Raw genomic sequence first — 57671 nt, 5'->3', positions numbered from 1 at the left:
CGTACAATATTAGCGTATTGCGGGATGCCCGCCGGTATGCGGCGGCGTTTCTGGAGGAAGCGAGCGCGGAATGGCTGGAGGGCGAAGCGGGCATGGACCGCATTCGCGAAGCAAGCCGCGAAGCGGCCGCGCTGTACCGCGAGATGAGCGTACCGCTCGACGAACTGCAGCGCATGTTCCCGTTCCCCGAAGGCGGCCGGCCGAACGATCCGGCGCAGGCGGAGCGCGCTGCACATTTGCTCCAATCGGTCGAATCGCTCGAACGGCAAGCGGTCGCTTTGCTCCGGCATATGTACGCCGAGCTCGACGGATCGTCTTAATCTCTCTCTAACAACATAACTCTCACCACTGCCGGGACGCTCTTAATGGGGCGTCCTTGTATTTTTCCCCGGGTTAGTTCATATTGAATTCATAATTGTATCGTATAGTCTTCCCATAGAGGAAGTTCAAAAAGTCCCCTTTTGATCACGAAGCATGTCTGAGAGCGGATTCGACATCGAATCTTGCGTTCACCCTCGAAGTCCGGTGCTCATGTAGGTTTTGCCTACACTCCGCTCCTCCTTCTTCGGGTTCTCGCAACCTTCTCGGTGCTGAAAAGTTTGCTTTTTGAACTTGTATCATAAAGAAAGATTCAGATGAGGAGTGGGAACCATATGAGCAAAGAAAAAACGCCGGGCGGTTGGCGCCCTTTTATCGATTTGATCAGACAAACGAATCCGTCCAAGCTCATGCTCGGCATCGCGATTTGCATGAGCGTGGCGGCAACGGTGGTCAGTTTGACGATCCCGCTGTTTACGAAAAATTTCGTCGACAGTTTCTCGCTCGCTTCCATCAGCGGGAGCCAAATCGCCATATTGGCCGTCGTCTTTGTCGCGCAAGCGATCACCGGAGGCGTGTCGGTATATTTGTTAAACCATGTCGGCCAGAAAGTCGTTGCCGGGCTCAGGGACCGGTTGTGGAGCAAGCTGCTCGTTCTGCCGGTTCCCTATTACGACGAGCATCAGACGGGTGAAACGATCAGCCGGATGACGAACGATACGGGCGTCGTCAAAGGGCTGATTACCGAGCATGTAACGGGTTTTTTCACCGGGATCATATCCGTGATCGGGTCGATTGCGATTTTGCTCGTGCTTGATTGGCGAATGACGCTGTTAATGCTCGTTGCCGTTCCGCTTGTCGCCGCCGTTCTCGTGCCGCTCGGGCGGCAAATGTTCAAGATTTCCAAAGGGCTGCAGGACGAGACGGCCCGATTCACGGTGATTTTGAATCAGGTGCTGTCGGAGATCCGCTTGGTCAAGTCCTCCAACGCCGAGCCGCTAGAGTATGAGAACGGGAAGAAGGGCATCGTGAATTTGTTCCAATTCGGGCTGAAGGAGGGAAAAGTGCAGGCGTTGATCTCGCCGTTAATGTCTTTCGTACTTATGGTGGTGCTTGTTGTCATTATCGGGTACGGCGGAGTGCGGGTTTCATCAGGCGCCTTGACGGCCGGCGACTTGGTTGCTTTCATCCTGTACCTTTTTCAAATCGTCATGCCGCTTGGCCAAATTACCGCTTTTTTCACTCAGCTTCAGAAGGCGAAAGGGGCTACCGAACGCATTATCGCGACGCTGGACGCGGATGAGGAAGACTTTGCCGCCGGACGGGAACTGCAAGACGCCAGCCGGCCGATATCGGTGGAACATGTTTCCTTCGCGTATCCGACAGGGGAAGAAGTGTTGAAGGATGTCAGCTTCTCGGTGCAGCCCGGCGAGGTTACCGCCATTGTCGGGCCGAGCGGCGGCGGGAAAACGACGCTGTTCTCGCTGCTCGAACGATATTACCGGCCGCAAAGCGGGGAGATCAAGCTCGGAGACGAACCGATCGATCGTTATACCCTCCGGTCTTGGCGCAGCCGTATCGGTTACGTTTCGCAAGAAAGCCCGCTGATTGCCGGAACGATCCGCGACAATATTTGTTACGGATTGGGCCGGGACGTTAGCGATGTGGAATTGAGACGCGCCGCTCAAATGGCGTACGCCGATCAATTCATCCAAGAATTCCCCGATGGATACGACACGGAAGTCGGGGAACGGGGCATGAAGCTGTCGGGCGGCCAACGGCAAAGAATCGGTATTGCGCGGGCGTTGTTGCGGGATCCGGAAATCCTTATGCTGGACGAGGCTACTTCCAGCCTGGACAGCAAATCGGAAATCGTCGTGCAGCAAGCGTTGCAAAATTTGATGAAAGGCCGCACGACGCTCGTTATCGCCCATCGCTTGTCGACCGTGGTGGAGGCGGATCAAATCTTATTTGTGGAAAAAGGACGCATTACCGGCAGCGGAACGCATGACGAATTGCTGCAATCCCATGCCATGTACCGCGAATTTGCCGTGCAGCAGCTTCGCATTAAAGAAATGGGGGTAACGTAAGCGAAAGGAAGGTGGGCAAGGCGATGATCAAAATATTGATTGTAGACGACGATCCGCATATCCGGGAACTGGTCGGCTTGTTTTTGCGCAACGAAGGATTTGACGTCTACGAAGCTTCCGACGGGTTGGAGGCGCTCGAACTATTGGAGTCGGTGAAAGCCGATATGATCATACTCGATGTCATGATGCCGAATATGGACGGTTGGAAGCTTTGCGCGGAATTGAGAAAATCGTATGATCTCCCCGTGCTCATGTTGACGGCGAAAGGCCAGACGACGGATAAGGTGAAAGGGTTCGAGCTCGGCACGGACGACTATCTCGTCAAGCCGTTCGAACCGGTCGAACTGGTCGTTCGAGTCAAGGCGTTGCTGAAACGGTACCGGATCGCGGTATCCCAGACGGTGCAGATCGGCGAGCTGACGCTGAACCGCAAGACGTTTGAAGTATCGGTCGGCGATCAAAGCATGACATTGCCCTTGAAAGAATTCGAACTGCTGTTTATGCTTGCCAGCTATTCGGGCAAGACGCTGTCGCGGGAGCAATTGATCGAACAAATATGGGGGTACGATTACGAAGGCGACGAGCGGACGGTCGACGTTCATATTAAACGGCTTCGCGAGCGCTTTCCCGAAGAAGAGCATTCCTTCCGCATCGCTACCGTGCGCGGCCTGGGATACCGGCTGGAGACGCAGGCATGAAGCGTTTTGTTAAGCGCCTTTTCGGTATTTTGGTGTTTCTTGCCGGTACGGGCGCCTGTTCGGCGCTCGCCTATTACTTGACCGCTTTGCTCTATTTCGGCATCGATAAAGAACCGCATGATCTGATCAAATATTTGATCAATTTTTTCCTGAGCTTTCTGCTCATATTCGGCTGTTTCTATATCATTGGAAAATTGGCGCGCGCCAAGCATGTCGATCAGTTCAAATTGCTCATTGATGCGATCAAAAAGATCGCCAAAGGCGATTTTAACGTCGATCTGAAGGAGGTCTCCAAAGACAAGGGACCTTGGACGGTGCTGGCCGACAGCATCAGCGATATGGCCGTTGAATTGAACCAAATGGAACAGATGAGGCAAGAATTCATTTCGAACGTATCCCATGAAATTCAGTCTCCGCTCACCTCGATCAGCGGCTTTACGAAAGTGCTGCGGCAGGAGCATCTCACACATGAGGAACGCATGCATTACCTTGGCATTATCGAGACGGAAAGCGTGAGGCTGTCCCGGCTCAGCGAAAATTTGCTCAAGCTGACCTCGCTGGAATCCGAACATCCTCCGTTCGACCCGAAGCCTTACCGCCTGGACAGGCAGTTGCGCGATATCGTATTGGCGTGCGAGCCGCAATGGTTGGAGAAGGGGATTGAGATGGAGATCGATTTGCAGGAAGCGAGCATCGTCGCCGACCGCGACTTAATGAGCCAAGTATGGATCAATTTGATTCACAACAGCATTAAATTTACGCCTAGCGGCGGTACGATCGCCATTGAAATGCTCCGCCAGGAAGATAAAACGCTTGTCCGCATTTCGGATACCGGGATCGGGATCGCGGAAGAGGACCAGTTGCATATGTTCGAGCGGTTCTACAAAGCCGATAAATCGCGCAATCGTTCGGAAGGGGGAAGCGGTCTAGGGCTGTCGATCGTCAAAAAGATCGTGGAAATGCATCGGGGCGATCTTTCCGTCCAAAGCGAGCTTGGCGCAGGCACGACCATTACCGTCTCCATATAAACAAGGGACAGGAAAACAGAAACAGGAAACTTTTTGCCGTTTTGGAAACAGAACGCTATATCATTCCCGTTACAAAATTGTCATAATGAGTTGGAAAGGGGATGGTATAGTGCGCAAATCCGTCATTTTGGCGACTAGTATCGCATGTATCGTATCTGCCGCTTTGATGATCGAATCTACCGGCAAAGCTTCCGCTCCTTCCTATGCTCCGGCCGAGGCGCAAACCGCGTCCGCGGCGGCACAGACTGTTGCGGCGGCTATGCCCGTCCCTGCCGTCGCGTCCGTTCAAACGGCGCAGGCGCAATGGGAGAAGACGGCGGATCGTATTATAGATATGGGCAAAACTTATTATGGCACACCGTATGTATTCGGAGCCGAGCGTTTTCAGGACAGCACGTTCGACTGCTCTTCTTTCGTACAATTTCTATACGATAAAGAAGGCATTTCCTTAGGATGGAATTCGCGAGAGCAAGCGGTGCAAGGAGAGACGATTCCGTTCGACCAAATGCGCAAAGGCGACTTGATGTATTTCTCCGATGAAGATTACCCGAACGAACAGGGGATCAATAAAGTGAGACATGTCGGAATCTATATGGGCGACGGCAAAATATTGCATACGTATGAGGAAGGAATCGGCGTCATCGTTAGCGATATTCACGGCGACAAGCTCGAAGGCGAATATTGGTACGAACATTTTCTATGGGCGAAACGGGTTATTCCCGAATGAATATAAAGAGTAGTTTGGTATAAAAATAGGGAACGGAAGTGTCATCCGATGATAGATGGCATTGCCGTTCCTTTTTCATTGGTCCGCGTTCCTTCCTCCTCTCGCGAGTTTGCTATAATAGATGGAAGGATAGACAGAGCCGTTTAGGAGGAACATATGTAATGGAGTTGATACGCCAATGGCCAGTTTGCCTATTGAATCGATATTGCCGGCGCTGAAGGAAAGTCTTCGCGCCCGCTCGAACGCAGTTGTTATTGCGTCTCCCGGCGCCGGGAAGACGACGCGAATTCCGCTCGCTCTTCTGGACGAACCGTGGCTGCAAGGCCGCCGGATCGTGATGCTGGAGCCCCGCCGTCTCGCCGCCCGTTCCGCCGCCCGTTATATGGCGCGTTCGTTAGGCGAGGATGTCGGGGAGACGGTAGGGTACCGCGTCCGAATGGACAGCCGCGTCGGGAAGTCGACACGCATCGAAGTGATCACCGAAGGCGTTCTTACCCGGCTGTTGCAGGCGGATCAAGCATTGGAAGAGGTGGGGATCGTCATCTTCGACGAATTCCATGAGCGCAGCCTGCATGCGGACTTGGGGCTGGCGCTATGCCTGCAATCGCAAGCCGTGCTGCGGGACGACTTGCGAATTCTGGTCATGTCGGCGACGTTGGAAGCGGAGCCCGTCTCCGCCTTATTGGGCGATGCGCCGGTATTGGTTAGCGAAGGCCGGAGCTTCCCGGTAGAGACGCGCTATTTGCCGCGGCGAGGCGAGGAGCGGATGGAGGATCGCGTTGCGCGAACGGTGCTGGACGCTCTCGCCGAACAGGAGGGCGATATACTGGCGTTCCTGCCGGGGGCGGGGGAAATTTGCAGAGTGGAATCGTGGCTTGCGGAGCGCATCCGCGATCCGCGCATCCGCATTTCGCCGCTCCACGGCAGCTTGCCGCAGGAAGCGCAAGACGCGGCGATCGCGCCTTGTCCGCCGGGCGAACGGAAAGTGGTGCTGGCGACGTCGATTGCCGAGACAAGCTTGACGGTCGAGGGGGTTCGCGTCGTGATCGACAGCGGACTCATGCGCGTGCCGCGCTTCTCTCCGCGCACCGGCATGACGCGGCTTGAGACCGTCAACGTGTCGCGGGCGTCGGCCGATCAGCGGCGCGGCCGCGCAGGCCGTTTGGGGCCGGGGGTATGCTACCGGCTATGGACCGAGCAAGAAGAGCGCCGGTTGGAGGCGCGCAGCACGCCGGAACTGCTCGCAGCCGATCTTGCGCCGCTGACGCTGGAGCTGGCCGCGTGGGGCGTATCCGATCCGGCGGAGCTTAGCTGGCTCGACCCGGTGCCGGAGGCGGCTTATGCGCAAGCGCGCGATTTGCTGCGGCAGTTGGGAGCGCTCGGACCGGAAGGAAACGTCACGCCGCACGGCAGACGCATGGCGGAATTGGGCTTGCATCCCCGCCTGGCGCATATGCTGCTGCGGGCGGAGACTTTGCGGCTCGGCGGGCTGGCTTGCGAATTGGCGGCTTTACTGAGCGAGCGGGATATGTTCCGCGGCGCCGGCGCGGCGCCGGACGCGGATATCCGGCTGCGGATCGAGGCTTTGCGCAGCCAATCGGCGGGGAAGGCGGATACATATAGCTCCGGCGCCGGCGCAGGGAGGGCTTACTCGATCGATTGGGCCGCTTCGCGGCGCATCCTGTCCGAGGCGAACCATTGGAAGCGAATGCTGGGAATCGCGCCGGATGCCGGGGGAAGCGCAGACGCTTGCGGTTTGCTGCTTGCCTTCGCCTACCCTGATCGCATCGCCAAGCGCAGGGAGAATGGCCGCTATTTGCTCAGCAACGGGCGCGGCGCGGCCTTCGCCGAGCTTCAGCCGCTCGCAAGCGCGCCGTACCTGGTAGCGGCGGAGCTCGACGATCAAGGGGCGGAAAGCCGCATTTATCTGGCGGCGCCCGTGGCGGAGGGCGAGCTGGAACGGCATTTCGGCGGCCATATAATGGAAAGTTCCATCATCGCATGGGACCGGGAAGCGCAGGCGGTACGCGCCCGAACGCGCAAACTTCTCGGCGCGCTGGTAATCAGGGAGGCCCCGCAGCCGGAACCGGATCCGGAAGGAACGTCGGCCGCCCTCATGCAAGGCATACGCGAGGAAGGATTGGCGATCCTTCCATGGACGCGGGCGGCGCGGCAGATGCAAGCGCGTCTGCGATTCATGCACAAGCACGAACCCGGCTGGCCGGATGCTTCCGACGAAGCGCTGGCCGCCACGCTGGAAGAGTGGTTAGCCCCGTACGCGGGCGGAATGAGGAGCCGCGGCGATCTCCAGCGATTGAATCTCGTCTCGGCGCTGGAGGCGGCGCTCTCATGGGACAAGCGCCGGGAACTGGACGATTGCGCTCCTACGCACATTACCGTTCCAAGCGGCTCGCGCATCCCGATCGATTACAGCGACCCGGACGGCCCGGTATTGGCCGTCCGTTTGCAAGAAATGTTCGGGCTGACGGAAACGCCGCGGCTCGCGCGGGGCAAAGTGCCGCTCATACTGCATCTGCTCTCGCCGGCGCAGCGGCCGGTGCAGGTGACGCGCGATCTGGCCGGATTTTGGAGCAAAACTTACTTTGATGTGCGCAAAGATTTGAAGGGGCGATATCCGAAGCATTATTGGCCGGACGACCCGCTAAGCGCGCCGCCGACGAACCGCGTTCGCCCGCGGTAATTTGACGGCAGCGATCGCGGTAACCGTAAGAAACTACGGTAACCGTAAGAAACTACGGTAACGGTGAAAACCTACCACATAGGATGGTGCCGAATTTCTAAATCGCTGTCGAAGTTCAAATTTGTAACGGATCTCAGAGAGCTTAATGTGGAAAATGACAGGCTATTCGGATTCTAACGGATGTGAGCGCACTTATTCCTTGTTTTTCTTGCGAGAAACAAGCAAAGGACCGCAATTAAGGTTTCTCAGTTCCGTTACATTTCAAAACGTCTCATTTTTGCGAAAATAGAGTCTCCTGCTTCACTAGCGTTGCACCGAATGTTTTACTGCGTTTCAAGCAGATGATTGCGATAGGGATGAACAAGGTTAACGGATTTTGGAGGCCTTATTTGATCCAATAACGCAATTTTGGCGGAGTTAGCGGATTTTGAGGGCTCTATTTTTGTCGAAACTTCACAAAACCAAGGATTCTCACCCGATCGCGACATGTTAACGGTTCGAAAATCCGTTAATCCCAATATTCGACTGGAATTCAAAAAATAAGACCTCGGAAATCCGTTATATTTCCATGGTACCGCGATCCCAGCCAGAAGATTTAATGCAACGTTTGCGCGGATTGTAGTAGATCGTTCGTCCGTGCTCCTGCTTCCGTTAACCGCGAAATTGGCGAGATGACCGCCGGAACGGTTTCTTCCAGCGGTTTTTTTTGTTGACTATAAACCGGGAAAAATGAAGAAGCTATAGGAAAGGAAGGCAAGTTTGAGAAATGCTGCACGGGAGTTGAACGATATGGTATTAGCCGTTTCGATCGTCGTTATATCGCTTTTTGTCATTTGGGGGTTGATCGCTCCCGCACATTTGGCTGCGTCGGCGGACCGGGCCTTATCTTTTTTGACGGTAAATTTCGGGTGGTTTTATTTGATTACGGCATTGATCGTGCTCGTGTTCTGCTTCTATTTGGCGTTCAGCAAATACGGGAAAATTCTCCTTGGCACGGATGACGACGAACCGGAGTACTCCAACTTGTCGTGGTTCTCCATGCTGTTTAGCGCGGGAATGGGGATCGGACTCGTATTTTGGGGCGTGTCGGAGCCGGTCAGCCACTATATGAATCCGCCGAGCGGAGAGGGCTTCACGGTGGAAGCGGCGCGGCAGGCGATGAGGTATTCCTTTTTTCATTGGGGCCTTCATCCTTGGGGCATTTACTCGCTCGTTTCGCTGGGACTTGCATATTTCACGTTCCGTAAAGGGTATAAAGGATTGATCAGTTGGACTTTCTATCCTTTGATCGGCGATCGGGTGAACGGCGCATTAGGCAAAGGGATTGACATTCTGGCTATTATCGCGACCGCATTCGGGGTGGCCACTTCGCTCGGCTTGGGCGTCATGCAAATCAACGGAGGGTTATCCTTCCTGTTCGGCCTGCCGAACAATATTACGGTACAATTAATCGTCATCGCCGTGTTGACGGCGCTGTTCATCACTTCCTCGGTAACCGGACTCGATAAAGGCATCCGGATTTTAAGCAATACCAATTTGGCGATCGCCGTTTGCCTGATGCTCTTCATTCTGTTTCTGGGACCGACCTCGTTTATTTTCGACACCTTTACCAGTACGCTCGGCCTGTATTTGCAAAATATTATTCAAATGAGCTTGCGCCTCACTCCTTTTACGCAAAGCTCGTGGACGGCCAGTTGGACGCTGTTCTACTGGGCATGGTGGATCGCTTGGTCCCCTTTCGTCGGATCGTTCATCGCCCGCGTGTCCCGGGGACGCACGATCAAGGAGTTTATATTGGGGACGCTGCTCGTCCCGAGCGGCTTCGGCTTTGTATGGTTTGCCGTCTTCGGTTCGACGGCGCTTCGCTTTGAAATGTTCGACCGCTATCCGATTGCGGAAACGGTCAAGCAAGATATGACGGCCGCTCTATTCGCCACCCTCGAATATTTGCCTCTCGGCACGATCTTGGCCGTGTTGGCGTTGGTGCTGATTATCGTTTTTTTCGTCACTTCCGCCGATTCGGCCACTTTCGTCCTTGGCATGATGTCGTCGGACGGCAATCCGGACCCTTCGATTAAGATTCGGGTTTCTTGGGGGATTATTCAAGCCTTGATTGCGGTTGTGCTGCTGCTGAGCGGCGGGCTCGAGGCGTTGCAGACCGCTTCCATCGTAACGGCGCTGCCCTTTGCCGTCATACTGCTGCTCATGACCTTCTCGATTGTCAAAGCGTTGCGGGAGGAGGAGCGGGAACACCGGCGAGCGGAACGGGCCAAGCGCAAGAAGCTCAATCTGCTGCTGGAGAAATTGCAGAACGAAGGCGGCTAGCTGCCGTCTTCGCGATCGTTTGGAGATACGCGCCCCTTATCGCATACTGACGGACATAGATCCCTTATTTCCTGATAAAGCCCCCTTTTGGGCATATTGGAGGACAGAGAATCCGTTATATGTGACAAATCGCCTGATTCAGGCCTGTTTCAGGGAAATAGAGGAACATGTGTCCGGCAATCGCAGCAAATGGCAAAATAAAGGAACGTAAGTCCGCCAATCTCCGAAAATACGCCCATTTGGCCAAAATAGCGAATCGTGTGTCCGTCCACCACTACAAATCAGGTCATTTACCCAACGAAACCGGCGACCGCCCTAGCGTCCACGATAATCAATCGCCGAATGTACCCTCAATTCATCCAACCAACCAAGAAATCTATTAGTTTCCCCCTTGTCCTACAAATAGTAAAAGGTTTATGATTAATCTTACAATATATTCCACGCTAATTTTGCGCGGGGCTGATTCTTTCTTCGCCGATGTTCATGAGAGCGGGCATGATCGCGGAAGGAGCTGCGGCAGTTTCTATCGTCAATTGAACTCTGCCCCAAGGAGAACTTTTTCCAATATAGCAACAAATCGCTTTATTCTTCGTCAAATTATTTGTATCATGTACTAATATCAGGTGCTAAACTTAAGGTGGAATGGTTCCTCGACCTTAGTCCAGTGAAAAAAACCTCTTCAAGTCGGTTTTGAAATAAAGTAAAACGTCCTACAATACTAATATAAAGACGAACAAGATCTGACCATAGATTCGGTATATATATAATTGGTTGATTGGAAAGAAAGGAGAGCGGCATATGAATATGTCGTTGCGGGGACAGAAAAAGAAAATACTCGTATTGTCCGGTCCGCTCGGTCATGGGCATATACAGACGGCAAAGTCGATTTTGGAAGCATCGCAATATTTGCGCGGAGAAGTGGAAGTGCATGTGATGGACTATATGGAACTGACTTCGCCGCATCTCTATCAGGTGGGAGCATTTTGTTACATGCAGTGCATCAAGACTTTCCCCGGCGTTTACGGTTACTTCTATCACAAAACGAGAAGGCAAAACGTCATCTCCAAAGCGATCAAGGCAGTGAGCGGCATGAGCCTGCGGGCTTTGGAGGATGCGGTATGGGAAGTCAATCCTTCGATCATCGTCAGCACGTTTCCGCCGGCCGCGGCCGCGGTATCGAAGCTGAAAGCGAGCGGCAGCATCGATTGTCCGACCGTTACGGTCATTACTGACCATACGGATCATAGTTATTGGCTGAACCCGTATACGGACCGCTATCTGGTCAGTTCCGCCAAGGTCGCGCAAGCGCTGATGGCGCAAGGCGTCGGGAAGAGCCGGATCGAAGTGACGGGAATTCCGGTTAGACCGATCTTTTACAAGAAATACGATAAAATCGAACTGCGGAAAAAACACGGGCTGGACGTATCCAAGCTGACGGTATTGGTGATGGGCGGCGGCTGGGGCATGATTCATCCTTCCTTCGTACGCTTCCTGCAGCAGGAACAATGGAAAGATCGGGTCCAATTCGTCATCGTGTGCGGGCAAAACGAGAAATTGAGAGAAAAGCTGGAACGGATTGCCGAACAGTCGGAAGTGACGACGATCGTTCACGGATATGTGGAGCAAATTCACGAATGGATGGCATGCGCGGATTTAATGATTACGAAGCCCGGCGGCATTTCCACGACGGAGGCGACGATTCAACAGCTGCCTTTGCTGCTCTATAAAGCGCTCCCCGGTCAAGAAGAAGATAATGTTCACTACTTGGTCGAATCCGGGGTGGCCATCTATGCGCCGTCGGAAGATGAATTGAAAGAGAAGTTTACTTACTTGCTGAGCCATCCGGAGGTGCTCTCCGGGATGAAGAAAAGGGCGGAGGCGACGGAATTTCAACATTCCCCGTACAGCGCTTTGTCTGCCATATTGAATGTTTCCAATCAGACGGCGTCGATGGAGACAACGCGGAAAAGCTGGAAATCATGGTATCGAAGCAAAGCGAGAGAGAGCGTATAAATCAATGAACCGTAATCGTACTCCGATTGAGAGTTACGATTACGGTTCTTTTTCATCCCGATTATACGGATTCATTGCGAGCCATAATGTGGGCGGCGATCGTCTTGCCGTGCATTCGGCCCGATTCGATAAATATTTCGTTCGCATTGCGGCCCGATGTAATGACACCGGCGACGTACAAGCCCGGTACGTTCGTTTCCATCGTGTCCGGATTGAACAGCGGCTTCTCGCGGTCGTCGGCCAATTCGACTCCGGTTTCGATCAGCATTTTCCGGTCGGGGCGGAAACCGGTCAGCGCGAGGACGAAATCGTTGGCGATTGCCGTTTCTTGCCCGTCTGCGGATGCGGCCCAAACCGTATCTTCCTCGATCCGCGTCACGGTCGATTCGAACAGCATGCGGATAAGCCCTTTCTGAATCATGCTCTCGAAGATCGGCCGCACCCACGGTTTGATGCTTGGCGACAATTCCGCGCCGCGGTAAACGACGGTCACTTCGGCTCCGACGCGCAGCAGTTCCAGTGCCGCGTCCACCGCCGAATTATTGCCCCCGATAATCGTTACCTTCGAGCCGGCGTACGGATGCGCCTCGCGGAAATAATGCGTCGTTTTGCTTAGATCTTCGCCGGGAATCCCGAGCATATTCGGATGATCGAAATAACCGGTAGCGATCACGACATATCGGGCTTTATAGCGAGATTCTTTTCCGCTGCGGTGTTTCGTTTCCAGGTCAAATCCTTCTTCCGACTTGCGGAGCGACACGACTTCCTCGTAGGTGCGAATACGAAGATTGTAATGCTCCGCCGCTCTGCGGTAATAGACGAGTGCTTCATGGCGATACGGCTTCTCGTTCGGGGTCGCGAACGGCAGCTCGCCGATTTCGAGCAGCTCCGGCGTACTGAAGAATTGCAAATGCGTCGGATAGGAATAAATCGAATGAACGATACAGTTTTTTTCAATAATGAGCGGAGACAGGCCGATACGCTGCAGTTCGATGGCTGCCGACAAGCCGCACGGTCCCGCGCCGATGATAATTGCTTGTTCCATGGAAATCCCCCCAATGTCAACCGATTATGATTTTGCCTTCCGGATGGCGGTACAATTCCTTCTCTTTCTTCGGGCCTAGCGCATAGGCCAACGTAAGCGGCCCGAGCCGTCCGACGAACATGGCGACGCATAGCACGATTTTGGCGAATGCCGACAGTTCGGGCGTAAGCCCCATCGACAAGCCGACCGTTCCAACGGCCGAGGCCGTCTCGAACAGAATCATCAGGAAATAACGGTCCTCCGTCATCGATAATAGCATCGCGACCGCCACCACCATGAAAAGCGCGAATAAAATAATGGTCAACGCTTTGATAATTAAATCTTTCGCGATGCGGTTCCGGAACAGAACGACATCATCCCTTCCGCGCAGCATGGAGACGACGCCGGCTACCAGCAGCGCAAACGTCGTAATTTTAATGCCGCCTCCGGTCGAACCGGGCGCAGCGCCGATAAACATAAGGATGATCATAAAAAATTGCGTGCCTTGATGCAGATCCCCGATATTGACCGTACTCGTTCCGGAGGAGCGGGTCGAAACCGACTGGAAGAAAGACGCCAATATTTTACCGGGCAAATCCATCGTCCCGATCGTCTTGGCGTTCGCATATTCGAATGCGAAGAAAACGAGCGTTCCGACGCAGATTAATATTCCCGTCATCGATAATACGACTTTGGATTGCAAAGACAATTTCTTCCTTCTGGGCCATTCGTAAAGATCAGCCAATACGATAAACCCGAGTCCGCCCGAAACGACTAATGTCATTGCGATAATATGGAAATAAGGGTCTGCGGCATATTTTTGAAAGCTTGTGAACTCGCCGAACAGATCGAACCCCCCGTTGTTGAACAAGGAAACGGCGTGAAAGATGCCGTAATAAACCGCTTTGCCGGGCGGCATATCGAACGCCCACCGAATCGAGAACAATACCGCGGCAATCGACTCAATCGTTAGCGCGAATATAATGACTCTGCGGATGAGGCGGACGATCCCCTCCATGCTGGTCGCTCGCATCGATTCCTGCAAAATGAGCCGTTCCCGCAGCGATATCCTCTTCTTCAACACCAACGCGAACAAGGTGGCCATTGTCATGAAGCCGAGCCCGCCGATTTGCACCAGGATCATAATGACGATTTGTCCGAATATGGAAAATGTGCTCCAAGTATCTACAACGACGAGCCCTGTCACGCAAGTGGCCGACGTAGAAGTGAATAGAGCGTCTATAAAGCTGAGCGGCTGGTCCCCCCTTGTCGAGATCGGCAGCATAAGCAGGAAGGCTCCGATCGTAATAATAGCGGCAAAGCCGAGGACTAAAATTTGGGGCGGGGATAACCGCAGCTCTTTACGATTCGTTCTCAATGGAAAATACACCTCTTCGCGTCAAGAAAAAAAGCACTGGAAAACCCAATGCGCATTTGGTTCGAGCATGTATCAAATTATAAGCTTTATTGGCAAAGGACACAAATCCTCATTTCTCCTCTTTTCTCAAAGAATATACCAAATTTGCGGATTATGATCAACTTCGCGGCGACTGCGCCTTTTTTCTCCGTTAGGGTAGTTTTTCCAGCTTAATAGAGTATTGCGATCCGAACGGAAATGGATTATAATGTGATCAACGATAACGGTCATTGTCAACGACATAAGTCACTTGAATAATGATTTTTTATTCGCCGTAATAGTGAATTATTTCACAACCAATAGGAATCGTTTCTTCCGGTACGTCGGACCGTTCTCACAGGCTTGGTATGCGGGTCGTTGGATGTCGGATATCGGAAGTCGAAAGGGAAACAATTATTTTCACTTTATAAAGTGAAAAAAATCACAAACTAAGGAGTGTTTCAGATGAAAGTAGCGGTTATCGGTTGTACGCATGCAGGGACGGCGGCGATTGTCAATACGGCCAAACTTTATCCGGAGGCGGAAATTACCGTATACGAGCGGAACGACAACATTTCGTTTTTATCCTGCGGGATCGCCTTGTACGTGGGCGGAGTGGTGAAGGACGCGCAAGGCTTATTCTATTCCTCGCCCGATCAACTGGCCGAGCTTGGCGTCAAGACCAAGATGCGCCACGAGGTCGTTTCCGTCGATACGGCGAGCAAGACGCTTCGCGCGCGGAATTTGCAGACCGGCGAAGAGTTCGGCGATACGTTCGACAAGCTGATCGTGACGACCGGATCGTGGCCTATCGTTCCGAATATGGAAGGCATCGATTTGGGCGGCATTATGCTATGCAAAAATTACAATCATTCCAACGCCATCGTCGAGAAAGCGCAAGACGCGCGGCGCATTATCGTAATCGGGGCCGGGTATATCGGAATCGAGCTGGTGGAGGCGTTCCAAACGAACGGCAAGGAAGTGACGCTCATCGATACATGCGACCGCGTGTTAGCCAAATATTTGGATGCGGAGTTTACCGACCGGGTGGAGGCAACGCTCGCGGAACGTTCGATTCGGCTCGCATTGGGCGAGACGGTTACGAAATTCGAGGGCACACGCGGCAAAGTAACCAAAGTAGTTACCGATAAAGGCGAATATGCGGCAGATTTGGTTATTCTATGCATCGGATTTCGCCCGAATACCGAATTGTTGCGCGGTCAAGTGGAATTGCTGGACAACGGCGCGATCGTCGTCGACGAATATATGCGCACCAGCAACCCCGACGTCTTCGCGGCCGGAGACAACTGCGCGGTTATGTACAATCCGACCGGGAATCATATGTACATTCCGCTTGCAACCAACGCGGTGCGGATGGGTACGCTTGCGGCTCATAATTTAATGAGGCCTGTCCTGCGCTATATGGGAACTCAGGGTACGTCGGGCATTAAAATTTACGAGCAAAACATCGCTTCGACAGGTTTGACCGAGCATGCGGCTATTGGCATTGGCATGAATGTGAAATCTGTCACAATAATGGATCACGATCGTCCGGAGTTTATGCCTACCTTCGAGCCTGTGACGCTGAAAGTCGTGTTCGAAGAGGAAACCCGGCGCATTGTGGGAGCGCAATTGATGTCGAAGGCGGATTTGACGCAATCGGTCAATACCCTTTCGGTTTGCATTCAAAACCGGATGACGATCGACGAGCTCGCTTTTGTCGATTTCTTCTTCCAACCGCATTTCAACAAGCCGTGGAACATTCTGAATACGGCGGGACTGCAAGCCATTTAAATAAGCCGCTGCCATAAGAAAACAAACGCCGCTTCCGCAGATTGGAATGCCGATCTAGCCGCAGCGGCGTTATTGTCATGCATTGTTACGATGACGACGAATATTCCAACCGCTGATTCAGCCATTGGATAATGTCGCCCGTCACCTCGTCGCGAATCGTTTCGTTCAGCAGTTCGTGCCGTGCGCCGGGATACAGCTTCGATTGAACTTCCGTCAATTGCAAATCCCGATACATCGCAAGCAACTGCATAATGCCTTTGCCGTGATGACCGACCGGATCGTCTTCGCCGGAAATGACGAAAATCGGCAAATCCCTGGGAATCCGGCTCATTAGGTCCGGGCGATGAATTTCTTGCAAGAGCCTGAAAAAATCGTAATAAAAGCCGATCGTGCATACCATGCCGCATTCGGGGTCGGCGATATAACGGTCGACCTCCGCCTCGTCTCTGCTCAGCCAATCGAGCGGGGTTCGGCTCGGCTTGAATTTGCGGTTGAAGCTGCCGAAAGCCATTGAATCGATCCATCGGCTGCGATGCCGGTCGCCGCGGACCCGCGTCAGCAAGCCTGCGGCCCAAATGCCGAAGGAAAGCTCGATGCCCCGTTTCCCGTCGCTGCCGGATAGAATGATGCCGTCGATGCTGTCCGGATATGTATACATATATTTCTGTCCCAGAAAAGAGCCCATGCTATGAGTGAACAAGAAGAGAGGCAAACCCGGGTGCTCCCGGCGAATATGCTCGTTAAGCTGGGCCATATTTTTGACCATCCATTCGAATCCGTCCTTGCCGACATAACCCAATTCGTCCGGATGGCCTGCCGTTTTGCCGTGTCCGCGATGGTCGTTGGCGTACACGATATATCCTTCTTGCGTCAAAGCCTGGGCAAAGCGCTTATAGCGGCAGGCTTTTTCCGTCATGCCATGCGCAATTTGCACGATGCCCTTCGGCGGCGTTCCGTTGTCGGGAAGCCAACGATACACGTGAATGTTAACCTGCTGCGGGTCTGTCATGATGAATTGTCCTTCTTGCATCGCATTCCCCTCCTTGCGCCATACCTGTTTTCTCCATTATATGACGAAGGCGAATCGATGGAAAGATGCGCGAAGCGACGCGGCTTCTATTGGGACAATACGTTTTTGATCTCGTCCAGCTTTTCTTTAGCATGCCGGTAGCCTGCCGTAATACATTGCTGCACTTTGCGGAAATCGAACGAGCTGACCGGGCCGACCATCGGAAACAATGTTAGATCGGCATACGAATGTTCTTGCTGCATTTGATATTGCAAATTCAAGTTGATCGCATAATTAAAGATCGATAAGGCGGAAGTTAGCGGGTTTTTCTGCTTGACGAACGGGGTAACCGGATCGACGGAGATGACCCGCTCGGCTCCCATTGCGCGCACGACTTGAACGGGACAGTTCATCGTAACGCCTCCGTCGACCAGTACGTAGTCTTTCCATCGCATCGGTTGAAAAAGAACGGGAATGGAAATGCTTGCGCGCACCGCTTCGGCGATGCTGATCTCCGATTCCGTCGTATATCCGTCAATCGGTTGTTTCGCGAAAATAATCGGCCGGCCGCTGCTCAGATCGGTTGCGATAATGCCGCAAGGAATTTTCATCTCGGACAAAAAAGAACTTTCCGTCAGTTCCGCCACCAAATCGAATAATCTTTTACCCTTCAGCCATCCGTCGAGATAAGGCCGGTACAGCACAAGCTTCAGAAAAATCGATCTCCAATCAATGTCCAAATAACGCCTGTTCAACCGCGGGACAACCGCGAGCAGCTTATCGGTCGCCATTCCGTACGCATATAAGGCGGCTACAACGGAGCCGGAACTCGTCCCCGCGACATGAGTTATCTTGATGTCCGCTTCTTCCAAAGCTTGAATGACTCCGAGCGCGGTTGTTCCGGGTACGCCTCCGCCTGCCAAAGCCAATCCGGTTCGCATGGAATCACCTCCGAGGATGGGTTCGTTTGCCGCAATCGGGCGTAATCGCCCGGATGATGTTATTTTTATAAACGGATTATGTTTTTATCCTCGTTGCGTTATGGTAATTCATGAGCGGTAACGGCAACTATAGCGGGATAGAAGACAGCATTTTGCCAAGCGGACCTTCTTCGTTTACGATCGGCTCAATGGAATACACCGAAATCGGAAAATACGGAAAACCGTATACATAAGGCAACAATTCATACAATTGAAAATAAATGACCAGCGATTTATCGGCGATATAGAAATCTTGATCGGGTCGAATGGAGGCGAAAGGTTCCAGCGTCGGCAATTTGCGTGCTTGAATCTGCACGGCCACGATGTCGGAGAGAATCTTGACGTAATCGGCTCCCGGTTTAAATAAATCCTGCAAGCGATAGAGCCGACCTGTATTCGTGTCGAAGGTCAGGGACCGATTAATCGTGTTTCCGTGAGCTCCTCCGGAATAGGCATAGTTATACAGGGATAAGCTTAGAACGCCTCGCTCATTCGTCTTGATTTCATACGTGCCGGTTATTTCGGTCAACGGATTTTGCGGATATCCTTGCTGCCGATTCAATTCATGCACCGTTCTCGCGATTTCCGCATTTATCTTTTGTTGCGCGGCCGGATTGCGCAAGCCGGAGACGGCCGGATACAGAACGTCCAGTTTCGGCCGTTTCAACCGGTATGTGACGATCGTCGCCGGCAATGTTTGATTTTCGTTCATCGGATCACCGCCCACTGTTTTGTTGCTTTAGCCTATTCAAACGAATGTCGGTTGTTGCCTTGTACCGAAGTGGGGAATTTTTAGCGATTGACAGTTTTTTGCGTTGTATACTATGATAAAGAAAGTGTAAATGGATATCGTTGTTGTACATCAAACTCCATTCCCGTTTACGGGAAGGAGTGGCGGAACTTTACAAAGCCGAATTAACGTATTGCTTTGGTTTCATTCGCCCCTTGTCTTCGGACAAGGGGTTTTTCATATGTTAGGGGGTCTTTAGAGATGAAAATGTTGAAGTACTCATTGCTTGTTTTCTTGGTCGCCTGCAGTTACGGAACGCTCTCGACGATAATGAAGGTAGGATTCGCCGACGGATTTACCGTGAACGAATTGCTTGGAGGCCAATTTTTCTTCGGCTTATTGATGCTGTTGATTCTCGTTCTGCTGTTTTCCCGGCGCAAAGTGAAGGCGCGCCAAGCGTTGCTGTTAATGGCGACAGGGTTAAGCCTCAGCACGACATCGGTATTTTACGGCGTGGCGGTGGAAGAGCTTCCGGCATCGATCGCGGTCGTGTTGCTGTTTCAATTTACTTGGATCGGCATCATCCTGGAGGCGATCGCCGATCGCAAGTTCCCGGGGATGACGAAACTGCTGTCCGTTGCCGTGCTGCTGGCGGGTACCGTATTCGCCAGCGGAATTCTCGAACCGGGCGGCGGAACGTTAACCGCCAAGGGTACCGTATTCGGCTTGCTGGCCGCCGTTTCCTTCGCCTTTTATATTTTTGCAAGCGGCAGAGTCGGCACGGATGTGCCTGTTTTGTCCAAAAGCCTGTTCATGGTGTCAGGAGCGATCGTCATGATTATAATCGTATTCTCGCCATCGTTCCTAACGAACGGCGCGATCGCGAACGGCTTATGGAAATACGCCATTCCGCTCGCACTGCTGGGCATTATTATCCCGGTCATCTTCTTCGCGATCGGTGTGCCCAAAGTCGGCTCAGGCCTAGGCACGATTCTCGGCGCGGCAGAGCTTCCGGCGGCAGCCGTTGCCGCTTCGCTCGTATTGAGAGAGGAAGTTACCGCCCTGCGCTGGATCGGAATCGCGATCATTATCGTGGGCATCGCACTGCCGCAATATTATGCTTTACGCAAGCCGAAGCGGCCGAAACCGTCCGCTCCGCAGATGACTCAGGCGGGATGATGAGCCAAAAAATAACGGATTTCGAAGGTTTTTTCGATCCGTTATTTTTTCGCCCTTTGTGGAAATCCCCTTCACTCAGAGCGATTTGCCTTTTGTCAAAATCCCTATCGCTCAGAACGATTTACCTTCTGTCAAAATCCCTATCGCTCAGAACGATTTACCTTCTGTCAAAATCCCTCTCGCTCAGAACGATTTACCTTCTGTCAAAATCCCCCTCGCTCAGAACGGAAGGCTGCCTTTTGTTATGAAGATGATAAAGAAACAATCGTCATCTAGGTCGACGTGCCCGGGACAAGCGGAGGGGAGGATTTGACCGCTCAGACATGTTTGCGAACCGGCTCTCTGAACGAAGGGGATATCGACAAAAGGAAAAAAATCAATCATACGAAAGGGCCAGGTCGTTGAATCTCCCATGGTAACGATAGGAACAAGAGTTACGGCCCAGCACCATCATTCAACCGTTCCACTCCCAACTTCGCGGACACAGGAGACGCTAATTGTGACAAACAGCCCGATTTGGGACAGTTTGCTGACATGCAATCCTTTATTTGCAGCAAAAGCGTAAAAATAAGCCCTCCGGCGAAGGAATAACGGAGCCAATGTCCGCCTAAACAGCGAATATGCAATTTTGACGCCAAATAAGGGCCGTACGTTCCGCATAGCAATGTCTCGATGAAACGCTAGCGCCTCAAAATGCGTTAACACCGCAAGAGGCATCGTTTTTTAGCGAAACCGGCCATTAATCTACCTGCTGCATATACCCGTAAAGAGCAAGTGCAACCAAACCCAGCTTACAGCTTGACGATCGTCCGGCCCCGGACCTTTCCTTGCAAGATATCGTTCAGTATAGCCGGCAATTCGTCCAACGACGTTTCCCGGCCGATATCGGACAGCAGATGATCCGGCTTCAACTCGCCGGCCATGCGCTCCCATAGGTTCAACCGCTTCTCCATCGGACAATAGACGGAGTCGATGCCGAGCAAATTCACGCCGCGCAGAATAAACGGAAAGACGGTTGCGTTCCATTCGGTTCCGCCCGTTAGCCCGCTAACGGCGACCGACCCGCCGTACTTAACCGTACTGAGTATATAAGCAAGGCCTCGTCCCCCGACCGGATCGACCGCCCCGGCCCATCGCTGCGCGTCCAACGCGCGGATCTTCTCGGGGACAAGATCGCTGCGGTCTATAATTTCTTGCGCGCCCAGCTTGCGCAAATATTGATGTTCGGACGCCTTGCCCGTGCTGGCGGCGACCTCGTAACCCGATTTGGCGAGCATCGCCACCGCCATGCTCCCGACGCCTCCCGTCGCGCCGGTAACTAATACCGGACCTCCGTCGGGCGTCAGGCCGTTCTCCTCCAGCCGCTGAATGGACAGCGCCGCGGTAAAGCCGGCCGTTCCGTACGCCATCGCTTCTTTCATGCTTAGCCCTTGCGGAAGGGGCACGATCCAATCCGCGGGAACCCGCGCCACTTCGCTGAAACCTCCGTCATGCGACACGCCAAGGCCGTACCCGGTTGCGAGCACTTCGTCCCCGGCAGCATAGCGCGGATCGCTCGAATGCAACACGGTTCCGGCCAGATCGATGCCGGGTACGAGCGGATATTGCTTGGCGACATTGCCTCGCGGGCTGGCGGCGAGCCCGTCTTTGTAGTTGACGCTCGAATAGGCAACCCGTATCGTTACTTCGCCTTGCGGCAAATCATTCACCGACCGCTCCGCGACTGCCGCATGTAAGCCGTCCTCCGCTTGATGCACGACGAACGCGCGAAATTGATTCATCATTTATCATCCTTTCCAAGTGGGATAGGGCGGGATCAACCGCCGACCGATTCGTTTGCAACTTAATGCTATTATAGACCGAATCTTGCCGTTTCCCAAATGATTTCATTCACAGTGAAAAGCTAACGGAACCAGCGGCCCTTATTTCATGGAAATGGGCGGCTTGCAAAATGTAACGGAACTCATGGACCTTATTTTGAGCCACGGACCTCTTTTTCGCCCGATTTTAGTGGAATAAGCGCACTGGCTTCCGTTAGAAATGAAAATGCGTTAAAAAACATAAAATAACGTCCGCAGCATCCGTTACAATTCGGAAGGCCGCATGTGGCCGACCGACCGTCGACATGCAGCCAAACACCGCGCGCCGGGAGCTGCGCGCGGTGCGAAGGTCCCCCGAAAGGCAAGAACGCCGCAACACTCCTAAAGCATACGAATTGCTCTTGACACATCCTATATATTGATATATAGTCGTCATACACAACAATATATTGTGGGGATAGGTGCCTTGAAGCGCGATTTCAAGGCTTAAAAGGGAAGTTCGGTGCAATGCCGACGCGGTCCCGCCACTGTAACAGAGGAGTCATTGCCGAGAAGCCACTGGATTCGTCCGGGAAGGCAGCAATGACGATGAGACTGGAGCCAGGAGACCTGCCTGTTCTGACAGCACTGTTTTGTACCTACGGGAGATAGGGAGGTGTTAACGACGTCAGTTGCGCAAACTGGGGTGTTTTTGCCTATGTTCATTTCCATTGGTAAAAACGCCCTTTTTTATTTGGGATTGGAAAACAAGGAGACGGAGGAACGATGAACATGACGGAATCGGTAAAAAACGTAAGAAACAGCAATCTCGGCTATCCGCGAATCGGGGCGAACAGGGAATGGAAAAAGGCGCTGGAGCGGTTTTGGTCGAATCAAATCGACGAAGATCAACTGACGCAAGAATTAAAGACGATCCGGCTCGCGCATTTGGCCAAACAGAAAGAGAAGGGGATCGAACTGATTCCGGTCGGAGACTTTACACTTTACGACCACATGCTCGATACGGCCGCGATGTTCGGACTCGTTCCCGAACGGTTTGAATACGAAGGGGGAGAAGTGTCGTTAGCGACTTATTTCGCCATGGCTAGAGGCAGCAAACAGGCGCCAGCTTGCGAAATGACCAAATGGTTCAATACGAACTACCATTACATTGTGCCTGAAATCGGCGAAGCCGATCCGGTCTTGACGGTGAACCGCCCGCTTCAGGCTTATCTGGAGGCGAAGCGTGAGCTGCAAATCGAAGGGAAGCCGGTCTTGATCGGTCCCTATACGTTTGTGAAGCTTTCCAAAGGGTATGCGGCATCCGACTTCGAAAGCGTCCTGAACCGGTTCATCCCCGTATATGCCGTGTTGCTGCAGCAATTGGAGCAGGCGGGAGCGCAATGGGTGCAGATCGACGAGCCTTCTTTAGCGACTTCGATATCCCGCGCGGAGATGAAGCTCGTTGCCGGCCTGTACGAACGGCTTGCGCAAGCAGCGCCAGGCTTGAACGTCATGCTGCAGACGTATTTCGACGCGGTCGACTTGTACAGCGACTTGATCGGTTTGCCGGTTCGCGGCATCGGGCTCGATTTCGTGCATGGCGGGGAGGAGAATCTGAAGTCCTTGCAAGAATTCGGCTTCCCTGCGGATAAAGTGCTCGGTGCCGGAGTAATCAACGGCAGAAATATATGGCGATCGGATCTGCAAGACAAATTGGCGTTGCTGCAGACGATTGCCGCCATCGTTCCTTATGACAGGCTCATCGTCCAACCTTCTTGCAGCTTGCTGCACGTTCCGGTCAGCGTTAGGCAGGAGGAGCGGTTGGATGAGGCGTTGCGGGATGCGTTGGCTTTTGCGGACGAGAAGCTGGACGAATTGTCCGTGTTGAAGCAAGCCGTCAACGAAGGCGCCGAAAGCGTAACGGCCGCGTTGCAGAGCAGCCGGGCTGCGCTCGATCGCTTGGCTCAATCGCCTTGGCGCAAGGAGCGCCAAGACCTCACCGCTCGGCTCGCCGAGCAGCCAAGCAGCCGGCACTTGCCGTTCCACGAGCGCCAAGCGATTCAACGGGACAAATGGCAGCTTCCGCCATTGCCGACGACGACGATCGGAAGTTTCCCGCAGACGAAGGAAATTCGCCGGGCGCGGCAATTGTGGAGAAAGGGAGAATGGTCCGCCGAGCAATACGATCTTTTCATGAAAGAGCAAATTCGGGAGTGGATTCGCCTGCAGGAGGAGATCGGCCTGGACGTTCTCGTGCATGGGGAATTCGAGCGGACGGATATGGTCGAATTTTTCGGGGAGAAGCTTGCGGGATTCGCTTTTACGCAGAACGGATGGGTCCAATCTTACGGTTCCCGCTGCGTCAAGCCGCCTATTATATTCGGGGATGTGCGCTTCGTACGGCCGATGACGGTAGGCGAAACGCTGTTCGCCCAATCCTTGACGAACAAGCCGGTGAAAGGGATGCTGACCGGACCTGTGACGATATTGCAATGGTCTTTCGTCCGCGACGATATATCGAACCGCGAGGTCGCTTATCAGATCGCGCTCGCCTTGGGCAAGGAAATCAAGGCGCTCGAACAGGCGGGCATCGAGATGATCCAGGTGGACGAACCGGCGCTGCGCGAAGGATTGCCGCTTAAGAAAGAGCATTGGGACGAATACTTGACCTGGGCGGTGGAGTCGTTCCGGCTCGCAACCTCTAATGTGAAGGATACGACGCAAATTCATACGCATATGTGCTACTGCGAGTTCCACGACATTATCGACGCGATCAAAGCGCTCGACGCCGATGTCATCTCTATTGAAACGTCCCGCAGCCACGGCGAATTGGTCGCTTCCTTCGAGACGAATGTCTATGACAAAGGAATCGGTCTCGGGGTATACGACATCCATAGTCCGCGGGTTCCGGCGAAGGAAGAGATGGTGAGGATGATCGAGCGGGCGCTTCGGGTTCTTCCTGCCGGCCTGTTCTGGATTAACCCCGATTGCGGATTGAAGACGAGAGGGATCGAGGAAACGGTCGCTTCGTTGAAAGTGATGGTCGAAGCTACGGCCGAGATCAGATCCAGGCTGGAACAATACGCTTAACATTCCATATAAGAGAATGTCGGGGAGGGGCAACCAATGAGACCGGAAATCGTTCATTTTTTGCAACATGTTCATGACGAGAAATCGATGGCGTTTGTGCTGGGCAATATGAAGCGGGACGGATTGATGACCTTATTCGACTATTTAGCTTTAACGGAAGAAGAAACCGAAGCAAGATGGCATCATGCATACGACCGATTGTTGAACGGAAAATAAAGCTGCGAGTAAAGCGAAGGGACCCGCTTAGGCGAGTCCCTTCATTTTATTCTTGTCCCAGAAAAGCGTACAGTTCGCCTAGCGTCTTCACGTCTTGACGGCTGCGGACATCGTCCATCAACGCGAGCCATAACTTGGCCGTCATGAGCGAATCTTGCAGAGAGTGATGACGCCCGGCGTTGTCCAATCCGTAATAATGAAGCCAATCGTCCAACGTCGAGCCTTGGCGTTCGGGATACAGTTTGGAGGCAACGATCATCGTGTCGAGCACCCGATGCTGCGACATGACCCGGGACGTCTTCCATAGGGCGGCGTTAATAAAACGTTTGTCGTGGCCGCTGCCGTGCGCGATGAGCACCCGGTTTCGCACGAAATCGAGAAATTTGCCGAGCGCTTCGATCAGGCCGGGCGCTTGACTTGCCAACTCGTTCGTTATCGATGTCAATTGCTCGACATGCGGAGGAATGACTCGATTCGGATTCACCAAACTGTAAAATAGCTCGTTCTCGGCGCACCTATCGCCGTATAGCGCCACTGCACCGATCGAAATAATCTCGTCGCCTTGCTGCGGCGCAAAGCCCGTCGTCTCCAGATCGAAAACGACGGCCTGCAGTTCCGAAAGAGATACATGATCCATATTGTACCGCGCCTGGTCTTTCATAAGCGACCGGATATATGCAATCTGCTGCGCGCTTTCCAGATCGAAGATCGAGGCGAAGGCCGGGGTTAGCCCGCCTTTGCGGTACAGCTTCCATATTTCCGAGGCCGATCCCCACGTCCTCATGTCGATCCGGCTCCTTTTTCCCGACTTTTATACTCGGCAAGAACGCGCTGCTGCAGCCATTTCGCTTCATGCACGCATGTTCTGATGTGATGCCGCACTTCCTTGGACAGACGGTCGGCAGCGATAATGCCGCTCGATTGCCAGCAGCCTTCCGGCGTGTGCGCCTTTGACGTCATGTTTCTTAAATGCAGGCAAACGGCGAAGATTTCCCGGAGCTTCTCGGCCTCATGCCCGGCGAATACGCCGGCTTGATGCAATAGGCCGATTCGTTCCATCGTCGATGCGGCGGCCATTCCGTGCATCATGCTTAGAAAGCGGATGCCGTTAATAAACGGAATATAAATGGCGTATTTGATTTCGATTCCGCCCGCATTCTCGCCGTAAGGAACTTTGACGAGATTGCCGAACAGGCCGAGAACCGGCTGGTGCCGCATCGAATTGCGAAGCATGGCGGCGATAACCGGCTTATGATCTTTCAGCGTGTCGTGAAAACGCCGCATTGCCTTGCCGGCCAATTCCGTATGTCCCGCTATCGGGCGCATATCCGCGCAAATCAACAAGTAGCGCACATGTTCCCAAGCGGGATTCGCGAACCAAACCTGCCATTTATGAAGCAACTCCGATATCGGTAAGCTCCATTCCCGATTGCCGCAGACGACATGGCCGGGGCATGGCGGGTAACCGATCGATTGCAATGCAAACTGGATTTCCGTTCCTAACCTCCGGAAGTAGTCGGCGGCTTCCTCCTCCCGGCCCGGCTGCGGATCGTCGTACAGGATGCCGTTATCTTGATCGCTCGCATAGCATTGTTCCCCGCGTCCGCCGCTTCCGAACAGAACAAACGTATAAGGGCATGGAGCAATTCGTCCTTGAAGCTCCAACTCTGTCTCGGCGAGCCGAACCGCCCGGCTGATGAGACGATCTTGAATTTCGTTCCATTGCGCATGCAATGCATAACCTTCCGGTCCGTTGCGATTGACGCTTACCGTAAGCATGGCCGTTAGCGATTTTCTTAACTGGCTAAGCTGCTCAAGATCGGGAGCCGCATCGATAATTGGGTTAAGAAGTTGTAGCGGCGGCAATGGCATGACACCCCTCCTGCTACATGTTTTGCTGAGCATGTTTCATCTGTTCCGGGTATCCGTATTCGCCGTGCTCGCTCAAATCGAGGCCGACAATTTCTTGTTCCTCATGAACGCGAAGGCCGGATATGTTCTTGATTGCGAATAAAATAAGGAACGAAACGGCAAACGCAAAACCGCCGGCGGCAATGACGCCGTATATTTGCACCCATAGTTGGTCGAAGCTTCCCGTCGCGATCAAGCCGCCTTTGCCGACGCCGACCTTTTCCGCCAATTCGCTCGTTGCGAAAATACCGTTGGCCAGCGTCCCCCAAATTCCTGCCATCCCGTGGACGGATAAAGCGAAGATCGGATCGTCGATTCTCCATTTCTCGAACATTTTGGCGCTGAAGAAGACGATCGCGCCTGCGATAAGGCCGATCACGATCGCCGCCCAAGGATCGACAAACGCGCAAGACGCGGTGATCGCGACCAATCCGGCCAAAGTACCGTTTAACAGTGTGGGGATATCCGCTTTCCCGTTCCACATCCAACTGACGGCGAGTGCGGCAACGGCGCCGGCGCCGGTTGCAAGCTGGGTGTTCATTGCCACGAATCCGAAGAATCCGTCGCCGACGGAGAGTGTGCTTCCCGCATTAAACCCGAACCAGCCGACCCACAGAATGAGAACGCCCAAAGTCGTATATACTTGGTTATGCCCTTTGATCTCATTGGGCGAACCGTCTTTGTTGAATTTTCCGATACGAGGCCTTAATAAAATCGTGCCTGCGAGCGCGGCCATCGCTCCCGTCAAATGGACGACTGTCGAACCGGCGAAATCTTGTTTGCCGTGTTCCGCAAGCCAGCCCCCGCCCCAGATCCAATGCGCAATAACCGGGTAGACGATAGCTGTGAACAATACGGTAAAGATGAGATACACGGAAAGCTTCGCCCGCTCGGCAAATCCGCCCCATGCGATCGACAGGGAGATGGCCGCGAAGGCCAGTTGGAACGTAAAGAAAACGGTTGGCGGAAGTCCGTCCGCCGCTTGCGAGTTGAAGAAGAAGTCTCCCCAACCGATGAAGAGGTTGCCGCTTTCTCCGAAGATCAAGCCGTAACCGACGGCCCAGTATATCAAGCTGCAAAGCCCAACCGTGAAAATCGTTTTCCCTGCTACATGGCCCGCGTTCTTCATCCGCGTCGAGCCCGATTCAAGAAGAATGAATCCCCCTTGCATAAAAAGGACCAGAATCGCCGATATCATGACCCAAAGGGCATCCAGCCCGATGCTGACCGCTTGCACGCTCGTTTCTTCCGCCGCGGACGCGCGTCCCGAACCAATTGGAAACAACCCGATGAAACCGAGAGCCGTTCCGACGGCGAGTGCATGTTTTGCTAAAAATCGTTTTTTCATTCTCTTCATCTCCCTGTCAGACAATCTAACATAAAATTTATAATTTAGAGAGATTATAAAGGCGATTAAAACGAATTTCACTTAAAATGTTAGATAATTTGACAAAATTATGACGTAACAAGATGGGGTCAAACCTCTATAGTAGATGAAAAGAGAGCGGGAGGGACTGAGAAGTGCGGGGAAAAAAACCGGCCGCATCAACATGCGATGCAGCCGTCATTCCATATGATGCGCATAGATCGAATCGTTCAACTTGTTCGTGAGAGGCTCTAACTGCTTCAATTCCTTTAAATTGCCGAGCATGCCCCGCAATATCGCTTTGCGCGGTTTAAGCTCCATTAGTTCTTGTTCCAGAATATGCAGCGTTTGATACGCTAATTCAAATTGCTCCAGCTCAAGCGGCAAACTTTCCAAATTGTCTTTCATATACTTGACGATGACGAGCGGATGGGGTTTATCCGTTTTTTGCAAATATTGTTGATAAGCGTTCCATACGTTGGTCGAGACAAGCGGAGCCGGCGTCTCCCGCAGCAATCCGACCACGATGTAATCCATTTGCCGCACGATGAACCGGGCTGTCTTGGTTAGATCGAGAGGGATTTGTTCCTTATAGATAAGCCGCAGATAAGGCATCATCAAACCGTTTAAGAGGAGGGCGCAATCGGTTGCGTACGGTTTCAATTCTTCCCCGTATACGGCGCACAACGTTTTCTCCGCCCATTCCAGCGTCTCGAATTTGATTTCGCGCATGTAAGCATGAACCGCTTTGTTGGCGATATGGGATTTGTCTTGATCCTGCATCGCGTAGAAGTCGTGGAAATCGATAAATTGATGAAGCATCGCTTCCAATTGCGCGATAAATTTATCTTTTGCGCTAATGTGGGCGTCCCGTTCGATCAGAAGGATGCGTTCTTTGATTTGTTGAAAATAAAACTTGAAGATGCTGAGAAGCAGCTCATCTTTCGACCGGAAGTGCAAATACATGCTGCCCTTGGATATTCCGGTTATTTCCGCGATTTCCTGCATGGAAGTGAGATGAAAGCCTTTTGTCGAAAACAGTTTCGCGGCCGTCGTCAAAATTTGTTTTTTCTGATCCGTTATTTTATCGCTCAAACGCATTCACCGCCTTTCAACGATTTGTCGATACACTGTCCGAATTGGTTGACAAAGATTATATAACAAACCGCCCTATAAGAAAAGATTTTTTGCCGGATTTACGGGGATTTTAGCCAAGCGCTCCGCTTTGTGAATAACCGTATTGCCGATTCCCCACACTATAACCGATCGCAACAATAAACCGCCAAACGCCCGGAAGCGGTAAAAGGCATAAAATTACCAGCCGTTCTTTACCGTAACAACTTGTATTGCAGTACCATCCGTTTTAGAATATTTTTGTAAGGATATTGCTGCTTTAAGCGCGTTCCTTTGTTTCATTCTAAGGGGGGGTCACTGATTTATGGACACTGACCTATATGGAAAGTGTAAAATTATGATTTTAACGGCGAGTTACGGAGAAGGGCACAATCAAGCCGCGGGCGCGTTGCGGCAACAATTCGTGCGACAAGGCGTCCGCTCGGTGCAGGTGTTGGATTTGCTTGCCGAAGCCCACCCTTTCTTAAATTCAGCCATCAAGTACGTATACTTGAAGAGCAGCATGCTGTCAACGACGGGACTGGATTATTACGGTTGGAGTTATTATGCGACAAGAAATATGACGTCGGAAAATCGTTTGATTAAGCCCGTTTTTTCGCTCGGGGCGAGGAAATTGAAGGAATTGATCTCGACGGAACGTCCCGACGCCATTATTAGCACGTTCCCGCATTTGGACGTATCGGAAATTTGCCGTTATGTCGGCGCGGTCGTGCCGACATTTACCGTTCTAACCGATTTCGCTTTGCATAACCGCTGGATTTTGTCCAAGAACGATAAGTTTTACGTTGCGACGGACGAATTGCGCGACAAGATGATCGAGCAGGGCATACCGGCCGATCAAGTGAAGACGAGCGGGATTCCGATCCGGCATTCTTTTTACGAAACGCAAAATTTAGAAGAAATTAGACGAAAATACGATTTGAATCCGAATATGCGTACGACGCTTGTTCTGGCCGGGGCTTACGGCGTCATGCAGTTCACGGAACGGATCGTACGGAAGCTGGCAGCGATCCCGGGCAATCAAGTCGTTGTCGTTTGCGGGAAAAACGAACGGCTGAAAACCAATTTGACGGCTTCTCTTCAAGGAGAACCGCGGATAAAGCTGCTGGGCTATGTGGAAAATATGCATGAGCTAATGGCGGTCGCGGATTGCGCCGTAACGAAAGCGGGCGGAATCACGTTGTCGGAAGCGATCCAAATGAATATGCCTCCGCTTATTTTCAAGCCGTTCCCCGGCCAGGAAAGGGAGAATGCCAAATATTTGGCGGGGAAAGGAGCGGCCATCGTCTCCAACGATTTTGAACGGTTCACGTTGCAAGCGACGGCGCTGCTGTCCGATCCGGAACAAATGCGGCGAATGAAGCAGCGGCTTGCCGAATTGGCATCGGATCGCGCTTCCGAATGCATTGTGACCGACGTATTGCATACGATTCGCTCGAAGATGACGTTGCAGCACTAAGCGCGGGCAGGCGTTCAATCCATCAGGCGGTGACATCTTGGAAACGTATTTGATTCCGATAAGAACGGCATTTCTTTTCTTTCCCATCGTTGCAATGATGTTGTTAATCCCGTTTTTGATTTTTCAATACCGGAAATACGGTTATGTGAACTATATCAGATCATTTATTTTATATTCGCTTTTATTGTACGGAATGACCGCGTTTTTTCTTGTCGTGCTTCCGCTGCCGCAAACGTCCGATACGTGCCGGGCTTACGGCCCGGACGCTTCGTTTGCGCAACTGGTTCCGTTCGAGTTCGTCCGCGATTTTCTGCGGGAAACGAACGTTTCATGGGCCAGGCCTGACACGTACTTATCCGTTTTGAGGGAACGGGCCTTTCTGCAAGCGGCGTATAATTTTATTTTGCTGCTGCCTTTGGGCGTCTATTTGCGCTATTATTTCCGCCGGCAATGGATCTCGACCGTCCTCATTACGTTTGGCGTGTCGCTCTTCTTCGAAGTAACGCAGCGGACGGGAATTTACGGAATATATCCGTGCCCCTACCGAATATTCGACGTCGACGATCTCATGTTGAATACGGCCGGAGGCGCCGTCGGATATTGGGTCGCGCCGATGTTTACCTTTTTTATGCCCCGCTCGGACAAGCTGGATGCGCACGTGGATTTATCCGCAATGAAAGTCGGTTTGATCCGCCGATTTATCGCCTTTGGGGTCGATTGGTTTCTCATTGCGGCCGTGATGCGGCTGTTGGATCCGGCCTATCGCCGTTCTCCCGGCGTTAGATCGTACTTGTTGTGGAATTTCTACGATCATCCGGGCGGAATCGTGCTGGCCGTCTTGTTGTATTTTATCGTCCTTCCGTATGTCACGAAAGGGATGACGTTTGGCAAATGGCTGCTGCGCATCCGTCTGGTCGGCCGGAGCGCGCGCGTCGGCATCGGCGAGCTGGCTGTGCGATACGGGATCTTGTATTACGGGGTTGGCGGAATCTTCTACTTGCTGGCCGTCGGGTTCGATTACAACCGGGGGAACCCGATCGTATCCTTGATGTTTGCAGGATTGTCGTTTGTTCTGTTCTTCATCGCGGCGATTCATGCGGCGCTGCACTTTTTCGGGAAAGATAAAAGGCTGTTTTACGAAAAAATAAGCAAAACGGGCCATATTATCGAGCAGAAATCGGCGGCAGACGGCGATCGATAAAAGAAGAGTCCCGCAAGGCGCAGAGGCGTCGTTGCGGGACTTTTTGGCGATCCGCTGAGCATCCGTCTCGTGAACAAAACCTTGCAACGCTAATGTCGGAATGCGGACAGAGGAACCCTTATTTGGCAAAAATGCGCCCTTTTCGGCAAGCCGGAGGACAGAAGGATTACTGCGTTTCAAGCCGATAATTGCCGATAGGGATAAGCGAAAGTGAACGGACTTTGGAGGTCTTATTTTACCCAATAACGCTGTTTTGGCGAAGTTAGCGGATTTTGAGGGCTCTATTTTGTCGAAACTTTACAAAAATGAGGACTCTCAGGCCAATCGCGCCTTGTTAACGGTTCGAAAATCCGTTACCTTCAAAAAATCGACTTGATTTTGAAAAATAAGACCTTGGAAATCCGTTATATTTTCGTGGCACACATCCCGGAAGAAGATGATTGCAACGCTAATGTCGCAATGCGGACAGAGAAACCCTTATTTGGCAAAAACGCGCCCTTTTCGGCAAGTTGGAGGACAGAGAAGCAGTTATCTGTGACAAATCGTCTTTTTTGGGCCTGTTCTGGGGCGAATAACGGAACGTGTGTCCATCAATCACTGAAAAAACGCTCATTTAGCCAATTTAACGGATTCTGGATCCGCCAAGTCGCATGAAGACGCAGCTTTACGCATGAACCGTTTGCATCGCGGACAGGGGGGCCTGGCATTGCATTCGCTTTTCAAACAAACCCGAGCGAATGCGTCCATGAGAGCAGCCGTCCCAGCACGCCGCGCAGCGAACGCTCGAGCCAGGTGAGCGCAGGCACGTCTTCGGCGGCGACGAGGTCGATCGTTTGCGTCTGGCCGCGGTATGAGAACGTCGCAACCCCGATTCGGTCCCCTTTCGCTACCGGAGCCATTAAGGGCGCGTCTGCCGTTGCTTGAACTTCCAGATGATAGGAAGGTTCAGAGGCATAAAGATTGCCGATAAAGGCGGCATCCGATGCGGCTGCAATGCGAACTTCGCCTTTCTTGCCTAAACGAACGGGGAAATCGCGCATTTCCGTTACCCCCGCCCCCGCCTCCGCCAGCTTGACGACGCCGAATTGGCTGAACCCGTAGTCGAGCAGTTCCTTCGTCTTTTCAAATCTGAGCCGCATGGAATCGGTGCCCATCACGACGCTGACCAGGCGAATGCCGTCGCGCACGGCCGTCCCCGTAAAACAATGCCCTGCCGCCTGGATGTAGCCGGTCTTCAAGCCGTCCATCCCGCGATAGGCAAATTCAAGATGAGACAGATTCGCCGCCTCCCCGCCCGCCGCGCCGCCGATGGCGGAGCCGGACAGATAATCTTCAAGCATCCAGTTCGAATTCGTCAAAGGCTTCTCGTCCGTATCGCGCAGCTTCCAGTTGGTCATTCTCGTCGTTTCCAGCACTTCCGGATAATCCTGAATGAGGTGAAGCGCGAGCAGCGCCGTATCGCGTGCGGTCAGCATCGTTTCGCCTGCGAGCGTTAACGGAGCGTTGGCGCCAAGGTCGTAGCGCTGCAAGCCGGTGGCATTAATGAAATAAGCCGACTCGGACAATCCGAGCTCCTTCGCTTTCGCGTTCATCATATAGGCGAAATTTTCCTCCGAGCCTCCGACATGTTCCGCGAGCATGACGGCGGCGTCGTTGGCCGACGCCAGCATAAGCGCTTTGGCCAAATCCCGCACCGAATAACTCTCCCCTTCCCGAATATGCGCTTGCGAGCCGATCACATCCGCGGCATATTTGCTGGCGGTCACCATGTCGTCCCAACCGATCCATCCTTGCTTGATCGCGTCCAGCACGACGTAATACGTCATCATTTTGGCCATGCTGGCCGGCGGGCGCGGTTCGTCGGCTTGATACTCGTACAGCGTTTCGCCCGTCCCGGCGTCGAAGAGAATAGCGGCCTTTACCCCGTCCAACGCAAAGCTGGGGGCTTCCGCTGCGCGGGCCTGCGCGCCAAGGGAGAAGGTCGGCAAGGTAAGAATGATTAAGATCAATAAACGAATCGGAAAAAGACGTGTTTTACTCCGTGAAGCCAACTTCATTGCATCCGTACACCCCTGACCGTGAATTGGACTTTATTTCACATGAAACCTCTATATATTTACTATACAGGAAAACGCTTAAAAAATGTATTCAAAAGAAAACAAACATATGTTAGTATAAAATAAACATAAACAAAAACAAAGTAATATTTTCAAACATTTTCAGATTGTTTCATTTTATTTGGGAGAAGAGGGTGTGCAATGCGGGTTTCCTTATTTATTACATGTTTGGCGGATCAGATGTACCCTCATGTCGGGGAGAGCGTCGTCCGCGTGCTGCACCGGTTCGGATGCGAGGTCGATTTTCCCGAAACGCAAACCTGCTGCGGCCAGCCGGCGTTTAACAGCGGCTATCAGGACGAGGCGCGGGAAGTGGCGCGCAATTTGATTCGCGCGTTCGAACATAGCGATTATGTCGTTTCCCCATCGGGCTCATGCACGGGGATGATTGCCCATTACTATCCGGACCTGTTTCGGCAAGAGCCGGAGTGGGCGGAGAAGGCGCGGCGGCTTGTAGCGAAGACGTATGAATTTACGCAATTTCTGGTTCATGTGCTTGGCGTGAAGGACGTAGGGGCGGAGTTCGGCCATAAAGTCACCTATCATCCGTCTTGCCACGCTTCGCGGCTGCTCGGCGTGAAGGAGGAACCGATCGAGCTGCTCGGGCGCGTGCGGGGGCTGGAACTGGCGGATCTCCCCCGCAAGGAAGATTGCTGCGGGTTCGGAGGTACGTTCGCGGTCAAGATGGCCGATATGTCGGAAGCGATGGTATGCGAGAAAGCGGCCAATATATGCGAAACGGGCGCGGAAGTGCTGGTCGGGACGGATATGGGCTGCCTAATGAATATAGAAGGACGGCTGAACAAAGAAGGGAAGCCAATCCGGGTCATGCATTTGGCCCAATTGCTGGAGGAAGGGATGGATCGCCATGGCAAACAATAACGCGGATCCGATCGGGACCGGTCTGAAGGAGCGAACCGAGCGGGCGTTGTCGGACGAGTTTCTGCGCAAGGCGGTCGCCTATACGACCGATAAATTGCGGAACGGCCGGATGAGTGCGAAAGAGGAGCTTGGCCAATGGGAAGTTTGGCGGGAACGGGGAAAGGCGATCCGGAAGCACACGATCGAGCATCTCGACTATTATTTGGGCCAATTCGCCGCGAATGTGGCGAAGGCGGGCGGACATGTTCACTTTTGCCAAACGGGAAACGAAGCGGTCCGCACCGTGCTGGATATCGCCGGCCGGCATGAAGCGAAGCTGATCGCCAAGGGGAAATCGATGGTCTCGGAAGAAATCCATCTGAACCATCGTCTGGAGGAGATCGGGATCGAAGCGGTTGAAACCGATCTCGGCGAATATATATTGCAGTTGGCCAAGGAAACGCCCTCCCACTTGATTATTCCGGCCATTCACAAAAACAAGCGGCAAATTGCCGACTTGTTCTCCGAGCACGCGGGAGAACGGTTGGAGCCGGAAACGAAGCAATTGGCCGCTTATGCGAAACGGAAGCTGAGGGATATATTTCTGAAGGCGGATATCGGGATGACCGGCTGCAATTTCGGCATCGCCGAATCGGGGACGGTAACGCTCGTCGAGAACGAAGGCAACGGGCGCATGGTGACGACGCTGCCGAAGGTGCATATCGTCGTGATGGGCATGGAACGGCTCGTTCCGACGTTCGAAGACGTGGAAGCGATGCTGAATTTGCTCGCCCGCAGCGCCAACGGGCAGAAGCTGACGGTGTACAATTCGTTTATTACCGGTCCGCGCCGGGAAGAAGACCTGGACGGTCCGGAGGAGCTGCATGTCATCGTGCTGGATAACGGGCGTTCCGCGCAGTTGGGGGAACCGTTGTACCAGGAAGTGCTGCATTGCATCCGCTGCGCCGCCTGCCTTAACGTGTGCCCGGTATACCGCCATGTCGGCGGGCATGCGTACGGTTCGGTGTACAGCGGGCCGATCGGCGCGGTGTTGACGCCGTTGATTCAGCAGGATATGGAGGAAGCGGGACAGCTTGCTTATGCCTCCAGCCTATGCGGGGCATGCTATGAAGCTTGTCCGGTGAAAATTCCGCTGCACGACATGCTCGTGCATCTGCGGCACGAACGGGTGAAGCGGAAGCTGACGCCGCTGGGCGAACGGCTCGCATTCAAGGGATTCCGCCGGATGTTCGGCAGCTCCAAGGCATACCGGGTGGCGACGCGTTCCGCCTATTGGCTGCAGCAGCCCTTTGTCCATAACGGGCAGATTCGGAAAGGGCCGGGGCCGCTTGCCGGCTGGACGCAGTCGCGCTATTTGCCGATGAAGCCGAAGCGCTCGTTCCGCGAGCGGTGGGCGGACCTGCAGTGGGAATTGCGGCAAACGCCGCAAACGCCGCAGAAGCCGAAGACGGAAGACGGCAGGGGAAGTTCCGAAGGAGGCGAGGCGAAATGACGAGACAAGGTACGATTACGGGGCAAGAGGCGTTTCTGCGCAACATTGCGTCCCGGCTTGGCCGGGCGAAACCGGCGGATCGGGCGCCGGAACGGACGGAGATCGGCGTGCCCGATCATTATCGGCAGATCGAACGGAGCAGGCCGGAGCAGGTCGGGTTGTTCGTCGACCAATGGACCGCGCTCGGCGGCAGAGTATGGATTGTTCCAAGGGAGCAGGCGCAGGCGGGGATCGTTTCGATTCTGCGCGACTTGAAGGAGGAATTCGGGTGGCAACGGGCGATCCGTTTCGACGATGAGAAGCTGGATGCGCTGCAAATCGACGGCTGCTTGGCCGCGCAGCAGGTTCGAGTGATTTCCTGGAAGGCCGGCGAGACGCTCATTCAGGATGCGGAGCGATGCGACGTCGGCATCGTATGGGCCGATTATGCGATTGCCAATACGGGCACGCTGGCGGTGCTGGCCCGCGGAGGGAGGGGCAGATCGGTTAGCTTGCTGCCGGATTGCATGCTCGCCGTATTTCGCGCCGATCAGTTGGTGACGCGCATGGGTGAAATGTTCGCGGGCATTAGAGCCGGGCATCCGGGAATGGAAGATTTGCCGTCCTCGATCAATTTGATTACCGGGCCGAGCCGGAGCGCGGACATCGAGAACGATTTGACGATCGGCGTGCATGGACCGGGCAAAGTGTTTGCCGTTATAATCGATTAGTAGTTTACCGAAACAAAAACAAATAAATATATTCAAAAATAAACAAAGATGGTATAATGCGAAACAAACGGATAAATAACCACATTATTGGAGGATGAAACGATGGTACACAGTTTATGGGAGAAGGAAAAAGCGCAAGGGCTGCCGCAAGGCTTGGAAGAGCTCGTATACCGCTCGAATCTCATCGGAACGGACCGCCGCGTATGCAACTGGGGAGGCGGCAATACGTCGATGAAGACGATCGAGAAAGATTTCCGCGGCCGCGACGTGGAAGTGATGTGGGTGAAGGGAAGCGGCTCGGACCTGGCTACGATGAAAGCGAGAAATTTTACCGGGCTGCGAATGGAAGACATTCGTCCGTTGATCGAACGCGAGGAAATGTCCGACGAGGATATGGTCGCTTACCTCGCGAATTGCATGATCGACAGCAAGCATCCGCGCGCCTCGATCGAGACGCTGCTGCACGCTTTCCTGCCGTTCAAGCATGTGGATCATACGCATCCGGACGCAATCATCAGCTTATGCTGCGCCGATAACGGGAAGGAAATTGCCAAGGAAATATACGGCGACCGTTTCGTATGGGTGCCGTACGTTCGCCCTGGCTTTGCTTTATCGAAAATGATCGCCGAAGGCGTGCGGAACAATCCGAAGGCCGAGCTTGTGCTGATGGAGAAACATGGATTGGTCGCTTGGGGCGACACGGCGGAGGCTTGCTATCTGAAGACGATCGCCATTATTAATGAAGCGGAGGCTTATATTGAAGCGCGCGTGAACGAAAGGGCGATGTTCGGCGGCGCGAAATACGCATCGCTTCCGGCGGAAGAGCGCCGGGCGGCGCTTGCGCGGGTGATGCCGGTCATTCGCGGCGCGGTGAGCGACGGCAAGAAGATGATTCTAACCTACGACGATGCGGACGACGTTCTGGCCTTCGTCAATAGCCGGGATGCGCGCGAGTTGTCCCAAGTCGGCGCGGCTTGCCCGGATCATCTCGTTCATACGAAAATGGTGCCGCTTTACATCGACTGGAATCCGCAAGTTGAAGATGCTGCCGCCCTGACCGAGAAAATCAAATCGGGAATCGCATCGTTTAAAGAAGAGTACCGGCAATATTTCGAACGCAACAAGCACGAAGGGGATGTCATGTTCGAAGCGGCGCCGCGCGTCATCCTCATTCCGGGGATCGGCATGGTGAACACCGGCAAAAGCTGGGCGATGTCGCAGGTGAGCGGCGCGCTGTACCATCGGGCGATTGCCGTGATGCGCGGCGCGACGGCGCTCGGTAAGTTCGTGTCGCTAAGCGAGAACGAATCGTATAATGTAGAATACTGGCCGCTGGAGCTGTATAAATTGACGCTTGCGCCGGCGGAAGCGGAGTTTTCCCGTCAAGTCGCCTTCATTACCGGCGGAGCGGGCGGCATCGGCAGCGCCACGGCAAGACAACTCGTCAAGGAAGGCGCGCATGTTGTGCTCGCGGACTTGAATTTGGAGGGAGCCGAGAACGTAGCGGCTGATATTAACGCGCAGTATGGCGACAACCGGGCCATCGCCGTGAAGATGGACGTTACGAATGAAGAAATGGTCGTCGCGGCATTGAACGAAACGGCTTTGGCCTACGGCGGCGTCGACATTCTCGTGAATAACGCCGGACTGGCGACTTCCAGCCCGTTCGAGGAAACGTCGCTGAAGGAATGGAATTTGAACATGAACGTGCTCGGTACGGGATATTTCCTGGTGGCGCGCGAAGCGTTCAAGCAAATGAAGGCGCAAGCCATCGGCGGCAATATGGTGTTCATCGGGTCCAAGAACTCGATCTACGCCGGCAAGAACGCGAGCGCATACAGCGCCGCCAAAGCGCTTGAGGCTCATCTGGCGCGCTGCATCGCGGCCGAAGGAGGACCGATCGGCATTCGCGTCAATACGGTGCTGCCGGATGCGATTCTGCAAGGCTCGGCCATCTGGAACTCGAACTGGCGCAACGAACGGGCGGCCGCCTACGGGATCGAGCCGGATCAACTGGAGGAATATTACCGCAAGCGTACGACCCTGCTCGTTAACGTATACCCGCAGGATATCGCCGAAGCGGTAGCCTTCTTCGCTTCCTCCAAATCGGCGAAGACGACGGGATGCATGCTGACGGTAGACGGCGGCGTTCCGGCCGCATTTACAAGATAGATTAGTTGCAAGATTACGGCTTTCCATAATGAGGGTTGGGAGGATGATGGGAAATGGCTGACCGCGATTATCTTTTGTTTGAGGAACGGCAGAAAGCCCGGGGAATCGATCTTGAAGTTGTGAAGGCAAAGCTGAAGGCGTTGAGCGTGGAAACGCCGTCCTGGGGTTACGCGCATCAAGGAACCAGATTTAAAGTGTTTCAACCGGCCGGGGTGCCGCGCGACACGTACGAGAAGTTCGAAGACGCGGCGCAGGTTCACCGATTTACCGGCGTTTGTCCGAAGGTTGCGGTTCATATTCCGTGGGACAAAGTGGACGATTACGGGCAATTGGAGCGGCATGCCGCCGATTTAGGGATCGGCATCGGCGCGGTCAACCCGAATTTGTTCCAAGACGAAGAATATATGCTCGGCAGCGTCTGCCATTCCGATCCGAGGATCAGGCGCAAGGCGACCGATCATTTGCTGGAATGCGTCGAGATTGCAAGAACGGTCGGTTCCAAAGACTTGAGCTTGTGGATTGCGGACGGCACCAATTACCCGGGGCAAGCGGACATCCGCAAACGGAAGCGCTGGATGTACGAATGCTTGCAAGAGATGTACGACGCGCTCGACCCGGACATGCGCATGCTGATCGAATATAAATTTTACGAACCGGCATTTTACCATACCGATTTGGCCGACTGGGGCATTTCGTTCAACTTGGCGAACCGGTTGGGTCCGCAAGCGGAGGTGCTCGTCGATACGGGCCATCATCCGCAAGGAACGAATATCGAGCATATCGTCGCTTATTTGCTGGACGAGCGGAAGCTTGGCGGTTTCCACTTCAACAGCCGGAAGTACGGCGACGACGATCTGATTGTCGGTTCCATCAATCCGTATGAGTTGTTCCTGATTTTCTATCAAATATTGGATGCGGCGGCGGACGCCGATGCCGGGGTGCGGTACAATGCGGCGGGGATCGCTTATATGATCGACCAAAGCCATAACATCGAGCCGAAAATACCGGCTATGATCCGGTCGGTCATGAATGTGCAAACGAATTACGCCAAGGCGCTTCTGATCGATTTGGACGAGGTAAGGAGAGCGCAGGAAGCGCAAGATGTGCTCGGAGCCGAGCATGCGGTTCGCCAAGCTTTCGAAATGGACGTCACGCCGCTCTTGCAAGTCGTTCGCGAAGAGATGGGCGTACCGGCCGATCCGATGCAAGCTTACTTGCAAAGCGGCTATGCCGATCGCATTCGTGCGCGCGGCCAAGGCGGTGCGGGCTCGTGAGCGTCCTTGCCTTTGATTTGGGCGCGGGAAGCGGAAGGGCGCTGCTCGGCGAGATCGAGAGCGGGAACATTCGCGTCACGGAAGTGCATCGCTTCGCCAATGAACCGGTGCGGGTGGGAGGCCGCCTGCACTGGGACGTGCTGCGCTTGTTTCATGAGATCAAGCAAGGCATATTGAAAGCGAAGCATGCAGGACATCGTCCGCAAAGCATCGGCATCGATTCTTGGGCCGTCGATTTCGGGCTGTTGGACCGGAACGGCGAACTGCTCGGCAATCCGTACCACTACCGCGATCCCCATACGGACCATGTCATGGAGGAAGCGTACCGCATCATGCCTGCGGGCGAGATCTTCGCGCGAACGGGCATTCAATTGATGCAGTTCAATACGCTATTTCAACTGTATGCGATGAAACGGGCCGATTCTGTCGCACTGGAGCACGCGGCTGCGCTGCTGATGATTCCGGATTTGCTGCGCTATTTCTTAACGGGGGAGAAGGTTTCGGAGTTTACGAACGCCTCGACGACGCAAATGCTCGATCCGGGCGCAAAGTCGTGGGATAAGGACATGATGGGGCGGTTCGGCATTCCGGCCGGGTTATTCGTTCCGATCGTAGAACCGGGCACGAAGGTCGGGAGATTGACAGCGGCTGTCAGCGAGGAACTGGGCGTCGGCAGAATACCGGTGATCGCCGTAGCGGAACACGATACGGCTTCCGCCGTGGCCGGGGTGCCGGCCGATCGGCAAGATTTCGCGTATTTAATATGCGGCACGTGGTCGTTGCTCGGAACGGAGCTTGAAGCGCCTGTCGTTCATGAACAAGCATACGCCTGGAATTTCACGAACGAAGGCGGAGTCGGCGGCACGTTTCGTTTGCTGAAAAATATGGCGGGCACTTGGCTGATCCAGGAATGCAGGCGAATATGGGCGGTGGAAGGCAAGCATTACGAGCATGGCGAGCTCGTCCGTTTGGCGGAAGAAGCGCCGCCTTTCCAGGCATGGATCGATCCGGACGACGCGATGTTCTTGAGTCCGCGGCATATGCCTGCCCAAATTCAGCATTATTGCCGTTCGACCGGCCAGGCGGTGCCGCAAACGGCAGGCGAAATGATGCGTACCGTGCTGGAAAGCCTGGCATTCCAATGCCGCTTCGTGCTTGAACGTACGCAGCGGTTAAGCGGCCGCGAATTCCCCGGCTTGCATATGGTCGGCGGTGGCATTCGCAACGAGCTGCTGGCGCAATTGACGGCGAATGCGATCGGCAAGCCGGTCTGGGCCGGTCCCGCCGAGGCGAGCGCGCTCGGCAATATGGCGGTGCAGTGGATCGCATTGGGGGAGATCGGCACTTTGGAAGAAGCGCGCGCGATGATTCGCGCCTCCTTTCCGCCCGTCGCGTATGAACCTGAGCGGAACGATGATTGGGAGCGCGCTTATCGCAAGTTTTTGCAGGTTGCGGAGGCTGGGAGGCAAGCGAACTAGTGCCGTGCCCGCCCGCTGTTCCGCAATGAATTATGAGGTGTAAACGATGCTTGCAGCAGAAAGACACGAGAAAATCGTTCGGGTCGTCCTTGAGCGAGGAAGCGCCAGAGTAGCCGAGTTAAGCCGCCTATGCGGGGTGACGGAGGAAACGATCCGCAGAGATTTGGACCGGCTGGAGGCAAGCGGGCGATTGCGCCGCAGCCATGGCGGGGCGGTCGGCGTCCAAACGCCGCCCGAAACGCCCTACTTCGAACGGGAAATGTTATCCGTAGAAGAGAAGCGCAACATAGCGAGATTGGCCTTGGAGTTTATCGAGCCGGGCGAACGCATTATATTGGATGCGAGTACGACCGCATGGCATATGGCTTCGATGATGCCGGACATTACGTTGACCGTGCTGACAAACTCGATCAACGTAGCCAAGGAACTGAGCGTGAAGGAGAAGATGGAAGTCATCTGCACCGGCGGCGTGCTGTCGCCGCTGTCGCTGTCTTTCGTAGGCCCGCTCGCCGAACGGTCGCTGGAGCGGTACTATGTGAACAAGGCCTTCTTGTCTTGCAAAGGGCTGCATCCGGAGAAGGGCGTCAGCGAATCGAACGAAGATCAGGCGCGCGTGAAAAGCAAGATGATCGAGCAGGCCGACGAGGTGTTCCTGCTGGCCGATTCGAGCAAAATCGGCGTGCAGGCGTTCACGCGCGTAGCGTCATGGGAGGCGATCCGCAAAGTCGTCACCGATGCCGAAGCCCCGGCCGATTTCGTCGCGCAGTTAAGCGGGTTGGGCATTGAAGTTATACAAATCGAATAATGGCTGTATCTAATAACGCCCCGGCTTATCTTCGGTCCAGGGGCGTTTTTATTTTCTTTGTTCCTGTTGCTCTTTTTCTGCTTGTTCCTGTTTCTTTCGGTATTCCTCTTCCACCTCTCTGCGCTTAAGATTCATTTCGTCCACCAGATGTTGTCCTTCCGTTTGAATCCGGCTCAACGCTTCTTCAACCGACTGCTCTCCGTTTAGCGCTTTATCCGATTCTTTCGTGACCAAATCCCGGAGCTCGGTATAGAGTTGAAAATCGAGATCGTCTCGCATCCATCCTTTGACGGACACGGGCTTCAAAGCGTAAAAAGGCGATAGGTCGTGGCCGTCTTTATCGATGTTAAAGGCAGTCCGCATCATTAACGCGTCCGTATTTACGATTCGCGTGCGCAGTTTGGCATACTCTTCTCCGTGTATATATTTGATAACTTCCCAGGCGGCCCGCTTATGCGGCGAATGAGCATAAATGCTGAACATCTCCGCAGGCCGGGCATGCGTCGTTTCGTCGGGATGCAGGGGATCGATCGGCGCCGTGACAACCCCCCAACGGAACGGTTTCCAATCTTTCAAGTCTTGTTGTACAAGGTGAAAGTCTACCAGCATACCATAGCTATGAAACGACATCGCGGCGCGGCCCATGATAAAATCGTGAGTCTCCCACTTCAAACCGGAAGAGCCGTCCGGTTTTACCGCTCCGGATTGAACCGCGCGCATGACTTTATCGTATAGATTCGTCCAGGAAGCGGTATCCATTAGAAGCTGCTTCACATCGGCGCTTACCATTTGCAGCCTTTCCGTTTCGCTGATCAACTCGAGCATGATCCATATTTTATCTTTGGAATAATAATTTCCTCGCGCAAATCCGTAGACGGGCTCCCCGCCATCGTTCGCAGGAAAACGCTGCGCCAATGTTAACACCTCGTCCCACGTCATCCCGTTTCGTGGCGGCTCAATCCCATATTTCTCGAATAAATCGATGTTGTAAAATAAGGCATGATTACGAAATTGGGGCGTTAATCCGCACAACGACCCGTCTCCTCTTGCTTTCAGCAGGTCAATCATGCCGGGATACATGCCGTTCAAATCGAATCCGTCTTGCCGGATGTACGGATCGAGCCTGTCGATCAGGTTATATTTCATTAGTAATGGCGTATCCCCCGCGATAATAAGGTCCGGCTGCTTCGCTTGGACCAACCGGATGTATTCCTTCTCGTATTGTTCCTGCAGTTCGATTTTGTACAGATCTCCTTCGCTAATCAGTTCAAATTCCAGATTAGGAAATTTGGACGCCAAATAGGATCCGTATTCGTAGTCGAAACTGCGCGGATTCCCGCCATACAACACAGTTAACTTCAAGGGCCGATTAGGGTCGAAAGGTTCGTCCTTCGCTGTGCAGGCAGCAAGTGTCAATATAATCGCAAGAGCGATCGCAACGATCTTTTTCATGGCAACCCCCTGTAAATCGTCTTCTCTTTTAATAACGTAATAATCAACCATAAATTCATTTATAAATGATCTTTTTCTATAACATGGAATATACCTGCTTGCATTCATCATGAAATTATGAGAAACCGATTGGAAGGGGGAATTTCCATTATGAAGGGGTGAAATCCGATTATTGGCTTCTGAGGAGAATTGGTTTTTCCTTTATTTTCCCCATATTACACTGGCGTTGCCTCGAAAAAGGCTGCAGATTCGAGTCATGGAGGTTGTCATGCGTGATTGGCCGGCAACTCGCCGTGACGGATACCGATTCCTGCAAAAAGAGTCAATATCTTAATTCACCAACGTTGATGTAACCGGCTTTATTGAGCATATCAAAGGGGATACCTCCCTATTTCGAAGGTGATCCGCGCGGACCTAGGCTTCTTAGTTTGGCGCTAACGAAACTAACAATCCTTATTAAGCTCAAAATGAAGACGTTCCCATTATAACGAAAGTACGCATCGCTATTCATTGAAAATCGTTCGTTCTACCGCCTTTTTCTCTTCATTAGCGTGTTTAAGATTCGTAAAACCGGTGCATCCGGAGCGAATAAGGAACGGTTATGAAAAACCCCGGAAATTCCAACTTCACAAGGACTTTCTGATTCCAAAGAAGGTAATTTCGTTCCTTATCGCGACTATTCGGCGAGACCAACCATGCCCCGGACACCTCTCGTGCAACCATTCGGACTCCCGCCTTTCATTGCTTCCCTTGTAACGCCAATGGCGTTGCATTAACTTTTCTCAGCAATAGTAGAATAGCTGCGTGGATTGCCGTGCTATTCCTTCACATTTATTCTACCGCCCTGCTCCTCAAATTCGCGGACATAGGATACGTTAATTGTGACAAACGGCCCGATTTCGGACCGTTCGCGGACAGACGATCCTTTATTCTCGGCAAAAGTGCAAAAACAAGCCCTCCGACGAACGGATAACGGAACCAATGTCCGCCTAAACAGCGAATAAGCGATTTGGACGCATAATAACGACCGTACGGTCCGGATAGCATTTGTCGATGTAACGCCATCACCCAAAACGAGCGGCACACGAGTTGAGTCCGCCGATTTCGTTTGAAATTTCATACACAAAGTCGCGATTTGTGACTTGTAAACCCGAAACACCAATCACCGCCGCTAAGCTGAACTGCATCCAATGGTTAGACACCATCTAACATACGAAGAAAGCGGCGACGCGAATCAGGTCTTTGTGCCGAAACCGAGGCTCTTCTTTAGATTTAAGGCAGTGTCCTATCTAAAAAAATATTTCCTCCAAAAATAAATATTATGATGGCTAAAACCTCCCGTAAAATGATATAGTTATATCGTAACCTAAAATCATGAACCAAAAGAGAGGGACCGAGCGATGAATCCAAAGATTGAGCAAGGCGCGAACATTTTATGGGTCGACTTCCTGGCAAATGGCCTGCGCCTGGCCGACCCGGAACAACAGCGAAAACTGGCGGACAACGCCAAGCGAGCGGGCATAACCCATATCGTCGTCGACGCGAAAATACCCTACGGTCACACGACCTTTCCAAGCCAATTCGGCTATCATGTCAGCCGTTGGTCCGACGGACGCTACGATATGTGGAAGGGACGCGACTTTCTGCGGGAAATGATCGATGCGCTGAAACCGGCCGGGCTGAAGGTGTTGGCGAACGTTGACGTTTTTGCCGAAGGGACGGCCGAATCGCGTGACGGGATCGCCTATGACCGAAAAGAGTGGCAGGTTATGTTTTACAATCCCGATATGTCGTCCGCCCCGGTGGCGGCGGAAAATGCTTCGGATGCGACGATTTTCGTCAATCCGATCCACCCGGAAGTAAAACGCCACGAATTATCGATTATCGAAGAAATTGCCAAGAACTACGAGCTGGACGGAATCGTGCTCGACCGTTGCCGCTATCCGAACATATACGGCGATTTCAGCGAGTTGAGCAGACAGCGGTTCGAACAGTATATCGGCCAGCAAGTAGAACAGTGGCCGCAGCATATTTTTACCGTACAGGAAAGTGCGGACGGAAAGAAACAGATCGAATTCGGACGTTGGTTCGGGAAATGGACGGAATGGCGTGCCTTAAACATTAAAAATTTCGTGAAAGAAGCCAAGCAGCTCGTGAAATCGCTGAAGCCCGAATTATTGTTCAGCATTTACGTCGGTTCGTGGTATCCTCTGTACTATAACGAAGGCGTCAACTGGGCCAGCGAAACGTATCGTTCCGACTTGCCATGGGTTTCGGAGGACTATCATCGCTCCGCCTATGCCGATGAACTCGATTTCCTCATGACAGGCTGCTACTATCCGGAAGTGCGGATCGAAGAAGCGGAACGAAACGGCCGTCCCGCCTCTTGGTACAGCGTCGAAGGGGCGATCGACATCAGTTTGCAAGCGGTTAACGGACAAATACCGGTCGTTGCGAGTCTTTACCTGAGGGATTATGCCGGCGATGCGGAACAGTTCAAAAAAGCCGTTCGCATGTGCAAAGAAAAATCTCATGGCGTCATGCTGTTCGATGTGGTTTATTTGGAAGAGTATCATTGGTGGGGAGAATGGGAATCCGTTCGATAGCCGAAGACCTTTGAGCAGTCATTTCCGATTCCCAAGCTGAAGACCTCCCGAGAGTGAGATATCGGGAGGTTTTTCTATCTACATTCCGTACCGCGGACAATTAGAGGAGTAATTTTCCGAAATTAATAAAAATAGTGGAAAAAATCATCTAAGCGTGATAAAGTAAAGAAAGCGTTATCAATGGAAGGATATATTTTCCAATACGCTGATTTGGAATCCGATATGGAGATTAAATCCTCCCTCAAGTCTTCAATAAAAGGAATATTCATTCACAATAATAATATTCTACTAAAAGGAGGTGATGCCAATGCTTGACAATAGCTTTACGGGCCTTAAGATCGGACGGTTGTCCGGACAATTGCGTGATGCAAAATAAAGACGGGGGTAACGTTCTAACATGAAAAAATTTGCAGCCATCATAATTTGTTTTGCGATGATGATCGTTCAGGCGATCTCCTTCCCGACAGCGAAGGCCAGCGGAAGCGAGCCGCCGGTAGGAACAAACGGGATTGTTGCGGATCGAAACGCCGGAGAGGGGCCGGTTGCGGGAGGGGACGCGCCGGACAACGAGTCGGTTACGGAAGCGGTATATGAGGATGGGGAGACGGCCGTTGACGAGAGCAAGCTTTCCGGAGATCCCGCAGATGCGGACATTCCGACGGTTACGGCATCCAACGGACAATCTATTTCGATCAATGATGTAAACGCTGACATTTTGGAAGCCGACAAGCTTTTCCTATTTACGCGCGACTATCATGAGAAACAAGTTACAATACTGCCTTGGTGGGTGGCGGCGGTTGTCGACGTCGAAGACGGCAGCGGCAATTACCTTATCCGCACAATCGTATCCAAAGTCGACGGCAGTCCGGCAGAGGCGCTCGATATTCCCGTAAACGGCTTTATTCTGCTCGGCCACGGGGCGGCAGCGGCATTTATGAACGCGAATTTACGCGTAAACGACGAGATCGTCATGAGCGGAGTCGCGTTGCCCGAGCCGATTACAGGGTCGAAGATTCTGTTGGAAAACGGGACCGAGCATGCCATTGACGGGGTGAATCCGGCTGAGTCGCTCGATAACGGAATCGCCATTTACTCGCTTGAATACGGGAAAGCGACGCCTTCCTTTACGGCCGACACGGTCGAATATATCGTTGTCAACGACGTTGTTGTGTTCAAGAATACGCAAGGCGATAAAGGAACCCGCATTCCGACAACAGGGTATGTGCTTTCTTTGGCGGGCGGCGCGGCGGAAACGGTGGGCGATCTCAACGTAGGGGATTCCATCGCAACCGTCAATGTCGAGATTCTAACGCTGCCTTCCAATTACGTCGCGATTGACAGCGCGGCGGCGGGCAAAGTTTATCTCGGGATTACCAAGTTCAACTCCGAACGGGGCTCCGGCGACGTTGTGCTGTTCGATCCTACGTTTGGCGCATCGACGAAACGCAACGCCTGGGGTATGGAGTTCGCTTATGCAGACGGTATTGTGACTCAGGTAACGAATTTCAACGGCCAACCCAACGATACGCCTATTCCCGCCAACGGATATGTCGTGTCGATCCATCAAGGGCACCCGATTTACAATCAATTAAACGGAAAATTGGAAGCCGGCGACAAAGTGGAATTAGTGAGAGAGCAATTCACCTATCAAGCGAGCAAAGCAACGTATGACGCCTACAATCCGAAGGTAAAGGAAGATAATCCGGCAGGTTGGGACGAGGAGAACGACAAACCGTACGGCGGATTCCGCGGCGCCGACCAGTTGATTATTTACGATGAAGGATACGGCCGGGAGACGACGGGGACGAACGGTTACGGCAATGAAGTTGTCGTGAACGACAAAGGCTATGTCGTTAAAAACGGAGGCAATGACAGCGTTATTCCGCCCGGCGGCATGGTGTTGTCCGGACACGGCAAATACAACACCTGGCTTGTTCAGCATGCGGCCATCGGGTCGAAGGTGACGATTCGCCCGGAGAAAAAACAAGCGATCGTCATCTTAACGCCGGAGTCTTACCTGGAACGGGCCGAAATCGATATAGAAACCGTGAGCCAAAAAGCGGCTGCGGCAAAATTGCAGTTTTTGGACGTGCCTTACGAACGAATCGAGCGCGCCATCTCCGAAGCGCAAACCCTGCTGCGGCAAATTAAAGAAGCGGCTGCGGAAGAAGGGTTGGAGGGTGAGCGGGCGCGATTGGACGAACTGAACCGGTTGACGACCGAAGCCTATTACTTAACGTTCGAATCGCGCAAGGTCGATCATCGTGCGCTATGGCTCCGTCCGAAGGAGACCAATCTCCAACAGGTAATCGATCATTTGGACCGGATTCAAGCCGTGAACATTAACGCGATCTATTTGGAAACATGGTGGAACGGATACGCTTCCTTTGCCACCGAACATCCGCTTACGGCGATGAATCCGATCAACAAAGGGTTCGACGTCTTGGATGCCTACATAACGGAAGGGCATAAACGCGGCATTGAAATCCATGCGTGGGTGCATAACTTCTTTATATTACCGGGCGCGCCCGTATTGGAGAAGCATCCGGAATGGCTGATGTACACGCGGGAAATCAAACCGGGGGGAGAAGCGGTCATTCAACCGTCACCGGATCAAACGGGGCTTTCTCTGAATCCGGTCGATCCCGGGGCCAGACAATTTATTTCGGAAGTCTATCAAGAATTGCTAAGCAAATACGATATTGACGGGCTTCATCATGATTACGGACGTTATCCCGGTTCGCCGGCCGACTATTCCAAGGATTACGGCTATGAGGATTATACGCGGCAAGCGTTTAAACAAGAGCATGGCGTCGATCCCGCCGAGGTTTTCCCGGGCGACGAGAAATGGGATGCGTGGGTCCGCTTTCGAATCGATGCGATCAATTCCTTTATCGAACGCACGGTGCATGAAGCGAAAGCGTTGAAACCGGATATTACAATTACTGCGGCCGTATGGCCTAATTATCACGAAGCGCCGTACACGCATTATCAAGAAGTAGAGAATTGGCTTGACAACAATTTGCTCGATAACACGTTCCATATGTCGTATATGCCGGATTGGAGCGTTGTTGTCGACGATTTGGAAAAAACGCTGGACTTGGCTAAAAATAAAAGCTTCAGCACTTCGGCGGTAGGAACCTTTATCAACTTGACGCATACGGCCTTGATGGATCAGTTGGACCAAGTGAATCGACACGGTTCGGCCGGAACGGGAATTTTCGAGTTTGAATCGCTTTTCTACGGAGGCTACGGCGATATCGTCAAATTGGGGTCGCATCGCGAACCGGCGATCTCGCCGGATCATCGCAAGACCGAACCTGTATCGCTTATGTTTAAGGAATTGGCGCGTAAAACGGATGAAATCTATGTTCCTTACCAAGGCATGAGTCCGGAAGCCGCCAAATCTGTCGCCGATATTGCGAGCACCCTTGCGGCCGGGTTGAAGCAAACGAATGAAATGAAACTGGAGAACGCGATCGGCGCGAAATCCGGCGTGACCAAGATCCGCAGCCTGATCGCCGATAACCATGCGGTCCATGCCGAAGTGAAGAAACGCATCGAGCACGATTTGGACTTTATCGAGTATATGTTAGATGTATACGCTGCCAAAACAGGGCAGTCATTGGAACCGGTCGATCCCGGAACGCCGTCCGAGCCGAAGCCGGGCACGGGTTCAGGATCCGGAGGGTCGGTATCTTACGGAACGCCGACAACTTCGCCGTCGGCTCCCGCAGCCGGCTCTAAAGCGGAATATACCGTTTCCCATACGGACGGCGTGCTGATGAAAGACAGCGCGCTCACCGTATCCAGGACCGATGCGAACGGCAAGACGGAGACATCCTATCTGCTGCATGCCGATGCGCTGCGCGAAGGGCTGGATAAGCTCGACGGCGGGAACGGGAAGCGGATCGTAACGGAGTTGGACGATGAGGCCGACACGATCAGACTCGGCATTCCGCTGGCATCTTTCCTCGCGGGAGCGAACCGGAACAAAGAGGCGTTGATTTCGCTAAGGACGACGGATGCCGTATTTGAATTCCCGCTGGGCTTGAAGGGGATCGACGGCAAAGTCAAACAATGGGGCGAACAAGAGCAAGAGAAGGACGCGGCGCTTTATGTTGTCATCCATAAGAGCAAACAACGGCCCGCGGTGAACGGAGGCGGATTTGCGAGCGAAATCTATGAATTTGCGCTCGTTATTGAGAGCGACGGTGCGGAGATCGCCGCAATCGACGATCTGCGCGATCCGCTGATCGGGCATACGATCATTGTACATCGTCCGCTCGATACCGACACCGCGACAGCGGTTGCCGTCGATCCAAGCGGGAAACTTTCGTTCGTTCCATCGTTCCTGCGAGTGAAAGACGGGAAGACGATCGTCGAGATCATGCGCAATACGAGCGGCCGTTACGCTGTCATCCAAAGCGCCGAAACGTTCCCCGACACTGCGGGACACTGGGCGCAATCGGAAATCGAGCGGCTGGCTTCCAAACGGATCGTGCAAGGCGTTGACGACCGTTCCTTCGCCCCGAACGCCAAGGTGACGCGAGCGGAATTGGCCGCCCTTCTCGTCCGCGCGCTGGGCCTAACGGATGGGACGGGAGCGGCCGCGGCCAGCGGTGCGGACGCCGCTGGGCAACTGTCGGCGTACAGCGACGTGCAGCGGACGGACTGGTTTGCGGGAGCGGTTGACTCCGCCGCGAAAGCGGGAATCGTCAACGGCTTTGCGGACGGCTCTTTCCGGCCGGATGAAGTTGTCACCAGGGAGCAGATGGCGGCGATGATGGCAAGAGCGTTCGACTTCGCAGGGACATCGCCCGCTCGAGCGGCTTCGGCCAATCCGATTCCATTGGAAACATTCGCGGACAGCCAGGCGATTGCAGCCTGGGCTCAAGCTGCCGTTGCCGTGATGGTTGAGGCCGGCGTTTATCAGGGAAGGGATGACGGTACGATCGCGCCGCAATCGCACGTATCCCGTGGGGAAGCCGTCGTCGCTCTACAGCGATTCCTTCGAACCGTTCATTACATTAATTAATACCATTGAGAGTGAAAGAGGGGAGAAATGAAATGAGTAAAACATTGCGTATAACCGCTTTGCTGCTTGCCGTTTCGCTGATGCTTTCCATGCTTGCCGCCTGCGGCGGCTCCAAAACGAACGAAAATGGGCAGGAGGCCGAGAGCGGCCCGGTAGCGATCAATTTTTGGACGATTTCATTAAGCCCTACCTTCGACGATTACATCAAAGGCAGAATTAAAAAATTCGAAGACGCCAACCCCGGCATTACCGTAAACTGGACCGATCTCCCCTACGGCTCGATGGAGAATAAATTGCTTGCCTCGATCGCCGGGAATCAATCGCCGGATGTCGTCAATTTAAACACGGGCATGGCGCTCAAGTTAGCCGATAAGAACGCTCTGGTCGATTTGAAAAAGGAAGCCACCGAAGAGCAATTATCGATCTATTTCGAATCGCTGCTTCACTCGGCCAAAATCGGCGAAAGCATCTATGCTTTCCCGTGGTACTACGGCCTTGGCGTCTTATCGTTAAACAAGGAGATCTACGAGGCCGCCGGCCTGGATCCGAACAGGCCGCCCTCCACCTGGGAGGAGATGAAAGAACATGCCATTGTCATTAAAGAAAAGACAGGCAAATACGGCTTCGTACCTATTTATAATCCGCCGATCGATATGTTCTTGCGCGGGGTGCCGATTATTAACGAAGATAAAACCAAAATCGTCGTCAATACGCCCGAAGCGCTGGAATGGGCCAAGTGGAATAAAGATCTGTACGATCAAGGCATCGTGCCCAAAGAGAGCATAACGGCCGATGCGGGGTACGCGACCGACAAATATCAAGGCGGGCAAATCGCCTCCTTTGTGACCGGTTCGCAATTTTTGAATCGGATCAAGACCAATGCCAAGGATGTGTACGATAAAACGGTGGTCGCTCCCATCCCGACCGTTTCGGCGGACGGCAAAGTTCACGGCGGCTTAATGAATGTCGTCGTTCCGACGATGAGCAAGCATCATCAAGAAGCCATTCTGTTCGCTCATTTTATAACCAACGACGAGTCGCAATTGGAATTCGCCAAGATCGTCAACATTTTGCCTTCTACCAAGGAAGCGGCCAAAGATCCGTTCTTTACGGAGGGAGACAGCAACGAACCGGAGGACGTGGCGAGAAGAATTACCGCTACGCAAACCGATAAAGCCATCGACTTTACGCTTGGCGTCAATAAAGAAAGCGAAATCCTCGAATTCCTGTGGAAATATTGGAAGGAAATGCTCCTTGGAAAGTTAACGCCGGAGGAAATGCTGCAAAAAGCCGAAACGGATATGCAGGCCAAGTTGGATGAAGTGTTGGCCGAGGAATAGGTGAATCGAATCTTCGATAACGCGCAAAGGGTGAGCCTGTACTCACCCTTTGTCAACCAAAATAAGCAAGGGGTGATGCATTGTGGCGAAAGCTACAATTACGAATTTAAGAAAAAAACGCTTAATTTTTTCCTATGCCATGCTTGCCCCGGGGATCGTCGTGCTGCTTGTCTTTACCTTTTATCCGATCATTTACGGATTGCCGCTTGCGTTCACCAATTATTCCGTCATTGAAGACACAAAATGGGTTGGTGCGGCCAACTTCAACCGGATGTTTGGCGACCCGGATTTCTGGAAGGCCCTCACAAACTCGCTGCTCTATGTTATCTGTGTGCCCGTCATCCAGATTTTAGCCATACTCATGGCAGTGCTCGTCAATAACAAGCTGCGCGGGGTTCATTTCTTTCGCGTCGCTTACTTTATTCCGGTCGTAACTTCGATGGTTGCAGCGGCGATCGCCTGGAAATGGGTTTACGAGGAAAAAGGGGTTCTAAACTATATTTTGCAATCATTGGGCGTGATCCATGAACCCATTTCGTGGATGGCGCTGCCGAGCGTCGCCTTGTTCGCCGCCATGGGCGTTACCGTCTGGAAAGGGCTTGGCTACTATATGATGATCTATCTCGCCGGACTGCAATCGGTTCCTGCCGAATTGCAGGAAGCTGCGCGGATCGACGGCGCCAGTCGCTGGCGCGTCGTTTGGAGCATTACCATTCCGTTGTTGCAGCCGTTCATTTTGGTTTGTACCATTATGTCGGTCATGGGCGCCGTGCGCGTCTTTGACGAAATCTTCGTCATGTTCGGGCCGAAAGGAGACCCGGCCGGCGCGACATTGGTCACCGGAGTGTATACCTATAAACTCGCCTTTATCGACTTTAACTTCGGTTACGCGGCCGCAGTCGGTTTGATCGTTTCGCTGATTATTATGATTTTTACGATCCTGTCGTTCAGATTCAATCGAAAGGGAGGCATGTCGTACTATGAGTAATATGTCCCCGTCCTCCGCAGTTAGAGCGAACCGGATGCCGCGCCGCCGTCCGATCTCCGCGAGAAAAGCAATCGGTGCGTTCATTCTTTATATTTTAATGATCATTGCGGCGTTGATTTGCTTAGGGCCTTTCCTGTGGCTCTTGTCCACGTCCCTCAAAACGGGAGAAAACTTATACGCGTTTCCGCCTCAATTCATACCTAATCCGATTACATTCGAGAACTATATTAAAGTTTTCGATATTATGCCGCTCTGGAATTACATGTGGAATACGGTCGTGATGACCGCGGCGGGAGTCGGTTTGAACATCGCATTTTGCCTCATTACCGCCTATCCGCTTGCGCGCATGAGTTTCCGCGGACGCAATTTTATTTTTTATGCGATTATCAGCACCATGATCTTGCCTAACGCGGCGGGAATGATCGTCAACTTTCTAACCATCAACAAGCTGGGCTTGTACAATACGATGACGGGCGTTGTCCTTCCGTCGGCCATTAGCGTCTTTAATATTTTTTTGCTGCGTCAAGCGTTTATTACCATTCCGCGTGAAATGGAGGACTCGGCGCGAGTGGACGGAGCGGGCGAGTTCCGCATTTTTTGGAACATTATGATTCCGATGATTAAACCGACGATTTCCACCGTCCTCATTTTTGATTTTATGGCTTTTTGGAATTCGTTCCTATGGCCGATTATCGTGCTTGACGATCCGAAGAAGTACCCGCTTGCTCCCGCGCTTTCGTATTTGCAGGGCTCGCTTTCCTTTAATTTCGCTTATATCGCCGTCGGAACCATTATTTCCATCATTCCGATCATTGTCATTTTCTTGATTTTGCAAAAACAATTTATTAACGGAATGGTCGGCGCCGTCAAAGGGTAAGACAGGAGGAATTTTATTCATGAAAATTCATTTTCACGGAACGGCGGCCGCCGAGGGCTTTCCCGGCTTGTTTTGCCGCTGCGAACACTGTATGAAGGCCATTGAATTGGGCGGAAAAAACATCCGAACGCGCACTTCCGTCACGATTGACGATGTATTAAAAATCGATTTTCCGCCGGATACGTATTACCATGTTCTGCGCGACCGTTACCATTTGGCCCGGGTGGAAGACCTTTTTATTACCCACACGCACCACGATCATTTATATGCAGACGATATCCGAATGCGCATGCCTGTATTCGCCAGCGAACCCGCTCACCCGCTCAACATTTACGGCCACGATATGCCGATGCGGCTCTTGACCGAACATCTGGAGCGTAACGAAACCTGCTTTCGCTTTCAGCGCATCGTCCCGTTTGCGGCGGTAGAAGCGAAGACGGCGCGCGTGACGCCGCTTCCGGCCGATCACAATCCGATGGAGACTTGCCTTCTTCTCTATATCGAACGAAACGGCAAACGCATATTGTACGGCCACGATACCGGCTGGTTTCCCGACGAAACCTGGTCCTTCCTCCAAGGGCGGACCATCGACCTGGCGATTATGGACTGCACGAACGGACTCCTGCCTGAACGCCGCAATCATTTGAACATCGAGGCTGTCGTGGAGATCCAAGACATTTTCCGGCGCGAGGGCATATTTCATCCGGGGAGTCAAATGATCGCGACTCACTTTTCGCATAACATCGGCTTGATGCATGACGATTTAAGCAATATTTTCGAACCGCACGGGATTATTACAGCTTACGACGGCATGATCCATCATGTATCGGAACTCGCATAAGTCTTGTCCTTGCCTATTTCGCATGATATCGATAAAATAAAATAGAAGGAATCAACCTTCTAAATCATTTAAAAAGAAGATTACATTCTATCGATCGGGAGATGGAAAGGGGATTTTGCGCTTGTCGACCATACAAGGGATGGGGAAAACTTTACTGAACATACAAAGTCATCTGAACGGACTAACCAAAGCGGAACAAAAAGTGGCGCAATATATTTTGGATAACGCCTCCGACATTATTTATCACTCGGTAACCGAACTGGCGGAAAAAGCCGACGTCGGCGAAACGACGGTGCTGCGCTTATGCCGGAAGCTCAAATTTCAAGGATTTCAAGATTTCAAATTATCCTTGGCGCAAGATTTGGTGAAACCGATCGATCATTTGCATCAGGAAGTTACGGAAGAAGACGATTCTACCGCGTTGAATGAAAAAATTATCGCCAACCATATCCGCACTTTGGAGCAGACGAGAGAACTGGCCGTTTCGGAACAGTTAGGCAAGGCGATCGATGCGTTGCATCGGGCCCGATGCATTTGTTTTTTCGGCGTCGGTTCGTCCGGGCTGACGGCAATGCAAGCGGCGCACAGTTTCTCCCGAATAGGCAAGCAAAGCAGCGCCAAGACGGACACGCACTTTCAAGCGATGGAAGCGGCTCTGATGACCAAAGACGACGTGGCTGTCGGCATATCGATCTCCGGCAGCACCAAGGACACGATCGAAAACTTGACCCTGGCCAAAAAAGCGGGAGCCACCGTCGTCGCCATTACAAGCAACGCCCGTTCGCCGATCACGAAAGTGGCGGATATCGTCCTGTTAATGATCGCCAGGGAAAACCCGCTGCAAGGCAGCTCGCTTTCCGCCAAAATATCGCAGCTGGCCGTCATCGACATTTTGAATGTCGCCGTCTCGTTGCAAATGAAAGACGAAGCTTTGAAGTTTAGAGAAGTAACGGCCAAGGCCATTTCCGAGAAACTGTTCTAAATAAAATAGGTGAACTACGCACAGATTAACACTGCGTAGGGGGACTCCGCATAAACTAGCGCAAAATGGGAGTTTTCTTCTGCCAAAGAGCCTTTCGTAGGCTCTTTTTTTGTGGAGAAAGCGGGGTTAGCATCAAAGGTCCTTGCGGATGAATCGCTTTTCTTGAAGTCTTCCTAGATCATATTGGCGTAGTAACGAAGTCCGATATGACGTCGACGGAAAATCCTTCTCAACACACTGGTCCTTTACAGACGGAACCAGTCTCCTTTTCCAACTGCCGTTCGCCGTTCTTTTGGAGCTTTGGCGCTAAACATTCCTGTGTAGGCTAAGAAATGGCCTTTGAAAAAAACAGGAGCGCCTCGTATGATAGGGGTGTGACGGGTCTAGAGCCCTAAAAACCTATCAGGAGGCGCTTACTATGAAGTT

At 52.9% G+C, this 57671-nt stretch carries 40 protein-coding genes and 1 riboswitch (1 of these 41 running past the window's edge); of the genes, 28 read left to right on the top strand and 12 right to left on the bottom strand.

What is annotated here, in order from left to right; translation table 11 throughout:
• From KQI79_RS08230 to KQI79_RS08195, 8 genes are all read left to right on the top strand, one after another.
• A protein-coding gene (locus KQI79_RS08230) for an RNA polymerase sigma factor (RefSeq protein WP_253298018.1) crosses the window boundary here: on the top strand, positions 1 to 320 show its end. It extends 1489 nt beyond the left edge of the window; 320 of the gene's 1809 nt are visible here — the last part of the coding sequence; its start codon lies beyond the left edge, outside the window; the stop codon is at positions 318 to 320.
• Between the two features lie 333 nt (positions 321 to 653).
• Positions 654 to 2408, top strand: a complete 1755-nt coding sequence (locus KQI79_RS08225) for an ABC transporter ATP-binding protein (RefSeq protein WP_253298017.1) — start codon at positions 654 to 656, stop codon at positions 2406 to 2408.
• Between the two features lie 23 nt (positions 2409 to 2431).
• Positions 2432 to 3106, top strand: a complete 675-nt coding sequence (locus KQI79_RS08220; RefSeq protein WP_216537749.1) for a response regulator transcription factor — start codon at positions 2432 to 2434, stop codon at positions 3104 to 3106.
• Positions 3103 to 4134, top strand: a complete 1032-nt coding sequence (locus KQI79_RS08215; RefSeq protein WP_216537748.1) for a sensor histidine kinase — start codon at positions 3103 to 3105, stop codon at positions 4132 to 4134. Before KQI79_RS08220 ends, KQI79_RS08215 begins: the two co-directional genes overlap by 4 nt.
• 109 nt (positions 4135 to 4243) lie before the next feature.
• Complete coding sequence (locus KQI79_RS08210; protein WP_230190964.1) at positions 4244 to 4861, top strand: C40 family peptidase; 618 nt, start codon at positions 4244 to 4246, stop codon at positions 4859 to 4861.
• Positions 4862 to 5039: 178 nt separating this feature from the next.
• Positions 5040 to 7562 carry an ATP-dependent helicase HrpB gene (gene hrpB / locus KQI79_RS08205; RefSeq protein WP_216537747.1) on the top strand — a complete coding sequence of 841 codons (2523 nt, stop codon included), beginning with the start codon at positions 5040 to 5042 and terminating at the stop codon, positions 7560 to 7562.
• 789 nt (positions 7563 to 8351) lie between these two features.
• Positions 8352 to 9887: a glycine betaine uptake BCCT transporter gene (locus tag KQI79_RS08200; protein WP_216537799.1), complete on the top strand. Its 1536-nt coding sequence runs from the start codon at positions 8352 to 8354 to the stop codon at positions 9885 to 9887.
• Between the two features lie 798 nt (positions 9888 to 10685).
• Entirely contained in the window at positions 10686 to 11900 is a 1215-nt protein-coding gene (locus tag KQI79_RS08195; RefSeq protein WP_216537746.1) for an MGDG synthase family glycosyltransferase, read from the top strand.
• A gap of 61 nt (positions 11901 to 11961) precedes the next feature.
• On the opposite strand, the gene KQI79_RS08190 is transcribed toward KQI79_RS08195, so the two are convergent.
• Together KQI79_RS08190 and KQI79_RS08185 are read right to left on the bottom strand one after the other, a co-directional pair.
• On the bottom strand, positions 11962 to 12945 hold the full coding sequence (locus KQI79_RS08190; RefSeq protein WP_216537745.1) for a YpdA family putative bacillithiol disulfide reductase: 984 nt from the start codon (positions 12943 to 12945) through the stop codon (positions 11962 to 11964).
• Positions 12946 to 12961: 16 nt separating this feature from the next.
• Positions 12962 to 14302, bottom strand: a complete 1341-nt coding sequence (locus KQI79_RS08185; protein ID WP_216537744.1) for a TrkH family potassium uptake protein — start codon at positions 14300 to 14302, stop codon at positions 12962 to 12964.
• A gap of 483 nt (positions 14303 to 14785) precedes the next feature.
• Here KQI79_RS08185 and KQI79_RS08180 point away from each other — a divergent pair, with 483 nt between their 5' ends.
• A complete protein-coding gene (locus KQI79_RS08180; protein WP_216537743.1) occupies positions 14786 to 16114 on the top strand; it encodes an FAD-dependent oxidoreductase in 1329 nt (442 codons plus the stop codon).
• Positions 16115 to 16199: 85 nt separating this feature from the next.
• On the opposite strand, the gene KQI79_RS08175 is transcribed toward KQI79_RS08180, so the two are convergent.
• The 3 genes from KQI79_RS08175 to KQI79_RS08165 all read right to left on the bottom strand — a co-directional run bounded on the left by KQI79_RS08175 (position 16200) and on the right by KQI79_RS08165 (position 18815).
• A complete protein-coding gene (locus KQI79_RS08175) occupies positions 16200 to 17144 on the bottom strand; it encodes an alpha/beta hydrolase (protein ID WP_216537742.1) in 945 nt (314 codons plus the stop codon).
• A gap of 86 nt (positions 17145 to 17230) precedes the next feature.
• A complete protein-coding gene (locus KQI79_RS08170; RefSeq protein WP_216537741.1) occupies positions 17231 to 18064 on the bottom strand; it encodes a patatin-like phospholipase family protein in 834 nt (277 codons plus the stop codon).
• A gap of 127 nt (positions 18065 to 18191) precedes the next feature.
• Positions 18192 to 18815: a DUF3298 and DUF4163 domain-containing protein gene (locus tag KQI79_RS08165; RefSeq protein WP_216537740.1), complete on the bottom strand. Its 624-nt coding sequence runs from the start codon at positions 18813 to 18815 to the stop codon at positions 18192 to 18194.
• 279 nt (positions 18816 to 19094) lie between these two features.
• On the opposite strand from KQI79_RS08165, the gene KQI79_RS08160 reads away from it, so the two are divergent.
• Positions 19095 to 20012 (top strand): EamA family transporter, encoded by a 918-nt coding sequence (locus KQI79_RS08160; protein ID WP_216537739.1) that lies wholly within the window; start codon positions 19095 to 19097, stop codon positions 20010 to 20012.
• A 791-nt stretch (positions 20013 to 20803) separates the two neighbouring features.
• On the opposite strand, the gene KQI79_RS08155 is transcribed toward KQI79_RS08160, so the two are convergent.
• Positions 20804 to 21793, bottom strand: coding sequence for an NADPH:quinone oxidoreductase family protein (locus KQI79_RS08155; RefSeq protein ID WP_216537738.1), 990 nt, complete (start codon positions 21791 to 21793; stop codon positions 20804 to 20806).
• Positions 21794 to 22274: 481 nt separating this feature from the next.
• Positions 22275 to 22463: riboswitch (cobalamin riboswitch) on the top strand.
• A gap of 134 nt (positions 22464 to 22597) precedes the next feature.
• On the opposite strand from KQI79_RS08155, the gene metE reads away from it, so the two are divergent.
• Both metE and KQI79_RS08145 read left to right on the top strand, forming a co-directional pair.
• Entirely contained in the window at positions 22598 to 24904 is a 2307-nt protein-coding gene (metE, locus tag KQI79_RS08150) for a 5-methyltetrahydropteroyltriglutamate--homocysteine S-methyltransferase (protein WP_301287894.1), read from the top strand.
• Positions 24905 to 24940: 36 nt separating this feature from the next.
• Positions 24941 to 25120 carry a hypothetical protein gene (locus KQI79_RS08145; protein ID WP_216537737.1) on the top strand — a complete coding sequence of 60 codons (180 nt, stop codon included), beginning with the start codon at positions 24941 to 24943 and terminating at the stop codon, positions 25118 to 25120.
• Positions 25121 to 25166: 46 nt separating this feature from the next.
• Here KQI79_RS08145 and KQI79_RS08140 read toward each other — a convergent pair whose 3' ends face one another.
• The 4 genes from KQI79_RS08140 to KQI79_RS08125 all read right to left on the bottom strand — a co-directional run bounded on the left by KQI79_RS08140 (position 25167) and on the right by KQI79_RS08125 (position 29492).
• Positions 25167 to 25904, bottom strand: a complete 738-nt coding sequence (locus tag KQI79_RS08140; protein WP_216537736.1) for an exonuclease domain-containing protein — start codon at positions 25902 to 25904, stop codon at positions 25167 to 25169.
• Complete coding sequence (locus KQI79_RS08135; RefSeq protein WP_216537735.1) at positions 25901 to 26992, bottom strand: DUF294 nucleotidyltransferase-like domain-containing protein; 1092 nt, start codon at positions 26990 to 26992, stop codon at positions 25901 to 25903. Before KQI79_RS08135 ends, KQI79_RS08140 begins: the two co-directional genes overlap by 4 nt.
• A gap of 13 nt (positions 26993 to 27005) precedes the next feature.
• Positions 27006 to 28379: an ammonium transporter gene (locus KQI79_RS08130; protein WP_216537734.1), complete on the bottom strand. Its 1374-nt coding sequence runs from the start codon at positions 28377 to 28379 to the stop codon at positions 27006 to 27008.
• 216 nt (positions 28380 to 28595) lie between these two features.
• Positions 28596 to 29492 (bottom strand): TetR/AcrR family transcriptional regulator, encoded by an 897-nt coding sequence (locus KQI79_RS08125; protein WP_216537733.1) that lies wholly within the window; start codon positions 29490 to 29492, stop codon positions 28596 to 28598.
• Positions 29493 to 29868: 376 nt separating this feature from the next.
• On the opposite strand from KQI79_RS08125, the gene KQI79_RS08120 reads away from it, so the two are divergent.
• Together KQI79_RS08120 and KQI79_RS08115 are read left to right on the top strand one after the other, a co-directional pair.
• Positions 29869 to 30990, top strand: coding sequence for an MGDG synthase family glycosyltransferase (locus tag KQI79_RS08120; protein ID WP_216537732.1), 1122 nt, complete (start codon positions 29869 to 29871; stop codon positions 30988 to 30990).
• 37 nt (positions 30991 to 31027) lie between these two features.
• The gene (locus tag KQI79_RS08115) at positions 31028 to 32191 is read left to right on the top strand and encodes a VanZ family protein (RefSeq protein ID WP_216537731.1); all 1164 of its coding nucleotides are present in this window, start codon (positions 31028 to 31030) and stop codon (positions 32189 to 32191) included.
• A 719-nt stretch (positions 32192 to 32910) separates the two neighbouring features.
• Here KQI79_RS08115 and KQI79_RS08110 read toward each other — a convergent pair.
• The gene (locus KQI79_RS08110) at positions 32911 to 34248 is read right to left on the bottom strand and encodes a D-alanyl-D-alanine carboxypeptidase family protein (protein WP_216537730.1); all 1338 of its coding nucleotides are present in this window, start codon (positions 34246 to 34248) and stop codon (positions 32911 to 32913) included.
• A gap of 201 nt (positions 34249 to 34449) precedes the next feature.
• Between KQI79_RS08110 and KQI79_RS08105 the strand changes: the two genes are divergently transcribed.
• From KQI79_RS08105 to KQI79_RS08075, 7 genes are all read left to right on the top strand, one after another.
• Positions 34450 to 35190 (top strand): (Fe-S)-binding protein, encoded by a 741-nt coding sequence (locus tag KQI79_RS08105; RefSeq protein WP_216537729.1) that lies wholly within the window; start codon positions 34450 to 34452, stop codon positions 35188 to 35190.
• Positions 35177 to 36682, top strand: a complete 1506-nt coding sequence (locus KQI79_RS08100) for a LutB/LldF family L-lactate oxidation iron-sulfur protein (protein ID WP_216537728.1) — start codon at positions 35177 to 35179, stop codon at positions 36680 to 36682. Before KQI79_RS08105 ends, KQI79_RS08100 begins: the two co-directional genes overlap by 14 nt.
• Positions 36679 to 37392, top strand: a complete 714-nt coding sequence (locus KQI79_RS08095; protein ID WP_216537727.1) for a LutC/YkgG family protein — start codon at positions 36679 to 36681, stop codon at positions 37390 to 37392. Before KQI79_RS08100 ends, KQI79_RS08095 begins: the two co-directional genes overlap by 4 nt.
• Before the next feature lie 102 nt (positions 37393 to 37494).
• Positions 37495 to 39564, top strand: a complete 2070-nt coding sequence (locus tag KQI79_RS08090; RefSeq protein WP_216537726.1) for a bifunctional aldolase/short-chain dehydrogenase — start codon at positions 37495 to 37497, stop codon at positions 39562 to 39564.
• A gap of 53 nt (positions 39565 to 39617) precedes the next feature.
• Positions 39618 to 40838 carry an L-rhamnose isomerase gene (gene rhaI / locus KQI79_RS08085; protein ID WP_216537725.1) on the top strand — a complete coding sequence of 407 codons (1221 nt, stop codon included), beginning with the start codon at positions 39618 to 39620 and terminating at the stop codon, positions 40836 to 40838.
• The gene (locus KQI79_RS08080) at positions 40835 to 42316 is read left to right on the top strand and encodes a rhamnulokinase (RefSeq protein ID WP_216537724.1); all 1482 of its coding nucleotides are present in this window, start codon (positions 40835 to 40837) and stop codon (positions 42314 to 42316) included. Before rhaI ends, KQI79_RS08080 begins: the two co-directional genes overlap by 4 nt.
• 46 nt (positions 42317 to 42362) lie before the next feature.
• Positions 42363 to 43121 carry a DeoR/GlpR family DNA-binding transcription regulator gene (locus tag KQI79_RS08075; protein ID WP_216537723.1) on the top strand — a complete coding sequence of 253 codons (759 nt, stop codon included), beginning with the start codon at positions 42363 to 42365 and terminating at the stop codon, positions 43119 to 43121.
• Between the two features lie 48 nt (positions 43122 to 43169).
• On the opposite strand, the gene KQI79_RS08070 is transcribed toward KQI79_RS08075, so the two are convergent.
• On the bottom strand, positions 43170 to 44573 hold the full coding sequence (locus KQI79_RS08070; RefSeq protein ID WP_216537722.1) for an ABC transporter substrate-binding protein: 1404 nt from the start codon (positions 44571 to 44573) through the stop codon (positions 43170 to 43172).
• 1400 nt (positions 44574 to 45973) lie between these two features.
• On the opposite strand from KQI79_RS08070, the gene KQI79_RS08065 reads away from it, so the two are divergent.
• The 7 genes from KQI79_RS08065 to KQI79_RS08035 all read left to right on the top strand — a co-directional run bounded on the left by KQI79_RS08065 (position 45974) and on the right by KQI79_RS08035 (position 57245).
• On the top strand, positions 45974 to 47179 hold the full coding sequence (locus KQI79_RS08065) for an alpha amylase family protein (RefSeq protein WP_216537721.1): 1206 nt from the start codon (positions 45974 to 45976) through the stop codon (positions 47177 to 47179).
• A 397-nt stretch (positions 47180 to 47576) separates the two neighbouring features.
• Positions 47577 to 52217, top strand: a complete 4641-nt coding sequence (locus KQI79_RS08060) for an S-layer homology domain-containing protein (RefSeq protein WP_216537720.1) — start codon at positions 47577 to 47579, stop codon at positions 52215 to 52217.
• Positions 52218 to 52249: 32 nt separating this feature from the next.
• The gene (locus KQI79_RS08055; protein ID WP_216537719.1) at positions 52250 to 53557 is read left to right on the top strand and encodes an ABC transporter substrate-binding protein; all 1308 of its coding nucleotides are present in this window, start codon (positions 52250 to 52252) and stop codon (positions 53555 to 53557) included.
• Between the two features lie 82 nt (positions 53558 to 53639).
• Positions 53640 to 54545: a carbohydrate ABC transporter permease gene (locus KQI79_RS08050; RefSeq protein ID WP_230190943.1), complete on the top strand. Its 906-nt coding sequence runs from the start codon at positions 53640 to 53642 to the stop codon at positions 54543 to 54545.
• Complete coding sequence (locus tag KQI79_RS08045) at positions 54538 to 55422, top strand: carbohydrate ABC transporter permease (RefSeq protein ID WP_230190942.1); 885 nt, start codon at positions 54538 to 54540, stop codon at positions 55420 to 55422. Before KQI79_RS08050 ends, KQI79_RS08045 begins: the two co-directional genes overlap by 8 nt.
• Before the next feature lie 19 nt (positions 55423 to 55441).
• Complete coding sequence (locus KQI79_RS08040) at positions 55442 to 56263, top strand: MBL fold metallo-hydrolase (protein ID WP_216537718.1); 822 nt, start codon at positions 55442 to 55444, stop codon at positions 56261 to 56263.
• Between the two features lie 121 nt (positions 56264 to 56384).
• The gene (locus tag KQI79_RS08035; RefSeq protein WP_253298016.1) at positions 56385 to 57245 is read left to right on the top strand and encodes a MurR/RpiR family transcriptional regulator; all 861 of its coding nucleotides are present in this window, start codon (positions 56385 to 56387) and stop codon (positions 57243 to 57245) included.
• Positions 57246 to 57671: the final 426 nt, after the last annotated feature.

The organism is Paenibacillus sp. MSJ-34 (assembly GCF_018918005.1).
In the GTDB taxonomy this organism is placed as follows: Bacteria; Bacillota; Bacilli; order Paenibacillales; family Paenibacillaceae; genus MSJ-34.
The sequence above is the reverse complement of the archived record's forward strand: the minus strand, read 5'-3'. Positions and strand labels throughout refer to the sequence as shown.

Coding starts and splice junctions, on each gene's coding strand:
- KQI79_RS08225 (WP_253298017.1), top strand. CDS start 654: ATGAGCAAAGAAAAAACGCCGGGCGGTTGGCGCCCTTTTATCGATTTG.
- KQI79_RS08220 (WP_216537749.1), top strand. CDS start 2,432: ATGATCAAAATATTGATTGTAGACGACGATCCGCATATCCGGGAACTG.
- KQI79_RS08215 (WP_216537748.1), top strand. CDS start 3,103: ATGAAGCGTTTTGTTAAGCGCCTTTTCGGTATTTTGGTGTTTCTTGCC.
- hrpB (WP_216537747.1), top strand. CDS start 5,040: ATGGCCAGTTTGCCTATTGAATCGATATTGCCGGCGCTGAAGGAAAGT.
- KQI79_RS08200 (WP_216537799.1), top strand. CDS start 8,352: ATGGTATTAGCCGTTTCGATCGTCGTTATATCGCTTTTTGTCATTTGG.
- KQI79_RS08195 (WP_216537746.1), top strand. CDS start 10,686: ATGAATATGTCGTTGCGGGGACAGAAAAAGAAAATACTCGTATTGTCC.
- KQI79_RS08190 (WP_216537745.1), bottom strand. CDS start 12,945: ATGGAACAAGCAATTATCATCGGCGCGGGACCGTGCGGCTTGTCGGCA.
- KQI79_RS08180 (WP_216537743.1), top strand. CDS start 14,786: ATGAAAGTAGCGGTTATCGGTTGTACGCATGCAGGGACGGCGGCGATT.
- KQI79_RS08175 (WP_216537742.1), bottom strand. CDS start 17,144: ATGCAAGAAGGACAATTCATCATGACAGACCCGCAGCAGGTTAACATT.
- KQI79_RS08170 (WP_216537741.1), bottom strand. CDS start 18,064: ATGCGAACCGGATTGGCTTTGGCAGGCGGAGGCGTACCCGGAACAACC.
- KQI79_RS08165 (WP_216537740.1), bottom strand. CDS start 18,815: ATGAACGAAAATCAAACATTGCCGGCGACGATCGTCACATACCGGTTG.
- KQI79_RS08160 (WP_216537739.1), top strand. CDS start 19,095: ATGAAAATGTTGAAGTACTCATTGCTTGTTTTCTTGGTCGCCTGCAGT.
- KQI79_RS08155 (WP_216537738.1), bottom strand. CDS start 21,793: ATGAATCAATTTCGCGCGTTCGTCGTGCATCAAGCGGAGGACGGCTTA.
- metE (WP_301287894.1), top strand. CDS start 22,598: ATGAACATGACGGAATCGGTAAAAAACGTAAGAAACAGCAATCTCGGC.
- KQI79_RS08145 (WP_216537737.1), top strand. CDS start 24,941: ATGAGACCGGAAATCGTTCATTTTTTGCAACATGTTCATGACGAGAAA.
- KQI79_RS08140 (WP_216537736.1), bottom strand. CDS start 25,904: ATGAGGACGTGGGGATCGGCCTCGGAAATATGGAAGCTGTACCGCAAA.
- KQI79_RS08135 (WP_216537735.1), bottom strand. CDS start 26,992: ATGCCATTGCCGCCGCTACAACTTCTTAACCCAATTATCGATGCGGCT.
- KQI79_RS08130 (WP_216537734.1), bottom strand. CDS start 28,379: ATGAAAAAACGATTTTTAGCAAAACATGCACTCGCCGTCGGAACGGCT.
- KQI79_RS08120 (WP_216537732.1), top strand. CDS start 29,869: ATGATTTTAACGGCGAGTTACGGAGAAGGGCACAATCAAGCCGCGGGC.
- KQI79_RS08110 (WP_216537730.1), bottom strand. CDS start 34,248: ATGAAGTTGGCTTCACGGAGTAAAACACGTCTTTTTCCGATTCGTTTA.
- KQI79_RS08105 (WP_216537729.1), top strand. CDS start 34,450: ATGCGGGTTTCCTTATTTATTACATGTTTGGCGGATCAGATGTACCCT.
- KQI79_RS08100 (WP_216537728.1), top strand. CDS start 35,177: ATGGCAAACAATAACGCGGATCCGATCGGGACCGGTCTGAAGGAGCGA.
- KQI79_RS08095 (WP_216537727.1), top strand. CDS start 36,679: ATGACGAGACAAGGTACGATTACGGGGCAAGAGGCGTTTCTGCGCAAC.
- KQI79_RS08090 (WP_216537726.1), top strand. CDS start 37,495: ATGGTACACAGTTTATGGGAGAAGGAAAAAGCGCAAGGGCTGCCGCAA.
- rhaI (WP_216537725.1), top strand. CDS start 39,618: ATGGCTGACCGCGATTATCTTTTGTTTGAGGAACGGCAGAAAGCCCGG.
- KQI79_RS08075 (WP_216537723.1), top strand. CDS start 42,363: ATGCTTGCAGCAGAAAGACACGAGAAAATCGTTCGGGTCGTCCTTGAG.
- KQI79_RS08070 (WP_216537722.1), bottom strand. CDS start 44,573: ATGAAAAAGATCGTTGCGATCGCTCTTGCGATTATATTGACACTTGCT.
- KQI79_RS08065 (WP_216537721.1), top strand. CDS start 45,974: ATGAATCCAAAGATTGAGCAAGGCGCGAACATTTTATGGGTCGACTTC.
- KQI79_RS08060 (WP_216537720.1), top strand. CDS start 47,577: ATGAAAAAATTTGCAGCCATCATAATTTGTTTTGCGATGATGATCGTT.
- KQI79_RS08055 (WP_216537719.1), top strand. CDS start 52,250: ATGAGTAAAACATTGCGTATAACCGCTTTGCTGCTTGCCGTTTCGCTG.
- KQI79_RS08045 (WP_230190942.1), top strand. CDS start 54,538: ATGAGTAATATGTCCCCGTCCTCCGCAGTTAGAGCGAACCGGATGCCG.
- KQI79_RS08040 (WP_216537718.1), top strand. CDS start 55,442: ATGAAAATTCATTTTCACGGAACGGCGGCCGCCGAGGGCTTTCCCGGC.